The sequence below is a fragment of the Criblamydia sequanensis CRIB-18 genome (genome assembly GCF_000750955.1).
Taxonomy (GTDB): Bacteria; Chlamydiota; Chlamydiia; order Chlamydiales; family Criblamydiaceae; genus Criblamydia; species Criblamydia sequanensis.
In genome coordinates this window covers 173,015-227,935 of record NZ_CCEJ010000009.1, presented here as the reverse complement: position 1 = coordinate 227,935, position 54,921 = coordinate 173,015, and the positions used below count along the sequence as shown (strand labels likewise).

Sequence of the window (54,921 nt, the reverse complement as noted above, 5' to 3'; positions counted from 1 at the left end):
ATATTATGGGGTTTTGAGGTTTTGGATTGTAATCTATAATTTGGATGCTTTCACAGCCTCCGCCGATTATTTTTCCAACGTCTAGTTGTATATTAAGTAAATCCGGTAATCTCTTATCAAACTTTCTAAGTTCTCTCCCAGTCTCAATATCCCAGAGTCGAATGGTTTGGTCTTCCGAGAATCTAGATAGGGGGTCCCTTGACCAACTGATGATGTTTTTGTCTAAAACTTCAATATGTGTAATTAGATCACAATGACCCTCTAAGGTCATAAGTTTCCTTCCGGACTCAAGGTCCCAAATTCGTATAGTTTGATCCTCTGAGCCGCTAAAGATCTTTCCTTGAGCCTCTACCAAGGCCGTAACAGACTTTGTATGGCCTTTCAGTTTTTTAAGCTTATTTGTTCCAATATCCAACATGTGAATAACTCCCCCTTTCAAAGCAATGAGGAGCTTTCCTTTTGATGAAATAAATCTTTCTATAGGCTCGTGGTACTCGATGACTCTAATTTCATCTCCTGTTTTAGCGTCCCAAATATATAATTTATGGTCTTTGGTAAAACTAAAAATTTTTCCTTCAGAAAGACAAAAGTTAGGAGAATAGTTTGGAGGTGCTAAAACTTTAAGTTCATTTCCTGTCTCAATGTCCCAAAGCCTTAGGGTCTCGTCATAAGAGGTGCTAATGAGAATTCCATTGAAGATACCCAATTTTGTGACACTGTCAGCATGACCTCTTAATACTTTAATGGTTTCTTCCTTCTCAAAGTCCCAAATGAGAATGGTGCTATCTGCTGAGGAACTAAAAAGTTTTTTTTGACAGATGATTATATCTGTTACATTGGAATCATGTGCGTCAAGTCTTTTAAATTCCTTTCCGGACTGATCAAACATGGAGATAATGCCGGTAAATGTGCCTGCAAAAATGTTACCGTCTATTAGCTTAAGGCATGTTAAAATAGCTGCCGGCTTTATTTTTATAAAGCTCGGTTCGATCTTTCCTGATTGCGATCTCATACGGGCATCAGCAAGTAATCGTTGCCATAAGAAATTATCATCAAGATTGCTTCGGGAAAGGGTTTTAGAGGATTCAGGAAATGATTTAAAAAATACAGTTCTTAATAAGGCGCTATCCTTGCTTAGGGCATTCCAGTGTTTGCAAGCGAGAGCTGCCATGTTAAGAGATTTGAAGTCTAGGTTTGAAAAAATTTCTATCATTAATTCAGCGGGTAAGGAATGAATGCCTGGATCTGTTGTTTCTTCACTTTCATTAAGACTCACAATAATTGAGCGCTTTAAGTCAACTCTATGATCCATAACGGTTGTTCCTAGGTTTCAAGTGGATTATATTATGGGGTTTTGAGGTTTTTGACTAAAATCGAAAATCAAAATAGTTTTGCTAGACCAAGCGATGATTTTACCAACAGACAGCTGGAGACTGCATAAAGACAGCACAGGATTAAAGTCATTCGATGTATCAAATTTTCTAAGTTCCCTTCCTGTGTCAATGTCCCAAAGCCGAATGGTTTGATCATCAAAGCGTCGAGGGATTAGAGGCAGAGAGTAGCTGATTAGGTTTTTGTCTAAAACCTTAATATGCGTGATTTGATCGCTATGCCCTCTCAGAGTCCAAAGTTCTCTTCCTGAATCGACGTCCCATATTCGTATTGTGCGATCCTCTGAACCGCTAAAGAGTTTTCCGTTAGATTCAACCATAGTGGTTACGAATTTTGTATGACCTTCAAGCTTTTTAAGCTCATTTGTTTCAATATCCAACACATGAATAACTCCTTTTTTTGAAGCGATGAAAAGTTTTCGGTTTGCCGCTATAAAATTTTTTACGGGATGAGGGTATTCTATAACTTTAATCTCATTTCCGTTAGCTGCATCCCAAATATAAAAGTAATCTCCTGCGACACTAAAGATTTTTCCGTCAGAAAGACAAAAGCCATGAAGATAGTTTGGGGGTGCTAAGACTTTCAGCTCTTTCCCTGAGTTAATATCCCAAAGCCTTAGGGTCTTGTCATAAGAGGTGCTAATAAGTGTTCCCTTATAGACCTCAAGTTTTATGACAGAACCTGCATGACCCCCTAATACCCTAACTGTCTCTCCTTTTTCTAAGTCCCATATGCGAATGGTGTTGTCCGAAGAGGCGCTAATGAGTTTTCCATCAAACATTTTAAAATCTCTTGGCTCGAGGGTATGTCCTTCGAGTCTTTTAATCTCTTTTCCTGTCGTACCATCAAAAACTTCAATGGCTCCGGTTATTGCCGCGGCAAAGATTTTTCCGTTTATTAATTTAAGACATCTCGTACTGGTAGGTTTAATTTTTGTAAGAGTAGGTTCAATTTTCCCGGAAGTTGATCTCATATGGGCATCGGCCATCAAGCTTTGCCATAAGAAAGTATCGTCAATAGTGGTTCTGTAAAGAGTTTTAGCTGTTTCAGGAAGCGATTTAAAAAATAGATTTTTTATTAGGGCACTATCTTTGCATAGGTCTTTTAAAAGTTTACAAGTGAGAGCTGCCATGTTAAGGGATTTGAAGTCTAGGTTTGAAAAAATCTCTATTATCAATTCAGCAGGCAAAGAATGAATGCCGGGACCTGTTGTTTCTTCACTTTCATTAAGACCCTCAATAATTGAGGGCTTTGAGCCAACTCTATTCATAACTATTCCTTAAAAAAAACAAGGGGATAATATATCTTAGAATTAACTAATTTTATATCGTTTTGTTAATTAAAGGAGGCAATAGCCGATCAAAAATGGAGTCTTCCTTCGAGAGGTCCACTCCCTCCAAACTAAAGACCCTGCAAGAGAGATTTAAACAGGAAAGAATTAGAGCTATTTAATTGGATTTTTTGCGTTTTGGTTAAAATTCCAAATTTGAATGGTTTTATTATGAGCCGCTGCAAAAATTTTTCCGCCTTCTATTTGGACAGAAGAGATTCCTAAGGGTTTTTTATCTTCAGATAAGTTCGATGTGTCGAGTTTTCTAAGCAGGGTCCCTGTCTCGATATCCCAAATACAAATCTTGCAGTCGTATGCGTAGCTTATTAGTTTATTGTCTACGATCTCAAGATTGATAATCCGATCAGTATGCTCTTTAAAAGTTCTTAGTTGTTTTCCGGATTCAGCATCCCAGATACAAATCGACATGTCTTCTAAAGCGCTAAAGAGTTTTCCGTTAGCTGCCGTCAAAAAGGTTAAATCCCTATGACCCTCGAAGCTTTTAAGCTCACCTGTTTCAATATTCCATAGATGAATGATCCCCTCATCTGAAGCGTAGTATAGGGCAAAGATTTTTCCGTCATCACTCCAAAAATCTGAAATTTTAGAATCAATGACTCTAATCAGATCACCCGTTAACGCATCCCAAATTCTAAGGTTCTCGCAAAGACCCTTACTGATGATTTTTCCGTTAGAAACATAAATTTTGGTGATCAAATTGGTATGACCTGCTAGTACCTTTAGGGTTTCCCCGCTCTCAATATCTTTTATATGAATGGTTTTATCTGAAAAGGGGCTAAAGAGTTTTCCATCCGCTACCTCTATAGCCGATATCATAGAAAAATCTCCTTTAAAGCTTTTAACTTTATGCTCTGTCTTAGTATCCCAAATATCAATTGAGGAAGTTGTTCCGACAAAGAGTTTTCCATTTATAAGCTTAAGGCAAGATATAAAGCCATCTGTCTTGATTTCCGTGAGAATTGGTTTGATTTCAAAGGATTTTGATCTTATACGTGCGTCACCAATTAAGTGTTGGAGGAAGAAATTTTCATCAAGATTAGTTTTAGGAGAAGCCTTAGCCGTGTCGGGCAAATATTTATGAAATAAATGTCTTAATAATGAAATGTCTTTACTTAGGGTTGTCCATAGTTTGCAAGTAGGGGCGGCTCTAAAAATGGATTTAAGATCAAGTTTTTCAAAAATTTGCAGCATTACTTCATAAGGAATAGCATGAATATCTGTCTCCTTTCTTTCTAAAAACCGAGGGTGAAAGGAAGGGGTATTAGGGAATGCCGTAAGGTTTCCATCAGTATTCATAAATTATTCCTTTTATAAAAATTAAACATGAATATATTACGAAATTGTTAATTTTATATTAATTCGTTTATTAAAAGTAAATTTTAATTAAATAATTATGGTCTTTTAAGATAATTTTTATAAATTATAGACTTGTTAAATGGATTTTTTACTAATTCCTTTAAGCGTATTTCAAAAATTAAACTTTGTCTCCGCTAAAATCTTAAAAAGGAAAGTTGTCTAGAGGTTTCTAATTTCTATTCTCCAATTCGAGAGCTAATTTTCTCTATGTCTTTGCAAATTTAGAAGGATACAAAATGGGTGGCAATGCTAGGATTTTGTTAAAAAATTGCCTGTTAGATCATCATGTGGGATTTTCAAACTTTAAGCCGAATGGATTTTCGAGTAATTGCCATAGCTCTCGCGCTTATGGTAATAAGCTTGCTTGTCATTTCTTCAAATACGGCTACGCACTTGCCTGATGGGTCTATAGAAGGCACATTCTTTACCCCGACTGTCCTGACGCAAATTAAGTGGTTTACGATCGGCTCCTTTATCTTTATGGGGGCGGCAAGTTTTGACTACAATAAGCTTAGGGAATGGACTTGGATACTATATCTTTTAATGATCCTTTCCCTTCTTGGTCTTTTTTTTACAAGCACGATTCAAAGCGTACATAGATGGTATCGCATTCCCTATTTAGGATTTAGTTTGCAGCCCTCAGAGCTTGCAAAGTTAATTGTGGTTATTTCCTTGAGCTGGCTTTTGGAAAGGCGCCGTCAAAAAGCAAAGCTTGTGTCAACGGCTTTAATTGCCGGCATTACGGTGGCTATACCTTTTATTCTTATTTTAAAGCAGCCGGATCTTGGTACGGCGCTTGTTTTATTTCCCATCACGCTAGTGATGTTTTATATTGGGGATGTTCATCCGCTTTTTACGCGCTCTCTCTTATTTATAGCTGCTTTTGCAATCATGGTTGTAGCTCTAGTTTTTCTAGAAATTGTTCCTCATGAAACTTTACGTCCCTATGCCACTAAATTTTTAAAAGAATACCAGTTCGATCGGTTAGATCCTCATACGCACCATCAGAAAGCGGCTTCAACCGCTATTGCTCTTGGTGGGCTCACAGGGTCTGGCTTTCGTAAAAGCTTTTTTACCGGCGGCGGATGGCTTCCCGAGGCCTATACGGACTCTGTTTTCCCGGCTTTTGGCGAAGAGTTCGGCTTTTTGGGTTTGGTCTTTCTTCTAATTCTTTACTATGGTTTAATCTACACCGGATTTCAAGTTGCAGCGCTTGCTAAAGACCATTTTGGAAGGCTTCTTGCTTGCGGCATCACTATTTATCTAGCGATGCATATTTTAGTCAATATCGGCATGATGAGCGGACTTTTGCCAATCACAGGGGTTCCCTTGGTGCTTGTCACCTACGGCGGCTCCTCTACTCTTTCAACCATGGCAGCGCTTGGAATTTTGCAAAGCATCTATAGCAGAAGGTTTATGTTCTAATGTCAGAGTCTCTAAAGCACCCTAATTTTATTTTTCAACCTTCTACGTGGCTCGGAGAAGGGAAAATTTCCTTTAGCACTTCACCTGAAGAAATCCGCTATTATTCAAAATGGATGATTGATCCGATGGTTGAAGGACGCATTACAATTCGCCAGATAGTTGAGATGGATGGCGTCGAGGATCATGTTGAAAATGAATTTGTAGTCTCAAACATTAAAGAAGGCCGTTTCAATATAGAAATTTCGAACGAATCGATAGGCATTGTTCCGGGGAAGGGGGTCTATGAAACCGATAAAATTGCATGGGAGTTCCAAGGGGAGCTTTTTCATGGCTTTGAGGTTTATCATGCTAAATCAAAAGATGAGTATGCGCTTCATGCGGAATACAGTTCTGAAGACTTTTTTAGGACAATTATCAAAGGGCGCATCTGGCTTAAGAGTTGAGAATTATCTGAAAGGCTTCCTTTATCTTTTTCTTGCTTTTGCTTCTACTCTTTTCCCTTTAGAAAATCCTGACCCTTCATTTTTTAAAACGCTTCCTAAAGCAGAACTGCATTTGCATTTAGGAGGCTCTTTTCCTTTAGACTATTTGATTAAAGTAGCCTCAGATGAAGAAAGGAGAATCCTCAATGAGAACTTAAAAAAAGCCTCGGAAACAGTTTCCTATAAGGAAGCTTTTCAAATGTTTAAGATCGTCTCTCAAATCGTTTGCACAGAAGATAGGGTGAGGGAAGGGACTTATTGGCTATGCGAAGCTTTAAAAGAAGATGGGGTCTCCTATGTTGAAATAAGAACCGGATTAAAAGATTTAGGCTTAGGTTTTGAAAATTACCTTAAGGCTGTTTTAGAAGGTATCGAGAATGCTAAATCCCCGGGCTTTAAAGCCTATGTGGCTTTAAGTTTGCAAAGAAATTCTAGTTTAGAAATAGCTAAAAGAACAGTTTCTCTAGCTTTAAAATATAAGGAAAGGGGTGTTATCGGGATTGATGTCTCGGGTTATTCAGAAGAGGGGGACATAAGAGAGATCTTACCCGTATTATCTTTTGCCAAAGCAAAAGGTTTAGGTCTTCTTGTCCACATGGGCGAGTCGCCGCTTGAGACCGATCAAATGGTTATTTTGCAGGCTTTAAACCCGGATAGAATTGGCCATGGGGTTCATTTAAGTGAAGATGCCAAGCAAGTGATCCTAGAGAAGAAGATTCCTGTTGAAATTTGTTTAAGCAGCAGCTTATGCGTTCAGATGATTGAAAAGCTTGAAGAGCATCCTTGGCTTTTTTGGGGCCTGCAAGGGCACCCAATTGTCATTGCAACAGATGACCCCTTAATTTTTAGATCACCTTTATCAAGGGAATATTCGCTTCTTTATGAGAAATTAAATTGGCCGATAGAAAGAATTATTGAGCTTGCACAAGACAGCTTTAAATATACGTTGAAGGCGGAATAAAAAAAGTCCTGAATGGAAGCCATCCAGGACTTGAAAGCTTATCTTAATGTTCTTTTAGAATTAAGCTTTAATTTTGATATCGACACCTGCCGGCAAAGTCAATGTTTTTAACGCATCGATTGTTTTTCCGGTTGGGTTTAAAATATCAATTAAACGCTTATGAGTACGGATTTCATACTGGTCACGTGATTTTTTATCAACGTGAGGGGATCTAAGAACAGTAAAAATCTCTTTACGTGTTGGCAAAGGAATTGGGCCGGCAACTGCAGCTCCGGTACGCTTTGCCGTTTCCACGATGTCTTCTGTAGAACGGTCAAGAAGGCGTTGATCATATCCTTTGAGGCGGATACGGATCTTTTGCCTAGCTTGTTGTTTTGTTGTACTTTTATCTTGTTTTGCCATGAGGGATTAACCTTTCTTAATGATTTCTTCTTGTAATTTATTCGGGAGCGGCGAGAAGTGGCTAGGCTCCATTACATAAGACGCTCTTCCTGATGATAAAGAACGAAGTTGTGTAGAGTACCCGAACATTTCGCTTAAAGGAACTTCTGCGTGCACAATAACTGCGCCCTTCACATTTTCCTGACCGATAATTTGGCCGCGCCTGCGGTTTAAGTCTCCGATAACATCACCCATTGCCGATTCAGGTGTTGTTACATCCACTTTCATGATTGGTTCAAGGATTATAGGGCCGCATTTCTTAGCCGCATCCTTAAGAGCCATCGATCCGCAGATCTTAAAGGCCATTTCGTTAGAGTCTACTTCGTGGTAGGATCCATAAACGATATTTACAACGACATCGACAAGGCCGTAACCTGCAAGAACGCCTGTTGATAGACCTTCCTCAATACCTTTAATGACAGCCGGGATGTATTCCCGAGGAATCGCTCCGCCCACAACTTTATTGCGGACTTCGTTTCCTTTGCCTTTTTCATTCGGTTCGATCTCAAGTTCGACGTGGGCGTATTGACCGCGTCCCCCTGTTTGCTTGACGTATTTCGTCTGAATCGCACCCGGTTTTGTGATGGTTTCTTTATAGGCTACTTGTGGTTTTCCAACGTTTGCTTCTACGCTAAATTCCCTTTTCATACGGTCATGGATAATCTCAAGGTGAAGCTCGCCCATACCGGAGATGATGGTCTGTCCTGTTTCTTCGTTTGAAGAAACGCGGAAGGTGGGGTCTTCTTCAGCTAGGGCTGAAAGAGCCTTTGAGAGTTTTTCACGATCGGCTTTAGATTTAGGTTCGATAGCCATGGAAATAACAGGCTCAGGGAACTCCATTTTTTCAAGAAGAACAGGGTAATCCGGATCGCAAAGAGTGTCTCCGGTTGTTGTGGCTTTTAAGCCGATACAAGCTGCAATATCGCCTGTAAAGAACTCATCCCGCTCTTTTCTTTGGTTGGCGTGCATCTCGATCAAACGTGAAATACGCTCTTTAGAATCTTTTGTAGAATTCAAAAGCGTCATTCCTTTTAGAAGCGTACCTGAGTAGATTCTAATAAAAGTCAATCTTCCGACATAAGGGTCTGTCATGACTTTAAAAGCAAGAGCTGAGAAAGGCTGATCGTCGGCAGGCTTGATGACAATCGGCTGATCTGTTTTTAGATCGATTCCATTAACCGCTCTTCTGTCGAGAGGGGAAGGCATCCAGTGAATAACAGCATCCAATATTTGCTGAACGCCCTTGTTTTTAAAGGCTGAACCGCAAAGAACAGGATTCATTTTTCCGGAGCAAACGCCTTTTCTAATGACGGCATGAATTTCATCTTGTGTGAGAGAGTCTTGATCATCAAGAACTTTCATCATGAATTCTTCATTGTCTTCATCAATTGTGGCAAGCTCGTCTAAAAGCTCTTGTCTTTTGATTTTTGAGATTTCTAAAAGATCTTCCGGAATCTCATCTTCAACGTATTTAGCACCCTTTGTTTCGTCATCAAAAAGAATCGCTTTCATTTTGATAAGGTCGACCATTCCTCTAAAGCCGCCTTCGGCGCCGATTGGAATGTGGACAGGGATGGCGTTGGCATGAAGTTTGTCTTTCATGGATTGGACGGCTGCAAAGAAGTCTGAGCCTGTTCTATCCATTTTATTAACAAATGCAATGCGCGGCACGCCGTATTTGTCAGCTTGTCTCCATACGGTTTCAGACTGAGGCTCAACACCGGATACGGCGTCAAACACAGCGACAGCACCATCAAGGACTCTTAAGGATCTTTCAACTTCGATTGTGAAGTCAACGTGGCCCGGAGTATCGATAATGTTAATTTTACAGTCATGCCAGAATACAGTTGTAGCAGCTGAGGTGATAGTAATACCGCGCTCTTGCTCTTGAACCATCCAGTCCATTGTGGCAGCGCCTTCATGGACTTCACCGATTTTATGTGATCGGCCGCTATAGAATAAGATACGCTCTGTAGTTGTTGTCTTTCCGGCATCAATGTGAGCCATGATACCGATATTACGCACTTTTTCTAAATGCTCATTAGGGGGTCTTGACATGGTTTTTGCTCCTTACCTTCTATTACCACTTGTAGTGGGCGAAGGCTCTGTTAGCCTCTGCCATGCGGTGGGTGTCATCTTTCTTTTTAATTGTCGTTCCTTGATTGTTGAAGCAGTCTGCAAGTTCCATTGCGAGGCCTTCTTCCATAGAACGTCCCACTTTGCTGCGAGAATGGTTGATAATCCAGCGCATTGCCATCGAAATACGGCGGTTGCTTGGAATCTCAATAGGTACTTGGTAAGTGGCTCCACCGATACGGCGGGATTTTACTTCAAGAGCCGGCTTAGCATTTTCAAGCGCTTGCTCAAAAGCTGCCAATGGATCTTCCATTTTTACACGCTTAGCTAATTTGTCTAAGGCATTATAAATAATGCGGCGTGCGGTACTCTTTTTTCCACTTTGCATCACTTTGTTGATAAATTTAGCGAGCAGCGTGCTGTTATAAAGCGGATCGGGAGCTGTTTCCCTTTTCTCTGCGCGTCTTCTTCTTGACATAGTTTCCTCAATTTACTGAAATTAATTATTTTATTAGGTTTGGCCGAAATTTAAGCCGGCTAACCTTTACTCGAGAGGAAGAACCTAACATTCACCTAACTTAAATCTTTCGATTTAGTCTTGCGCGCGAGCAGATGCTTTTCTTTAAAAACATATGGTCGCGAGCCAAGATCTGTATCTCACAAGATCTTAGCGTTACTTAGGTCTTTTGGCCCCGTATTTGGATCTTCCTTGCTTACGGTCTTTTACAGCCGCACAGTCTAATGTACCTCTAACGATGTGATAACGCACACCAGGTAAGTCTTTTACTCTTCCGCCTCTTACAAGCACAATGCTGTGTTCTTGCAAGTTATGGCCTTCACCGCCGATATAGGCAATGACTTCTTGTCCTGTTGAAAGACGGACCCATGCTACTTTTCTAAGAGCTGAGTTTGGCTTTTTAGGCGTCTTTGTTTTTACTTGGAGGCAAACCCCTCGGCGCTGAGGACACTTCTTCAGAGCAGGAGATTTACTGCGTCGTTTTTTAGCGGTTCTCGGTTCACGAACCAATTGATTGATTGTCGGCATTGATGCCAGTCTCCTATTTGTTTTGTATGAAAGAGATAAAATCTCTTTTCCATTTGCAGATTGATTTACAATTAAATCTGTCAAAAAATGCAAATCCTAGAACGGATCAGTGGAATTATAGGTAAAAGTTTGTTTTTTGCAAAGGAAATAAAGGCTAAAAGCAGCTTCGTAAAAGTAAAATAAATCTTACATTAAATTAAATATATAATTTACCTTGTTCGGCTTAGGAAAGGGTGGAAGGGTTTCAATAGGAAAAAAACTTGAAGTCAAAGACGAAAGCCTTTTAAGTTACGAAACTGATAGTCAAATCCTTTTGAGTGAAAATCGCTCTTTTTTGGCACAAAAAGGACAAAAGCGTGGATCTTGTAAATCTTGAAATTGTCATCATACTTACAGTCGGTTTCGCCCTTGCCAGCATTCTTGGGTTTTTATCTTACAAAGCAGGTCTTTCCTCCCTCCTTGGCTATCTGATTGCCGGCTATCTTATAGGACCTTATTCTCCCGGAATTGTAATCGATAGCCACACCGCTGAACAATTAGCTGAAATTGGCGTTATTTTAATGATGTTCGGGGTTGGAATGCACTTTAAATGGGAAGACCTTGCTAGTGTCAAATCGGTCGCAATCCCGGGAGCGTTTGGTCAAACTTTTGTGACGGCCCTTTTTTCGACCCTTTTTATTTATTCTCTTGGCTGGACTTTGGAATCAGGTTTAATTATAGGTCTTTCGATTGGGGTAGCAAGTACAGTTGTGCTTGTCCGGGTGTTAAGTGATAATGAGATCCTTTCTACACCGCAAGGACACATTGCGGTCGGTTGGCTGATTGTAGAAGATATTTTTACTGTGGCGGTTTTGATTCTTTTGCCTTCAATTGCGGCAAATCAAGGCCTAACAGGTTTTGATATAAAAATTTTCAGCTTTTCAATCCTCATCCTCACTATAAAATTTATAAGCTTGGCTTTTGTCGTATTTTATATAGGCACGAGGGTTGTGACCTACCTTCTTTTTAGAATCGCGAGGACAAGGTCGCATGAACTCTTTACTCTTGCGGTTCTTGCCATTACCTTTGCTATTGCTCTCGGTTCAGCTCTTATTTTTGGAACATCGATTGCCCTTGGAGCTTTTTTAGCGGGTATGGTAATAGGAAGAACCGAAGTTCGCCATCAAGCTTCCGCCCACGTTCTTCCGTTAAAGGACGCCTTCGTTGTGATCTTTTTTCTCTCGGTTGGAATGCTCTTTGATCCAAGAGCGATGGTTGAAAATTTTAGCCTATTTACCGGGGTTTTAGCCATTATTCTTATTGTAAAACCCTTGACTGCTTTTCTCATCGTTTATTTTCTTGGGTACTCGGTAGAAGTGGGGTTGGTAGTAGCCTTATCTTTAGCTCAGATCGGGGAGTTTTCCTTTATTTTAGCCGAAGAAGCCATGAAGTATAAGCTTTTGCCTGACGCCGGCTACGATATTCTTGTGGCTTCAGCCTTAATCTCTATTGCCATCAACCCTCTTCTTTTTAAGTCGATTAAAAATTTCAAGTATTATCTTGAAAAACTGCTCCACCAACAATCAAATGATGAAGGAAGGGGGTTGATTTCAAAAGAAGCTGTAAATAAAGCGATCGTTGTAGGTTATGGTCCAATTGGAAGAGCGATTTATCAAACTCTTCAGGAAAATGGTTTTTCTCCTATTGTTATTGATAGAAATGTGGACACTATTTCAAAACTTCTAAAAGAAGGAAAAGAGGCCATCTACGGAGATGCTTCCAAATCTAACATTCAAGAAATTGCCGGGATGGAAAAAGCCGTTCTTTTAGCCGTAACTTTGCCGGAAATCAATGAGTCCATTAGTGTGATTGAAACAGCAAGAGACCTTCACCCGCCTATCTATATAGTAGCGAGAACAAGGTATATTAGCGATAAGCCTTTTTTTGAAAATTTAGATATTCCATGCATTTGCTGCGAAGAAGAAGGGCTAAAAGCTTTCAGGGAAGTTTTAGCCGCCACCATGGATGAAATAAAAAAACCTAAGGATTAGGAAAAAGTGATTTAAGTTCCGGCAACTCCTTAATGTCTTTTAATCCAAAGTGGGAAAGGAATTCTTGGGTGATGCTATAAAGGGTAGGCCGGCCGGGAGCTTCTAATTTTCCGGAAGGTTCTATTAAGCCTCTTTCAAGAAGAGATCCCACAACATACGAGGAGTCGACGCCTCTAATTGATTCAATTTCAGCTCTTGTGATCGGTTGTCTATAGGCAATAATGGCAAGCACTTCAGAGGATGCCTGGCTTAATTTTTCACCTCTTTTTTCTCGATATAAAAGTTGAATATAGGGTGTAAATTCTTCGCAAGACCTTAAGAGGTAGCCACCTGCTATTTCTTCTAATCTAAAGCCTCGTCTTAACTCCATATAATCGGATTGAAGCTCATCCATCAACCCTAAGAGAACGCTTGGCTTTAGGGGGTAAAAAGAATCTGTAACTTCTCTTATTTTATTTAGGGTAATAGGTTCGCTTGTGGCAAAAAGCAAAGCTTCGATAAGGCGTTTGACTTCCCTTCGAGCTAGTCTTTCTTGATTTTTTTTGTCCTGTGAACTTTCTTGGGTAGGCTCGCTATCTAGACTTTTTTTTTAGGGGGGGAGGGCAGTTTTTCCTCAGAAATCTCTATTTCATCAGAGAAAAAGTTAATTTCGCGTGACATTCAAGACCTCTTTTACGAATAAAGAAACTCTACCAATAAATGGAATTAGTCAAAAAGTGAAAAAAAAGACGGGTAAAATAGAAAGACTTATTCAGCGTTCGTTTTTACCCGTATGTATTGAAGCGAAAAAACAATTTAAATAATAAATCAAATTTTCTTTAGTTGCTTCAATTGTTACAAACGAACGCTTAAGCGAGTTTTAAATTCACTGCTGAAACTTTACCGTTAGTAGTAGTCAACTCAAAGCTAACGCGTTGACCTTCTTGCAGTGTCTTTAGTCCGGAACGTTCAAGGGCTGTGATGTGAACGAATACATCTTTGTTGCCTTCTTCCGGCTGGATAAATCCATAACCTTTAGTTGGGTTAAACCACTTTACTGTACCGAATTGTTGTTGCATTGCCATAGAAACTCCTTGTTTTTTACATGGCTGGATGACGAATGAGACTATGTAGCCATCGAGAGCTATTAGTATAATCATTAGTCAGAAGTTTATTGATAAACACTTGAAAAACCGTTGAGAAATTTATTTCACGTTATTTGAGAAAGTGCTTTTTGGCACAATTAACGTGGAGGGACTGTTACTCTTATTTAAATTTAATTAATACCAAGGATATCACAATAAAATTTTTAGTCAATAAAAATTGTTTTTTTTTAGCCTCCGCTTACTCAAAAAAAATATAAAATCAGGTTAGGGAAACAAAAATCACCTCATTGTCCGCTTCTTTAAAAACCGACAATTTTCCGATTTTCATCAGTTCTAAAACAGCCAGGAAGGTGACAATCCACTCAAGTTTTGAAGATTCTTTAAAAAAAAGTTCAAAAAGAGGGATCTTTTTATCTGAAAGAAGAAGGTCTTTTATAAACTGGATTTTGTCTGAGACTTTCCATTCCTCTTCGTATAAAATTTGGGTATTTTTTTCCTTGTTATCGAGTAGGGTTTTAAAAAGAGAAGCGAGATCGTTTAATGTCAAGTGATTGAGCCCTAACGGTCTTGGACTTTCACCCGTCGACTTTAGGCCTCTTGAATAAAGTTTTCCTTGCTCTTCCTCAAGAGAAATGAGCTGTTTGCCGGCTTCTTTAAATAAACAATAATCAATCAGTTTGTGGATAATTTCAAACTTTTCATCTAAAGGATCGTTTAAAAGTTCTTCTTCTGATGGCTTTATCTCATCCGGCAAGAGCGTTTTACTCTTAAAGTAGACTAGCTGGGAAAAAGTGCCGATAAACTCAGAACTTACATCAAGGTTAAGGTCCTTAAACTCCTCAATAAAAAGAGAGATGATTTTAGAGAGCCTGACATCAAAGATATCGATTTCTTTTTGTTGGACAAGATGAAGCAAAACCCCAAGGGGGCCATCAAATCCCTCTAAGGTGAGATAAAAATCTGAATTTTTTGATGCAGTCAGGTTACTTGGAGTCATAAATTTCCGCTAAAAAGTCTAAAATACTTAATTTTTATGAATAAGTCTTCAATTTTAAGCTTTTTCGATTACCAAATATAGAGTTTTCTAAACTTATGGGAAGATAAGGCATTGCTCCTTTCCCTTGTAAAGGATATAATTGAATTATCCAGGGTAAATTTATTTATTCATTTTTTTAAATAATTAGTTTTTAGTTATTTAAAGTGATTTTTTTTGAAGCGTTTATCATGAATTTAGAAAAATAAAGGACTTAAAGATGTGTCGGTTTCTTCTTTTTTTCATGGCTCTCACTTTCATTTTCACAACATCTTTACGAAGTCTTGATCATCCCCTTCAAGCTGAAGATGTTAAGAAAGTTATGAACGATATCTTAAGTCAGCATGTCAATACGAAAAAACTATCTGAGGTGGTTGTCAAACACTCCTTTAAGCAATATATAGAGCAAGCAGACCCTCAAAGAATCTACCTTACTCAAGAAGAAGTGAAACCTTTTTTGAATATGAGCGACAGCGAGGTTAAAAAGGTTTTACAAGACTATGAAGCTAATCGATTTGACAGCTATAAAAAGTTAAACAGGGTTATCCAAACCGCTATGAAACGGGCTCAAAAAGAGCGTAGCAACCCTGATTTTAGAGATTATGAAGGGGCTTCATTCCAGGAAGTGCCGGGATTTGCTAATTCTATTTCTGATTTGAAACTTAGACAGCAAGAGCACTATGCTAATTTCGGAAACAGTGAAGAAAAACGATTGGGAGCCTCAAATAAAGCGCTTATTTTAAAGAAATACAATGAAAAAATGTTAAACCATGAAAGCGAGTATGTCGCTAGCAGCGACGTTAAAGGAAGCGAGCTTGATAACCTTTTTTACATGCATCTTCTAAAGGCTCTTACAAAAAGTTTAGATGCCCATACTTCATATTTAAGCGATTCAGAAGCTTATGATATGCGTATTCGTCTTGAAAAATCCTTTGTAGGCATAGGCATCGAGCTAGATAAACAAGACAAGGGTTATGTGGTTTCAAAAATTATCGATCAAAGTCCGGCTTCTAGGAGCGGGCGCGTTGAAGTGAATGACCGGATTTTAAAAATTAATGGGGCTTCTATAGAAAATGAGCCTTTAGAAGAAGTTATGGGACGTTTAAGAGGAACGAAAGGAACAAAAGTCGATCTTTTACTATCAAATAAGCAAGGCTCCATCAAATCGGTAAATTTAACAAGAGAAGATGTGGCTGTTAATGAAGGAAGAGCCGAGCTTAAAGAAATTCCTTTTGAAAATGGAGTCATAGGAATCATTAAACTAACCACTTTTTATCAAAGCGACCTTGGGGTTTCTGCTGAAAGGGATGTTAAGGAAGCCATTCAAAAACTTCAGAAAGGGGGGCGTCCCATAAAAGGCCTTATTCTTGATTTAAGGCAAAATAGCGGGGGATTTTTAAGCCAAGCTGTTAAGGTAGCCGGTCTTTTTATCACAAATGGCGTGGTTGTCATTTCCAAGTATTCCGACGGGGAGGAAAGGTTCTATCGGGACATGGATGGAAAAACAAGCTACGATGGGCCTTTGATTATCCTAACTTCGAAAATGACAGCTTCTGCCGCTGAAATTGTGGCCCAAGCTCTACAAGACTATGGTGTAGGGGTTATTGTTGGGGATAAACAAACTTTTGGCAAGGGAACAATTCAAAGTCAAACTGTGACAGATGGCCAAGGAGAAGGTTCTTACTTTAAAGTAACAGTTGGCAAGTATTACACCGTTTCCGGAAAGACCCCGCAGGAGCTGGGAGTGAAGGCGGATGTTGTTGTTCCAAGCCCTTTAAGTCTTGAAGAATTTGGCGAGGAGTATCTAGAAGATCGACTTTCAAACGATCGGATCAGCGCTTCTTTTAGGGATAGTTTAAGTGATATAGATCCAGGTTTAAAGCCTTGGTATCTCAGGTATTACATGCCAACAATTCAAAAAAAATCCATGTGGTGGCATGAGCATTTAGGAGAGCTTCAAAGAAAAAGCTCAATTCGCCTGGCAAATAATGCCAATTATCAAAACTTTTTAAAGTCTGGCAGCATGACAAGCGAGCTACCCTCTACTGCCCTTTCTCCGGAAAAAAGCGATATGCAGCTTGCAGAGGCTATAAATGTGGCAAAAGATATGTCCATCTTGGAATCGAAATTGCATAATTCTTCCCGTATCGCCCTTGAGTCGCCTAAAAAAAATACTAGTACTTCGGGAAGCGAGGGAGAGTAAGCTTTTAGCTAATAGTTTTGGGATTCTTTTATTTATGCAAAGAAATTGTATTGTAAAAAAATCACCCATCTTCTATGTTTTTAGCTTCATGTGTGGCCAGATAGCTCAGTTGGTAGAGCAGAGGACTGAAAATCCTTGTGTCGCTGGTTCGATTCCAGTTCTGGCCACTTTCTTTTTCTAATCTTTCCTTCTTTTTTCTCTTGCCGGAGAAAACAAAATTCCAACGGTAATTTTTCTTAATCACCCAAAACAAATCTTCATAAATATTTTTGACGATCACTTTGGAGTGTCCGTTCCGTTGAATTTACGGTAATCAGTGTTTGTACTCCTTTTAAGTGACTGTATATCAAGCGTTAAGATCGATTGGTCAGAGGACTATTCGTTTTCTAATCGCTTGCAGGGAGTTAAATGGGTTATATTCGAGAAACAAAACTTAAAAAAGCCAACGTTCGTTATCAAGCAGAAGTTCGATTAAAGGGACATCCCACACTTACAGCGATATTTGATAGAAAAACAGATGCTAAAACTTGGATTTCAAAGGTTGAAGCAGATATTCGCTGTGGTCGGCATCAACTCTATTCGGAGGGTAAGCGTCACACCTTTAAAGAAGCTGTTGAAAGATACTTAAAAAACAAACGGTTTCAGTCGTTAAACGTGGTCATCTATTACGGTGGCAAAAGGAACTTGGGCCTCTTTTTCTTCAAGAATTAATTGGGGAAAGGGATTGCTGTGGCCGACGGGAGTTTTTAATAAGCCAATTCTCAAATGTGACAAGGGTTCTGATAGATCCTGAAGCGACCAATAAACGAGCCATCCACGCGTACCAAAAAGTGGGCTTTAAGATCATTGGAGAGTTTATTGCGAGTTGGCATCCTGTGCTTCATTATCCAATGGAGCTATATATGGATGATTTTTTGAAGGCTAATGTATCTCATAACGCTAATGCATAGGTGAGTGAGTTAAATGAATTATACCATTGAATTTGTAGATAAAATTTCTCATGCTGAAGAAGAGAGGATGACCAAAGACTTGGTTGCTTACGAGAGCGCTCATGAGATTGATGTAAATTATAAAACGTTCTCATTGGTTTTGAAGGATGACAACGGGATTGTTTTTGCAGTATTGAACGCATTTACTGCATTTGCTGAGATATATGTGGATGATATTTGGGTTGATACAGCTCATCGAGGGAAAGGTTTTGGCAAAAAACTATTACAAGAATTAGAAAGACATTTTCAAGGAAAAGGATTCAATAATATTAACTTGGTTACCAGTGTATTTCAAGCCCCAGGGTTTTATGAAAAATGCGGGTTCCAAGCTGAATTTGTTAGGGTAAATAAGAAAAACCCAAAGCTGACCAAGACTTTTTTTGTAAAATTCTTTAACGATGAAGTCCAAACGCAAGGCATATTAAAGAGAGACAAACATACTGATAGAATAAACAGTAAAAAGAGCCATCCTCTTATCATTGGAATTAGTGGAATTTCTGGAGCAGGTAAGTCCACTCTGGTTAAAAAGCTAGCTGAAACTTTGCAATCAACTACAATCTTCTGGGATGACTATGATGAAATTTCAAAAGGTCCTCAAAATTATGTAGAGTGGTTTTACTCGAGCAAAGACTATAATGATTGGATCTATCCAGAGCTTGTTGATACCTTGCACCAACTTAAAAAAGGTGAGACAATAGTCTGTCCAGCTACTAGGCGTAATCTCACCCCGACTAAATACATTTTATTAGATGCTCCTTTAGGCTATTGCCACCAGGCCACAGGAAAGTATATTGATTTTTTGATTTGCTTAGATACACCCCTAGATATTGCTTTAGCACGCCGTTTAATCAGAGACCATCAAGACAATCCTAATCCTCAAAAAATGATTCAAGAGCTTGAAAAATACTTGTCAAAGTCAAGACCTCTTTTCATTTTATCTCCTGAAGAAAAGACCTCTGACCTGCTCGTTGATGGAAGTTTATCATTGCAGGAGCAAGAAAAGCAGGTCTTAAATGCTTTATCTCTGTTTGAGGAGAAGATAAGCGATAAAAATGAATAAATAACAAACTATTTTAAAAGCTCCTTTAAGTCCGGAAATCCAAAGGGAATACGATAAATTGATAAATCTCATAGCCTCAATTCCTGTTTCTTCACGTATTCTAAAACAAATAGAAGGAACTGGAGGACAAGTAAGCATAACCGATCTTATCGCTTATCAAATCGGCTGGGGTAAATGCTTAATTGGATGGTAATGAGTCCGGAATAAAAGGGGATATCCCTATAATGCCAGGAGAGAGGATCTCAACATGGGATTATACTGCTATTGCTCGACATTCTTGAAAAAGAGTATCAAGTAGAAAACCTAGATCGCCTAGGAGTCTAGTCTTGGTGTACCTTGAAATCAGGAAAACAATGGCCTCTTAGCAAATGGATTAAAATCAACACCAGCTCTCCCTTTATAATTTCCCGATTTTCTTTTTAATAGCTTCTAAAAGCTCGGGAAAAGTTTCTTTATAGTAATCTCCTCCAAAGTGGCCTTGATCTTTTGACTCATAATAGTCCGTCTTCAGCTGATCTCTAACAACATGGGCTTCTTCAATAGGAATCCATGGATCATTAACCCCTGCAAATTGAATTATCCATTTTTGATTTTTCTTAATGTTTTCCCATTTCCATGGCAAGTCGAAGTAACCGCTCAATTTTTCAGCTTCTATCCCTAAATCGGTATAATAGGTTCCAATTAGAGCTGAGCCTAAAATTCGATGAGTTTCTGCATAGCGCATAGCAGCAATGGCACCTGAGGAGTGGCCTACGATTATGGTATTTTCATCAGGTTTTAGTTCATTTTCAAGGAAGGGCAGCCAATAAGAACTTCTTGCAAGTTCCGTATCCGGAAATTGCGGGGCGTCTACTTTTATATTTAACTTTTCAAGTTCTTTCTTGAGGTAAGGCAGCCAATTGTCTGTCGGCTTACTATTGCCATTACCATGAATCAGAATGGCTCTTGTCATCTTACGTCCTTTAGGGGATCTAATGTTTTTAAGACAGTTTACGCATTTCTCATTTCTTTGAAAACTTCAGAAATGCAATCAAAATTTTAGCAGGGACAGCAGTTTTTTTTGTTGACTGATTCTTTTTTTGAAGGATGCAAAGGCGTGGACCTCCTATAATCTTTTGTTGGCGAAAAGTCTAAGAAAGTTAGTGAATATTTTAGAGAGGGAATATGTACAAAGTGGTCGTCGATTATGAGCCTAAAGAAGCTGATAACGACGTTTTAAGAGAAGGGATGCTGGCATTCAACGAGAAAATAGTAGGGGAGCGAGATAAACCCTTTTCTATTTTTTTGAAAAATGAGTCAGGAAAAATTTACGGCGGAGTTCAAGCCTTTTTAGGGAGCGAATCAGTCTACATCGATTTGCTTTTTGTTGATGAAGCTCTTCAAAAGCAAGGGTATGGCACTCAATTGCTACTGGCAGTTGAGCAGGAAGCCCTTAAAAAGGGATGTGTCTTTTCATTGGTTGATACGTGGGACTTCCAAGCCGAGGCATTTTATTTGCAACGAGGCTATAAGCGGATAGGAGAACTTAAGGATTATTGGCTTGGCCATTCAAAAATCTTCTTAAGAAAGAATCTTAAGAAGGTTTAAACATATTCAGGAAGCTTTGGACGGTAAATAAGCTCTCTCATGTCGCTAAAATTCCCATGCACGTATTGTCTTAAATTATAATGAAAATTTTGAAATCCTTTATGGGAAAGGGTTTCGGGCAAATACTCTACTTGCGGTGTAATAATGCTTTCCGGAAAGTTAAAAAGAGGGGAATTTTGAGATAGCGGGTGGGAAGGATCCGCATCTATTAAAAGGCCTCTCATAAACCCCTTTTTCATAAAGTTTATAAGCGCTTTTTCATTAACAGACTTAACATTACCACGGCAAACGAAAATAAGGTCATTTTTTAAGAGCTCGAATTCTTTTTCGCCAAAGAAATCATTAAAGGAATTCTCTTTAGGAAGAGAGAGAACTACACAATTTGCAAGGGGAAGTATGCAATGAAGCTCCTTATAGGGAAGTACTTTTTTGCAGTTTGGATGAAAGGTTCTTTTATGATCGATTCCATAAACTTTCATGCCAAAATTTTTAGCAAGCCTTGTCACTTCATCGCCAACAGAATCAAGTCCGATTTGGATGAGTGTCTTATCTTTTAAATCCCAAATCGTATCACTCCATTTATTTTCCCAAATCAAATTAGGGAATTTTGTCAGATCTCTCCAGTGAAATAGATGTTTCGCAAAGCCTAAAAGGGCTGCAAAGATAAATTCGCCGGCTTGTCTTACATTCGGGTTGTCAGTAATGCTTACAAGGATATTTCCTTTCTTTTTAATTTCATCCATCGGCAGCAATGTCACATCGTTTATAGGCGAATGGATCCATCTTAACTGATCAGCGTGAAGAACTTCTTCCCTTTTTAGATTTTCTCCAAAATAGACTTCAATCCTATCCCAGTGCTCTTTATCCAATGCTTTCGTACCTTCCTCACTTAAGTGAAGAAAGAGAAAATGAGGGAATTCTTTTAGAAGGGTGTCTACTTCTTCAATCGTCAAGGGTGTTTCAAGCAGTATTATATTCATTTTGCAAAGTTTAAGAGGTTAAAAGGATATTTTTCTTTACCCAACGGATTTCGTCTTCATTTATCGTGTGAGCCATTCCCTCATAAACGTTTAAGGTAACAGCCGCTCCCATACTTTCTAAAATAATTTTGGATTCTTCGGATCGGTTTAAAGGAATAAAGGGGTCTCTATCGCTATTGCCGATAAAAATCTTTGTTTTTTCAAAGTTGCCTTTATATTTTTCAGAGGAAGGGTTTCCGATTAGCCCTCCTGAAAAAGCGACTACACCGCCATATTTTTTAGCGTGTCTTGCTGCAACTTCTAAAGCTAAACAAGCGCCTTGCGAAAAACCTATAATATAAATTCTTTCATAAGAGACAATTTTAGCTAAATCTTCAATTACTTTTGCCACATATTCAATTGAATTTCTAAGAAAAGGTTGATTTAAGCTTTCCTCAACCATAAAGCTTTGCGGGTACCAGGTGTTATTAGGCGCATTTATAGCCGCAAGATAGCTTTTTTCATTACCAAGCCTTTCTCCAAGACTAAACATGCTTTCGGCTTTAGCTCCTCTTCCATGGAGCAAAATAAGTACTTGAGAATCGGTTTTTAAAGATCCTTGATGGTATAGTGTAAAGCTCAATCTAAAAACCTATCCTTATCAAATGAAAGCTCTGGCAAACCTTTTTCTATTCTTTTACGATGGGCTTCTTCCCAAGGAGGTAATTTTAAAGCACTCCCTAAGTTTTCCAAAGATTCATCTCTTGTGAATCCGGGTGGATAAGTCGCCACTTCAAATAAGACGCCTCCGGGTTCTCTAAAATAAATAGAATGAAAATATTCACGGTCGATGACGGGGGTGACATTAAAACCGGCATTTGATAATTTTGACTGCACTTGTTGCTCGGTTTGATTGCTCTCTGTAGCAAACGCCACATGGTGAACGGTTCCATAACCTGAAAGGCCTCTCAATGAGTCCGGGGATAAAAGAAGATCCACAAATTGCTCGGAGCCGTTTATTTTAGAAGCATAGCGGAAGCGATTTTTTTCTTCCCGAACTAATTGATAATCTAATTGTTCGGTCAGTAGAGCTGCTGTTTTCTTGATGCATTCAAGAGAAAGCGTAATGCCATAAAAACCTTTTAGCGCATGTTCTTTGGGAAGAGGTCCCTTTGTAAAGCCTTCTCGCTTATCCTCTTTACCCGCCACAAGCTCAAGAGAAAGCCCTTCGTTATCTTCAAAAGACAAAACGATTTCCTCGAATCGGGAAACGGGTTTTCTAAAAGAGACATTCCATTTCTCAAAACGATTGATCCAGTAGTCGATCGATTTTTCTGAGATAGAAAAAGAAGTGGTGGTAAGCTGTCCTTTCCCTTGCCGTCCTTTCGGGATGTCAGGGTAGGGAAAAAACGTCATAATTGTTCCCGGGGATCCTTTTTCATCACCATAGTAGAGGTGATAAATTTCGGGAGCGTCAAAATTGACCGTTTTTTTAACTAATCTAAGCCCTAAGATCCCGGCATAAAAATCCAGATTTTTTTGAGGGTCTTTTGCAAGCGCTGTAATGTGATGAAGACCTTGGATGAGAGAGGCCATGTTCTATCCTTAAAACGGGGTTCCCTCTTCTTTTAGGCAGACGCGGTTTATCTTTCAAATGGATTTTCCCAAATGACGTCCCTTTTTAATAAGAGACCTTAGGCTAATTTAAGATGACTTAAATAGATGAGGTATCAAATTTTCTTAAATCTTTATGCCAGAGGCGATACTCTCGTTATCTTCGCAATAATTTTAATTTCTCCATTCAAGGCCTGTGCCGCTCATGTGGTGGTCGGAGGCTTGTTTTAATTCTTCTAATCCAAGGGGGGTCAAAGCCGGCTCTTCCCCTTTTAGGGATTTAAAGAAAAGCCAGTCTATTTTACGGTTTTTTAAAGGTTCTGTCGCACTAAAGCAGTTATCACAAAGGTAACCTGCTTCCATCAAAACCCCGGGCCTATATAATTCTTGTTCCTCTTCATCCTTGGATTCATTAAAATCGCCCGCAATGACAATGCCGTCTAAACCCTGAACTTGAGATTCTATTTGCCTCTTAAAATTTTGCAGTTCATCAAAGCCCCTTTTTTTCGAGGCTTGCTTTTTTATAAGATCCGGCTCTTTCGAATAATAACCTGATAAATGAAGGCTTGCTACTTTAATTAGTTTAGTACCAATTTTGAAAATGCCGACCGCTGCACCGCGAATTGCCGGCGGAGATTCACAAGTTAAAACACTGCCTTCTTCTAAATTCACTTTCTCTTTGTTATAAAGGATAGCGTTGCCAAAGGAGGGAAGCCCGGGGATATGGCTATAGCTTACTGCAGCTAATTGATAGTTGGTGAGTTCTTGAAGGTTAGCAAGGGTTGTTTCTGAAACTTCCTGAAGACAGACGATATCCGCTGACTGAATGTTTTTTGCCACGGTTTCCTGCCTTTGATTCCAATTACTATAAGTTTCCCAATCTTTGTCCATCGTTTGAGCTGAAGCTCGAAGCGTTTCTCTTGAGGCGGCAAGCCCCTCTTCATTAAGCCCTGCAGGTTCTGCCCAATAGACGGCGTAAAAGGGATCTAAAATATTATAGGTAGCGATAGACACAGCGGCGATTATATTATGCATAAAAACCGACCCTAAATAATGATAGTGAATTTACTTTTTTAAGCCCTTAGTAGAAGTTTTACTTAAAAAAAGGAAGGGGATTCACGCAAAATGTCATGCCGGTTAGTGTATTGATAAAATCTAAGCTTTCCGTTGGATTATAGTGTGATCAGAGGCTGAGGTATGAATCCGATATATTCATAACTTTTTATTTAGGCAGACAATGTTTGCTAATTTGATATTAATTCTTAGGTTGGTAATGCTATTTTGAAAAAGATATTATTAAATCTTTTTCATAGAACAAAAATGTTCCCTAATGATCATCTTTATTGATTTTGGTATGAAGAAATCTCCATAATAACAATTATCGATAAGATTTTATCAAAAAGCCGATAGGCTCAAGCTCACCTTCTTGAAAGTTTCTTTGTTTTTGGGTTGATTTTAAACCGCAATTCCTATAAATTAACGGATTCGTTAGATTTTCGAGATTCAGGAGAAGACAGAAATGTACGCTATCATCAAAAGCGGCAGCAAGCAATATAGAGTTGCCGAGGGAGATGTCATTCATGTTGAGCTTTTAAATGCTCAAGAGAAAAACATCGATTTTACAGACATACTTTTTTCATTCGACGGAAAAGAACATAGACTTGGAGCTCCAAGCGGATTTGTCGTTACAGGCGAAATTCTTGGCGAAACAGTCGGCCCAAAAATTCGTAGCGCTAAATACAAAAAACGCAAGCGTCAACGCAAGCTTATTGGCCACCGTCAGCATTATTCCAAAGTTAAGATCATGAAAATTGGAAAAGCGAAGTAAGGCAGGAGGCATCAATGGCACACAAGAAAGGTCAAGGCTCAACAAGAAACGGACGCGATTCAAGAGCTAAACGTTTAGGCGTCAAAGTGGGTTCCGGAGAAGTCGTTAAGGCCGGAAGTATTTTAGTTAGACAAAGAGGAACTAAGTGGCATCCCGGCCGAAATGTCGGTCGCGGAAATGATGATACACTTTTTGCTTTGGTAGACGGCATTGTCACTTTTCAAAAAAGCGACAGGACAGTTGTTTACATCGAAGCTGGCATGTAAAATCTAGCTCTTCTCGAAAGTTTAATTCTCTTAAGCGAAGCCCCAAGCTTCGCTTTTTTTTTATTCAAACTAATTTGTTTATCCGTAATAAAGTAATTAGCTCCTTTTAAAAAATCTTTACGGTATTTATAATAAACCGTTTTCAAAATTAAAAAACTGGCGCCCCATATGTTCATCGATCGAGTCACCTTAGAAATTTCGGCAGGAAATGGAGGGAATGGCCTTGTCTCCTGGAGACGCGAAAAATACATTCCGAAAGGAGGACCTTGGGGAGGCAACGGGGGCCCAGGCGGTTCTGTTTTTATAGAAGCCGATGTTCAAATTCCTTCTCTTGATCCCTACCGCCATAAAAGGATCATTAGAGCTGAATCCGGAGGTTCAGGCGGACCTAACAACCGTCAAGGTAAGAAAGGGAAGGATCTTGTTTTAAAAGTGCCATGTGGAACTTTAATTAAAGACGCGGATACAGGCGATATCATTGCGGACCTAACCCACGATAAAGAACGTTTTGAACTTTGCAGAGGGGGAAAAGGGGGGCTTGGCAACTTCTTTTTTAGAACACCGACAAACCGCGCTCCAAACTACGCGACTCCGGGTAAAAAAGGCAGCATTAGAAAGGTCGAATTCGAGCTTAAATTAATTGCCGATGTCGGCTTAGTCGGTTTTCCAAATGCCGGCAAATCTACTCTTATGTCCTCTCTTGCTCATATTCGTGTTAAAACGGCGCCTTATCCTTTTACCACTTTAAAACCAAATATCGGCTTTATCACACTCGAAGATAATTCACGGATTTATCTTGCGGATATTCCAGGAATTATTGAAGGCGCTCATGAAAACCGGGGTCTTGGCATCGAGTTTTTAAGACACATTGAACGAACAAAACTTCTCATTATCCTGCTAGACGCCTCAGGTATTGATGGACGAACCCCTTTTGCCGACTACCAGGTTTTACAAAACGAACTCTCTTCTTATAATGAAGATCTTTCCAAAAGACCCGCTCTGATTGTTTTAAATAAGTGCGATACTGACGAATCCGTTGAGAATATCAGAGACTTTGTAAAAGAATTCTCCAAGGCCTATCCGGATAGAGAAGAAAAATTTCTTGTCATTTCTGCAGTTACAGGGGAAGGATTAGAGGCTCTTGTTTATGAAATCCGAGAAATTATAAAAAAAGAGATTTAGTATTAGCTAATTTCTCTTTTTTGCCCTTTTATTTTAAAATAATTATTAAATTGATATTAAATCATAAACTATGGTAAAATTTTAATTTAATAAATTATATTTATCATAATAAGAGGTTATCAACTTATGCAAGCTTCAGCTTTTGATTCTCCGCAAGAAGCCTACTTCGCATTAACGGCTCTTCCATTAGATCAACAACTTTCTCGAAATATGGGAAGTCTAAATGCCTTACCGAAAGAAATCATAACAATGATTTTTAATGAGGGCTCTTTTTCGGAATTAAATCAAACAAGATTGGTTTCTAAAACTTCTCGTCAAATAGTCGATCCAGAATTTAAGAAAGTAAGAAGTTTGGCCCTACAAAATTTTGAAATGATGCGTCCTCATATTTTTAAGCTTTTTGGCATGAAAAGTGCTATGGATCCCTACCACAGGACTAATTTCATTTTAGATAAAGAAGGAAACTTGGTGGCTCTGTCCGGCGCGGATGAGATCATGTTTGTTAAAGATGAAGAAGGCAATTTTAAACAATCAAAGGATTTTGTTCCAACAAATGACCATTCTACTTTAACCATCGACTGGTCAAAAGGATTTTATCGTTTTGACCAATCTGTAAAAATAGTTAAGATGCCGGAAAATGGGTTTGCCAAAAAAGTCGCAGAAGCTATGGCTTCACTAGCTTTCCCAATTTATGAAGGCGCTTATGCTTTGGCTCTTGCTAATAAAAGGCCTGATCAAAATTTCGTTGATTTTAGAAATGTTATTGTTGAAGTAGCAACAGAAGAGTTTAAAACAAGTAATGTTCTTAGAGTTGGCACCGAAAGACTTCATTCAATCAATAAATAATTTGATAACTAAAGAATTTCAAAACCTCGGGTATATTATTAACTCGGGGTTTTTTTGTTATTAAAAATTGTAAAGTTTGTTATGGTTTATATCTTAAAATGTTAGATTTGATATTACTAATTTAATAAACTTTTAATTTTTAATAATAGGTACAATAATGCAAGCTTCAGATCTTCCGCGCCAAACGGGTGAAGAGTACTTTGTAAGGACAGCTCAAAGCCAGCCTCTTACTGAGGATTTTGGAACCCTTAACGCACTCCCTAAAGAAATCATTTCCTCAATTTTTGATCGATTGACAGCTTCAGAGCTAAATTCTTTAAAATTGGTCTCCTCTCATTTCAAAAACATGGTGGATTCTGATAGAGAGGCCTTTCAAGTGAGAAGAGTTGCCATTCAAAATTTTAATAGTATTCTTCCCATTTCCGAGAAAATTTTTATTTCTCATCAATGCACCTCGCCTTGGTGGGACTTCTTTGTAACGACGCATTTTATCTTGGACGAAAAAGGAACCATAATAGCGTTTGAGGACAGAGATAAGTCTTTACATACTAAAGACGAGAACGGCTTTTTTAAGAAAGCCCAAGATTTTTCTCGAGATGTGTATGACGTTTTAGAATTGAAATGGGATCCGCACTATCCATCAAAATGCCCAGCTACAGTAATTGAAATGCCTGAAGGCGGGTTTGTCAAAAAAGTTGCTGAAGATATAGTATTTTTATCAAAAATTTTTTACACAGGCATTTTTGTACTGGCGTTTAAGGGTCCAGATCCGTTTAAGAGGTTTGTTCATTGGAGAGATGCTGTTGATCAAACAAAAATTCATAAAATAGACGAAATTTTTGCAGCCGGCATAAAAAAACTTAGAAAGAAGCAAATTTAATTTTTTAGGGTTTTAGGGCTCTTCCAAATCTCGGGTTTATTATTAACTCGGGGTTTTTTTTTAGGTTTGTTCTTAATTCCAAAAAGTATTGGGGAGAGTCTCGCCTGTCACACTATTAAAGTGGTAGAGGACATGGGAGCCGTCTTTTTTTTCGACATCAATTTCAAGGATCGGCATAAATATTTCTTTTATGCTTCGAATTTTTAGATTGGGTCCGAAAGCAGACTCTAAAGCAAAAGCGACTTCGCTTTTAGAGAAAGGGTGGCTGATAATTTGCGAGTGTTCATAAGGAAGCAACACAAAAGAGGGTAGGCCGATAGAGGTTGGGGTCTCGATTTTCGGGCTTTGCAGGTGGAGTTTTACATTCTGGCCCTGTACTAAAATAAGTTGTTTTTTTTGAGCGGTCTGAAGTAAGCTCTCAAAATTTTGATTTAAGCCCAATTGCCTTTTAAGAAGGTCTTTATTAAGAGACCCTTTCCCGGCGAGCGCTTTTATAAGGCGGAACTCATCTAAACTGGCCTGCGAGTTAATAGCATCTCTAAAACCGTGGGTCATCTCCAGGGGATTTAAATTTAAGATAAGCTCCCCTTGAAACGAATTCCAAATCCAATAGCCTTCTTTCGGACGGTCATCTTCCCCTTTATATTTGACTTCAAGCAGAAGCAAAGGAAGCATTTTTGTGACAGGAGCTTTTATTTTGGCGGTATTTTCCTGTATAAGTTCAGGTCTTGCGTTATTTAAAATTTGCTCTGTTGTAAAGCGAGGCTTAAGGGTCGTTAAATTCCCATTTTCGTAATAAAGTTGAAAACGTTCAAAAAAAAGATGGCTTTCTCTTTGGTAAAGAAAAAATCCACCTATTGAGAGCACAATGAGAAGAGCAAAAATTTTAAGAGGGTTCATAGCTAAATAAAGTTATCTTTAAATGAAAAGATCTAAACCCTTGTAACTTGTTTTACAAGTGGTTTAGATCACATATAGAGAAAATTCCTATTCTTTTACAGAAAGAAGAAATTCAATGTTATTATTTGTCTTTCTAAGACGGCTTAAAAGAAGGTTCATCGCATCCGCCGGAGCAAGGTCTGCCAAAACGCCGCGAAGGAGATAAACTTTTTCAAGCTCGCTTGGGTGGTAGAGGAATTCTTCTTTTCTTGTACCGCTCTTAATGACATCAATGGCCGGCCAAATACGTCTTTCGGCAAGTCTTCTTTCAAGCACAAGTTCCATGTTGCCTGTGCCTTTAAACTCTTCAAAGATAACCTCGTCCATTCGAGAGCCCGTTTCAATAAGGGCTGTTGCAATGATAGTAAGAGATCCGCCTTGCTCGATGTTTCTTGCAGCACCGAAGAAGCGTTTGGGTTTATGAAGGGCATTCGCATCAATACCGCCTGTCAGGATTTTACCGGAGTGGGGTTGAACGGTATTGTAAGCTCTTGCAAGTCTTGTGATAGAATCAAGTAAGATAACAACATCATGTCCATGCTCGACAAGCCTTCTTGCTTTTTCGATGGCCATTTCAGCAACCTGTACGTGGCGCTCCGGAGGTTCATCGAAAGTTGAAGAGATGACTTCTCCTCTGACCATTCTTTGCATGTCGGTCACTTCTTCCGGTCTCTCATCAATCAGGAGGACCATCAAAGTGACTTCTGGGTTATTTGTGGCAATGGCATTGGCCACATTTTGCATGATCATGGTTTTTCCGGATCTTGGCGGCGCCACAATCAAGGCTCTTTGGCCTTTACCGATAGGGGCTGCAAGGTCTAGAACACGAGTCGAAAGGTTTTCTTTCGTCGTTTCCATGACAAGACGCTGATTGGGATAAAGAGGCGTTAAGTTTTCAAATAAAATACGCTCTTTAGCTTTATCAGGGAGGGTTCCGTTAATTTTTTCGACTTTAAGAAGCGCAAAGTACTTCTCTTTTTCTTTAGGAGGTCGGATGGTTCCATAAACGGTATCCCCTTTTCTTAAATCGAAACGGCGTATTTGAGCCGGGGAAACATAAATGTCTTCAGCGGACGGCAAATAGTTGTAGTTTGGAGATCTAAGGAAGCCGAATCCATCCGGAAGGACTTCTAAAACTCCTTCTCCATAGAGAACTTCATTGGGGTTTTCTGAAATCGACTTTACAATTTCAAAAACCATTTGTGATTTAGTCATGGAGCCCAAATGCTGCAAGCCCATATTCTTTCCAAACTGGCTAAGCTCATCGATATTCATCCTTTGGATATCGGCGATCTTAGTCGTTTTTAAGGGGACTGGCGGTTCTACAATTGGGGTCTGTTGAGGAGGCGGCGGGATGTTAATTCGCTTCTGAGCCGGAGTACCAGGTCCTTTAGAGCGACCTTTTTCTTTTGATTCAGCTTCCCCCTCAGGGCTTGCGACTTCTTGTGCTATTTCTTCTCGTTCCATGGGGAATTTTAGCTCCTTTTGAAAAATTAAATGTTATGAAAACTACTAAAGATTGAAAGCAACACTTAGGTCCAAAAGTTATATGAATTGTAAGGTGTTGATAGATATCTTTATGTTTTCCCTTAATAGAATGATTGGTTTGTTGTAAATTTTTTGCGGTTTCTCTTCAAATTTCCCGATTTTCTTTGGTTTAAGAGACCAATTGATGGTAATAGAATTCAGCCGCTTTTTTTAACTCTTTTATAGATCCATTATTATAGATAGCAATATTCGCTCTTTTTGCTTTTTCCTGTTGCGGCAATTGATGTTTTGCACGAAGTTCATAGTCTCTTTCGTTGAACCCTTTAGCTAAAAATCGTCTCAAACAGAGGGTCTCATCGGCGATAACTGCAATTGTCGTATCAAAATCGGTTTCTTTTTTTGCTTCAAAAAGAAGCGGGATTTCTGCAACAAAAAGTGAAAAAGCTTGCTGAACGGCTTCCTGATATAACCTTTCCGTCTCCCTAAACACAGCTGGGTGAAGAAGCCCCTCCAATTGATCTAACAGTTTATAATCAGAGAAAACCTTGGAGGCAACTATTGACCTATCAATCCTGTCGTTTTTAACAATGTCAGGCCCTAAAAGATCGATAACCTGAAGTCCGAGGATTGTATTGGGAGATAATAACCGGTGAACAACCGTATCTGCGTTAATCGTTTCGGCGCCCAACTCTTTGAGATATTGACAGAAGGTTGATTTGCCTGAGGATATTCCGCCTGTTACGGCTATTTTCTTTAATTTTAACATTCTTTCCAATTTTTGCCAATTGAGACGTTTGCAACTAGTGGAATATCGAACAAATAAGCCGTTTCCATTTTATGTTTAATGACCTTCTCAAAAATTTCCAACTCTTCTTCCGGGACTTCGAAAATCAATTCATCATGAATTTGAAGGATCATGTAGCCCTTTAACCCAAGTTTTTTTAGTTCTTTTTGAATTTCAAGCATAGCCATTTTGATAAGATCGGCAGCTCCGCCTTGCAGAGGAGTATTAACGGCGAGCCTTTCGCCTAAAGCGCGAATTTGAGGGTTTCGGTTTTGAATTTCAGGAATGGCTCTTTCCCGTCCGGTAAAGGTGACAGCCTTTCCTTTTTTTCTAGCCTCTTCCTTGCAGGCTTCCAAAAATTCCCGGACTTTTGGGAAACGGTCGAAATAAGTCTGGATAAAGGACTTAGCTTGGTACTGGTCAATTTTTAGCACTTGGGATAACCCAAAAGGGCCTTGCCCATAAATAATACCGAAATTGACAGCCTTTGAAAATTCCCTCATTGATGAGGTCACTTCCTGAAGGGGAAGGTTGAAAACAGAGGCGGCTGTGGTTCTATGGATATCCTCACCTTGAATAAAAGCGGCTTTTAGAACGGGATCCTGGCTGAAGTGAGCTAAAAGTCTAAGCTCAATTTGAGAATAATCCAAAGATAGGAAACGCCAATTTTCCTTTTCAGGCTTGAAGGACTCTCTAATAATTAAGCCGGCTTCATTTCTTACGGGTATATTTTGCAAGTTCGGGTCTTGACTAGATAGCCTTCCTGTAGCTGCCACAAACTGATTAAAAGTGGTATGGATACGGTGTGTTTTTGGGTTGACTTCTTCAGGAAGCTTTTCAATATATGTAGACCTTAACTTTTCAAGGGTCCTATATTCAAGTAGCTTCTCTGCTATAGGATGCTCGTTTTTTAAGCTTTCCAATATCTCTGCGCTTGTTGAAAAACCGGTAGCTGTCTTCTTTGGAGGGTGAATTTTTAGTTTTTGAAATAAAACCTCCCCTAACTGTTTTGGTGAATTAAGATTAAATTCGACGCCCGCAATTTCAAAGATGACTTTTTTTAATTCTTCAATTTCACCAAGGACTTTTTCTTTCGCTTTTTCAAGCTTTTCGACATCAAGGTAAATCCCTTTAAACTCCATTTCTGCTAAGACGCCGAGAAGAGGAAGCTCAAGGGTTTCAAATAGGTCCTTAAGCCCTCTTTCTGTCAGTTCTTTTTCGAAAATGGCTTTTAGCTGGACGATATAATCGACAATTTCGCCATAATAATCCTTCACTTTTTCAATAGGCAAAGCCTGGGCGCCAATTTGTTTTTTTCCCTTGCCTGTCAAATCTTCTATAGTAGGTTTAGCTTTGCCGAAATACTTTAAGCAAAGAGCGTCAAGTAAATGCTGTCTTTCGTTAGAATTCAAAATGAAAGAGGCTAAGATGGTGTCAAAACAAATGTTTTTGGGCTCAATGCCATTATTTTTTAATACAAGAAGATCATGTTTTATATTGTGTCCAAATAAAGCGATGCCCGGATCTTCTAAAAGAGGTTTAAGAGGTGTTATTGCTTTTTGAAAGCCTAGGTTTCCGTTGAAGGGAAGGTAAAAAGCCTTATCCGGCTCAAAGCTAAACGCGATTCCAACTAAGGAGCCCATTAATGGGTGGGGATGAGTTGTGAGTGTGGCAATCGCAAAAGTTTTGGCTTCCCTTAATGTAGAAATAAGAGCGTCTAAATCTTCTTCGCTATCCACTAATTTGTAGGTTTTAGCCTCTCCTTTTTGCGAAACGCCTAGTTCTTTAATCAGACTATTAAAGTTCATGGACTTTAAAAACTCTAGAAGATCGCTTGATTGTTTGGACTTTATTTGAAAAAACTCCGGGTTTTTCGGGATATCAATGTCGAGATGAATTGAGACAAGCTGCTTGCTTAATTTAGCCATCTCTTTTTGTTCCTGGATAAGAAGTCCTTTCTTACCGGGTATGGCGCTTGCTTGATCTAAAAGGTTATCCAAAGAGCCGTATTGTTTTAAAAGATCGGCTGCGGTTTTTGGTCCGATTCCTGAAATTCCGGGAACGTTATCGGAAGCATCGCCTGTCATGGCGAGCCAATCTGAAATTAAGGAAGGAGGGACGCCAAAAGTTTCTTCAACCTCTTTTGGACCTAAGATGAAATTATCTTTATAAGTATTCAAGAGATTGATTTTATCGGTGACAAGCTGCGCCATATCCTTATCTGTCGTGCAAAGATAAACGCTTGGGTAATTCTTTTCTGCCCAAAGGGCGATATTTCCGATCGTGTCATCGGCTTCTACCCCTTCGATTGTAAGCAAAGGAATGCCCGATAACTGACAGAATTTTTTTGCCCAATCAATTTGATGCCCCAAATCTTCCGGCATTTTCTTTCGATGGGATTTGTATTCGGAGTAAAGGTTTTTTCTATTCTGCGTATTGTCCGGACCATCAAAGACAGCGACGATGTTTTCAGATTGAAAATCTTTGATCAATTTTAAAAGAGAGCGAATAAATCCAAACAATGCGTTCGTGGATTCGCCTTTTGTATTGGTCATCATGGCAATAGCATGATAAGCGCGATAAATATAGCCTGATGCATCTATAACAAAAAGAGGTTTTGAGTTCATGAATTCCTTAAATTAGCTTGAAAAGAAGCCTTAAGTAAAAGGCTCCTTTTGTAAAATTCGGGTGGTTATTTCGCATGCCAAAGATAGAGAAATTTACCATTTAATTCCTCAGGAAGCGCCTCGGGGATCACTATCTTATGAAGAGTTTCAGGTGTCATTAAAGCGCTTGTGCGGGCTTCAAAAAGTTTGCTAAACCAGTTTTCATCTTTCAATTTGATGACTTGATAATAGTCATCTTCAATAGAGAGTTTTTCAAGAAGGGCGCGTAGCGTTTTTTCACGTGACGAGTCCGCATCGTCAATAAAACCGATTTTTTGTGCGGTTGAAGCCGGGTAGATGTTGGCTCCATATTCTTCGACTAGGGCTTTTTTATTTATTTCCGGCCTTGATTTTACTACAAGATCTACAAATTGTGAATAAAAATAGGTGATGAGGTCTTTATAATTGTCTTCTTCTCCAGGTTTCCAGGGTCTTGTCGGGTTTAAAGCGTCTTTCCCTTTTCCGGAATAAAGAGTCAAGGACTGTACGCCTAATTTGTCAAGAAGCGAGGAAACGTTAAAAATGGAAGGAGATATGACCCCGATGCTGCCAATAATGCTTGCATCCGAAGCAAATATTTTATCTGCCGCGCAAGCAACATACATTCCGCCTGATGCGGACATCCCATCGACATAGGCATAAATCGGAACATTATACTTTGCCTTATATTGCATAAGGGCGCGGTAAATATCGTTCGCATCAGTAACTGTGCCCCCGGGTGTATTTATATAGAGCAAAATAGCTTTTACACGGTCGCCTTCAAGAGTGTCTTCCCGAGACTCTAAAAGTTGTCTTCTGACTGTGCTTCCATTCAATTCCCTTGTCCCAATGATACCGTCAATATCAATCTCTAGAATAACAGGCGCGGACGCTGATTTTGCTTTTCGAACGCCATTGGCATTGGCTACAATTTCCGGCGTAAATTTCTGCTCAATCTCGCTTGAATCGGTTGACTTGGCAAGGCCAAAGAGAAGCCCTAACACTAAAAAAGCAAAAAGAAAGCCTAGAGTTCCAAAAAAAACGTTGAAAAAGTTCTTAAAACTGTTGAAAATTCCCTGTTTCATAAGATTCCTTTGAGGGGTGAGATAGGTAAATAGTGTTGTTCTCGGGTTATTACCCTAACATTAAAAAAACAGTCGTTCTCAAGCCTTGTTGCTAACAAATTTGGTCAACTTGATGTTTACATGAAGATTAATGGATAGTGATGAAGTTGAACCTAAAAGCAAATGGGATGAAAAATAAAAACTATGATTTCCTATGCTAAAAAAGAAACTGATTTTTTGGATAGTCTAAAATCGTTCATCCTTTAATAATGCTTGAGACTCGAACTCTTGGAAAATCATCGAGATGAGATAATTAATAATTTAAAAAGCAATTTATTATTTTATAATGAATTTAAATTATATTTTATAATAAAATAAAAAAGAATTTACTCCGAGTATTATATAATGAACGAATTTCCGGGAAAGTCCCGCTTAAATCCTTTTTATGCTTCCATTAAAGAAAGAAGGGCCTTAACTCAAGAAGGCGCTCAAAAACTGACCCAGCATATTGTTTTAGATATAAGCGGCTCTGAAATCAATTATTCTGTCGGCGACTCAATTGGTGTTTTACCAACCAACCAGGAAGAGGTGGTTGACGCACTTTTAGCCTATGCTAAGCTAGAGGGAAAAGAAGAAGTCATCCACAAAAAAACAAGCGAGTGTCTGACCTTAAGAAAATACTTAACCCACCACGCCAATATAACCGATTTGACGAAGGGTCTTGTTAAAGAAGTTCATGAAAAATTGGAGGAATCCCCAAAAAAAGAGCGATTAGGCCAATTGCTTCATGAAAAAGCTCACGATGAGTTGAAACTTTTTTTGGAAACTTACCAAATCCTCGATTTTTTTGAAGAATTTTTAGAGGGCTCAAAATCTTATCTAACAAGTGACGCTTTGATTTCTTTTTTAAAGCCTCTTTTGCCTAGATTTTATTCTATTGCATCCTCAAGTCTTGTCCACCCTAAAGAAATTCACTTAACGGTGGTTCTTTTGAATTATGAAGTGAGAGGAAAACAAAAAAAGGGGGTCTGCACCTCGTTTCTTTGCGAGTCAACTTTGATTAATACGAAAATGGTGCCTATTTTTATTCAACCTTCCAATGGCTTTACTCTTCCTCAAGATCAAAATGCTCCACTTATTATGATCGGGCCGGGAACCGGAGTTGCCCCTTTCAGGGCCTTTTTAGAAGAGCGAAAAGCCACTGACGCAAGAGGCAAAAACTGGCTCATTTTTGGTGAACGAAATAGAAAGAATTCCTTTTTCTATGAAGATTTTTTTCTTCCTTTGCAAAACGAAGGATTTTTAGAGCTTGACTTAGCTTTTTCAAGGGATCAGCCGGAGAAAATTTATGTGCAGCACCGCATGAAAGAAAAAGGAAAAGAGCTATACAAATGGCTTCAAGACGGGGCTTTTTTTTATGTTTGCGGAGATGCTAAAAGAATGGCAAGGGATGTGGATGAAACCCTTCATGAGATTATTAGAGAAGAGGGTAACTTAACTCCCGAAGAATCAAAAGCCTACGTTAAAGAGCTGAAAAAGCAAAAAAGGTATCTAAGAGACGTTTATTAGCTTTTTTCTTCCGTTGAAACAATGCAAAGACACTGAACCCCTTCACCTTTTCCAAAACCTGTAAGGCCGCTTCCTGTTGTGAAGGCGATACCTATTTGATTAGGATTTATTTCTATGATTCTTGCAAGGTTGTCTCTAATTTCGCGAAGCCTTTCTTTAAAGCTTGGCCTTCTGCCTTCAAGTGAGAGAGAAATGTGGGTAATTTTTTGGTTTCCGAGAGTTCTGAGCACTTCTTTGAGGCTAGTTTCATTTTCATTGAAAGTCTCTTTACCCAATGATTTATCTTTCTCTTCGAAATAGGACATGCCTGTCAAAGTTGAAATGGCATTGCAAAGAGCTTGAAAAACAACATCCCCTTGTGAAGCAGCATCAAAGGCCGGAGTTTCAAGAAACTCAATTCCGCCAATTAAGCATTTTTTTTCGCTTTCTTCATTTTCAAATCGATAGCTTCCTTGACCAATACCTGTTCTATGCTTCACGATAAGACCTCGTTTTTCTTTTGCGCTATTTCATTTTAATTCTTAAACATTGGCTAAATTCGATGGTATAATTTGTTTTGCTTTTTGAATAGAGCAATTTTAAGCGAATCCTTCGTTAAGATTCTTCATATTTTTATTGAAAGAAACCTTTATTTTAGTGTAGTTTCCCTGATGGAAAGGCTTTAAAAGTGTTTCTAACTATTTCTTAAGGTAATATCAGTTAATTGGACATTCATATGGAAGCACTCAAAATCAAGGGCGGCACACCGCTTCAGGGAAAACTTAAAGCTCAAGGCGCTAAAAATGCTACTAACAAATTGCTTGTGGCTTCGCTACTCTCTGATAAACCCTGCCGATTCTACAATGTTCCCAACATTGGCGAAATTGAGATAACAGTCGCTATGTGCCAAGAAATCGGTATGCAAGTTTCTTGGGATAGGGAAGCTAAAGTGATGGAAGTGGTCACAAAAGAATTAACAACCTCCTATATTCCCCAGCGTTTTTCAGGGGCTAATAGAATCCCTATTTTAATGATTGGAGCCCTTCTTGGCAGAACCGATCAAGACATCATAGTTCCTGTGACAGGCGGCGATTGCATCGGAAAGCGTCCCGTCGATTTTCATTTAGATGCCCTTCGTAAATTAGGCGCCAACATTGAATTTCGTGAAATGAAACGCCTTGGCGCTTATTTTGCTCAAGCCCACTCAGGACTTAAAGGAACTGTAATCACTTTGCCATACCCGTCTGTCATGGCTACTGAGAATACTATTTTAGCCTCCGTTACGGCAAGAGGCGTTACTGAAATTAAAAATGCGGCCATGGAGCCTGAAATTGTAGATTTGATTCTTTTTTTACAAAAATTGGGCGCTCACATCACGCTAGATGTGGATCGAACGATCAGAATTCAAGGGACAAGACGCTTTTATGAAGTTGAGCATCATATTATTCCTGATAGAATAGAAGTGGCCTCTTGGGGCATGGCAGCTATTGCTTCAAAGGGGCGGATCTTCATCGAAGATGCCAAGCATAGCGATATGATCACTTTCTTAAATAAAATGAGAGAGGTAGGCGGCGGGTTTTCAGTTCACTCAAATGGCATTGAATTTTTCTACGATGGCCCTTTGCAAGGCGGCCTCCACTTGGAAACGGATGTTCATCCAGGCTTTATGACAGATTGGCAACAGCCTTTTGTCGTTCTTTTAACTCAAGCTATGGGGTCCTCGGTAGTTCATGAGACTGTTTACGAAAACCGTTTCGGCTACACAGAAGTCTTAAAGGAAATGGGCGCTGATATCACGCAGTTTAGACAGTGCCTTGGCGGTAAGCAATGCCGTTTTGCTTCTCAAAGCTTTCCGCATAGCATTATTGTTAAGGGACCTACAGCCCTTAATGCAAAAGAAATAGCTGTGCCTGATTTAAGAGCCGGGTTTGCTTATATCATGGCCGCATTAATCGCAGAGGGAACAAGCACTATTTTAGGCCTTCCTTATCTGGATAGAGGTTATGAAAATCTAGTTGAAAAACTTATTGATTTAGGCGCAGATGCCGAAAGAGTTGAGCTCGATGATAGACCCGAGGAAATTGTCTACCCCCAAGCTTCAAGACCGATTGCGGCTTTAACTGTCTCTGCTTAAAACACTCATAATTGTTTAATCCAAAAGCCCCTTTAAGGGGCTTTTTAAACATCCTAAAAATCTTCTAAAGAAAAAATCTTTTAGTATGATCCGATCAAATTCTTGTCATTTAAAGGATTATTTCCTCCAAAAGACGCCTTTTGAAGAGCTACCTCATAAAATAAAAGAAGCGGAAGAAACTATTTTAGCGACCCCAAGCGAGAATTTTGAAAGCACTAGTATAACCGTTTATAAAGATAAGGAAATCATAAACTCCATCTTTGGCCATTTGGAAGTTCCGGAAGAGTATGTTAATGAATATCTTGAGCTTATAAAAAGCACAAAGGAAGAAGAAATAGGAGAGAGATGGAAAGATTATGTTATTTTCAAAAATCCCGAAGAGGCTGCTTTTCTAGGTTATAGTGCCAATCAAGAGAACTATGGGAAATGGATGCATCAAACAGTAAGGCTCAGCGTAAAGGGACTTAAAAAAAAGGACTGGAATTTTGATAAGCTTTTAAGATTCTTACGCTGTTGTCGGGAATATGAAAGCCTAAGGCATACTTCAGGAGAAGAAAGAACTCAACCGGGCTGTTCTTTTTTAGGAGGTCCCTATAAGGTTATAGCAGATTTTTTTAAGTCTTATCAGCCTGATGGCGTCACCTGTATCGAAACAAAAAGAGGGTTAACTTTTTTCAGTTATTTAAGAGGGGAGAAAATAAAGTTGTCTTCTCTATCGATTTCGGAAAAACCCCTTATTTATCAGGGTAAAGAGACTTTTGGAGGCATAGACCATACCGATCCTGAAGTAGCAGCTAAAATTATGGAGTTTGTCAAGTCCGGACTCTACCCAAAAGCTTTACAGGAAACAGATAGAGAAGAGCTAAAAAGAATACTCGGAAAAATCTTTTGGTGGATCTGCCAGGCAAAGCCTTGGCTCGCGGGCGATCCTAGCATAGCTGAAACCTTGATTAGAACCATTTGGCAATCAAAAGGCTTTGAAAGCCTAAGCTGGAAAGAGGGCATAATTCCATGGGCAGAGGTTGTAAAAGAAGCTGATGTCGAGAAATTTGCTGAGAACTTTCACAAGTTATTTAATTAACCCGCTTATAGTTTTGAAATCCTATAACAATTGGGTTTCTAGCCAGTACTCTGCTAAGAGCAATGTAGAAATTCCAATCAAATTATAAAGTACAAAAAAACCTAAAGAAATGAGAATAAGCTTTAGAGTAGACCCTTTTTTAGCTCCATTCGCCAATAGTTCTTTCAGCTCATTTCCCTGAAATTTTTTCACAAATTCTGACAAAAAGAGGATATAGGAGACGGTAATTCCAAATACAAGGCTTCTATCCCATTTTTCAAAAAAGAGAAAAGCCAAAGTGAGTAATACAAAGTTGCCCAAAAGACCAATAATTAAACTTTTATTAGCCGCTTTTATGTTTTGCAGAGCTTTATAGTTTCTCGCGATGAAGAAGGATGCGCCTAGCGGTCCTGAAATGAAAGCTGCGAAACCTACTTGGTAGGCGCTCCAAACGACGATGGGTTCATCACTAGCGGTTTTTTCCATTTTTCTTTCCAAATTTTAAATTCCGATATCATAAACTTTAGTATATTAAATGACGATCTTAATTTTCTTTTAACAAATATTTTGTAAAATATAATTTTATTTATAAGGATTTGTTGTGAATTCAATAAACAATGAGAGTAGCCTTTCCTCGAAGTTCTTTGATGAAATTAAACCTAATCTGAAGATTTACGATGAAAACTCTCTTAAAAATTATTTAAAATGCAACGGCGTTTCCGAAAAACTAGAAAGGGACCTTCTTGAATTAATAGAAAAAACGCCTCAGGAGGTTATCGGCGAAAAATGGCAAAATTATGTCATTTTTAAAGATTCTAAAGTTGCGGCCGCAATGAGTTATAGTGCCGATCAGGAAAGGTATGGCAACTGGATGCATCATTCTGTGAGAATTGCGGCCTCAGGTTTCATGGAAAAGGAATGGACATTTAAGGAAATTTTAGAATTTTTGTGCTTCGCAAGACATTATATCGGATCTGATTATTCCTATGGCGTTTCAAGAAAAACATCAATGGAAACCTCTTTTTTGGGAAATTCGCCCTATGTGGCAATATATGAGTTTTATAAAAGCTATTTGCCGGATGGTGCAACTTGCAAAGAAAAAAAGTTTTCGATACGATCACAAAATTCATTCATATAGGCTACATAAATCAAGAAAAAATTAAATTATCCAAAATTTTAATTGGGGACCAACCCGTTAAATTTATGTGCCAAACTCTTTATGGGAGTATGAATCATACGAATGTTAAAAAAATTGATAAAATCATGAATTTTGTCGAGACAAAACTCTACCCGGAAGCGAGTGATGAGAATGACAAGCAAGAACTTATCAAAAAGTTAGGAAGAATCTTCTGGTGGATTTGCCAGGCAAAGCCTTGGAGACTTGGCGACCCGAGTATCGCAGAAATGCTGATAAGAACCATTTGGGCCTCAAAGGGCTTTCCACCTCCTGCATGGAAAGAGGGTATCGTTCCTTGGGTTGAGGTTACCAACGAATCGGACGTTGAGAAATTTGCTGAAAATTTCCATACGTTATTTAAGTAACCCAAGTCTTTTGCTGGTTAAATAGCCACTATTGTTATTAGCAGTTCAAGTTTTTTTATTTTTAAAAGAAGAGATCTATTCACTATTTTGTTAAACAAAAGCCTTAATATTCTCTTAATAGAAATGTTTTAAAATATTTTTTATTTATCAGGGAACATTATGAATAGTTTTTCTATACTGGCAACTGAAGATAGTCTTTCATCGATGCTATTTGATGAAATCAAACCTAATCTAAGGATTTACAATAAGCGAGAACATGTGCTCGATTGTTTAAGGGCTAAGGGGGTTTCAGAAAGATTAGAAAAAGAGATTTTGGAAATAATAGAAAAAATCCCCCAGGACATAATTGGCGAGAAATGGCAGGATTATGTCGTCTTCAAAGATTCTAAAGTTGCCAAGTCAATGAATTATAATCCCGACCAGGAAAGATACGGAAACTGGATGCATCATACTATCAAAATTGCTGCAACCGGTCTAAAAGAAAAGGAATGGGAATTTAATGATATATTAAAACTTTTAGGTTTTGCCAGGGACTACATTGCGTCCGATTCTAGATATGGAGACTTAAGAGAAAATGAGATGGAAACTTATTTTTATGAAAATTGTCCTTACATTGCTGTGTATAATTTCTATAAAAACTACTTGCCCGATGGCAAATGTTGCAAAGTAAAGAATACTTCAGAGAATGATAAAAAATTCATTCATGTAAGCAACATAAATCAAGATAAAGTTAAATTATCCAAAATTTACACCTCGAAAAAATCAGTACGCATTGTGGGCAGAAACCTTTTTGGATCTTTGTCTCATACCAAATTTAAAAAAATTTATAAAATTATGAATTTTGTTGAGACAAAGCTCTATCCTGAAGCCATGATTGAAACTGATAAGGCAATACTTATCAAAAAGTTAGGAAGGATCTTCTGGTGGATCTGCCAGGCAAAGCCTTGGAGACTTGGCGACCCGAGTATCGCAGAAATGCTGATCAGAACCATTTGGGCTTCAAAAGGCTTTCCTCCTCCTGCATGGAAAGAGGGGATCGTTCCTTGGGTTGAGGTTTCAAATGAACCCGATGTCGAGAAATTTGCTGAAAACTTTTATAACTTATTTAAGTAAAGTCAAGATGTCTTGGTTATTACTTCAAATTATTTTGCTTTAGAGATATAATCTAAAAATCATTTTTTTACTAGATTACTTATGCACGCCGTTCCCCTATGGAAAAAGTTATTAAAACAGAACTTTTCCTCTATCGAAAAATTAATGGACTTCCTAGAGCTCGATTCTGAAAATCGGGATAAGGTGCTGCTTAAATCTTCTTTTATTTTGAATTTACCTATTCGACTTGCTGAGAAGATAGAGAAAAACTCACTCGATGACCCTATTGGAAGACAGTTTATTCCCTTGAAAGAAGAAAACAAGGTTGGAGAAGATTGCAAAGAAGATCCGGTTAACGATTGCACTTTTCAGTTAAGTCCAAAGCTTCTTCAAAAATATCAAAGCCGCTCTCTTTTAATCACGACAAGCGCTTGCGCGATGCATTGCCGCTACTGCTTTAGAAGAAATTACCCTTACGAGACAAGTAAAAGCGATTTTGATTTTGAGATTGAGTCTATAAAGAAATCTTTTTCTCAAAAAGAAGTAATCTTAAGCGGGGGAGACCCTCTTTCTTTATCAAATGAGAAGTTAAGAGGTCTTTTGAAAGAGCTAGAATCTCTTGAATCTATTCAAATCATTCGGTTTCACACCCGCTTTCCTATTGGAATACCTGAAAGAATTGACGATGAATTGATAGAAATCTTAGGCGGTCTTTCAAAAAAAGTGGTTTTTATCCTCCATACCAATCACCCGAAAGAGCTAGATGATGAGCTGAAATTAAGACTTTCACATCTTCTTGAAAAGAAAATTACACTATTAAATCAAACGGTCTTGTTAAAAGGCGTCAATGATTCCGTTAATATTCTTGAAGAGCTTTCCTGGAAACTGATCTCACTTGGTGTTCTTCCCTACTACCTTCATCAGTTAGACCCGGTTAAAGGGGGGAGCCATTTTAAAGTAACTGAAGAAAAAGGGAAGGAAATAATATCGGAATTAAAAAAAAGAGTTCCGGGTTATCTTGTTCCAAAATTTGTAAGAGAAATCCCTGGAGAACTCTCTAAAACAATTATTTTATAGAATTAATTAATTAATTTTGATAAAATTCAATCCAAATTTACATATTTAATAGAAATTAATTACTTTAATAAGGGTTTTAAATGTCTGCTTCTAATTTTGATACTATAAGAGAAATTAAAGACCCCGCTATTTTGAATACTTTAGAAAGTCTAGACCCGCCTCCTCCTCCAAAAGTAAACTGTTTCCGCATTAAAGAAGCTGCTGAAAAAGCCTTTTTTATTTTGAGTTTATGTTTAACCGCTTCTCTTATTATCTCAGCGAGTTTAACCTTGGTTCATGCAGCAGCTCCCATTGCCCTTGTGGCTTTAACCGTGAGTTCAATTGCTCTTGGCGTCCTTCTCTTTTTAAAAGGCTGGCAGCTTATAACCCCTCATTTGCCAAGACCAATTAGATTAATGGCTAATAATGTCCAATCAGTATTCCTAGGCTTTTTATCCATCCTGGCTCAAATGGTTGTGGCGCCGATTGATTTAACAAAAGCCAATCCTAAGACCAGGAAAGAATGCAATCCTCATCAAACGCCGATTTTGATGATTCATGGATACTTAGGATCTAGTAACAATTGGATTTACCATCGGCACATTCTAAAAAACGCAGGCTTTGATAATTTATTTACCATCAATCTCGGCGGGCCTTTCCAGTCTATCGATGACTATTCCAAAGCGGTTCTTCAAATGGTTATAGAAATTCAAAAATTGACGGATCGAAAGGATCTTAAAATTTTTGTCCATTCCATGGGAGGTCTTGTGGGTGAGAAGTTTATACAGGACTATGCGGAATCTATTGGCTGTGAAGTGACTCACTTTGTTTCTATGGGCACTCCTTTTGACGGGACTTATGCCGCCTATTTGCCTCTTGGTTTATCTGAGAGCGCCAATCAAATGAAACCTTTTTCTGATTTTGTTACGGAGCTAAAAAAGAATGCCTCTGAAAAGGAGGTCGAAACAAGATACCTTCACATGCATAGTGAAGTCGATTTTGTAATTTGGCCAAGAGAGTCTGCAAAACATGGGGGTTCTAAAAATGCCACTAGCCAAGTTTTAAATGCTACAGGGCACGTCCCATTCCTTTTTTCGGATACAGCGGCAAATTCGGCAATAGAATTCTTTTCAACTTAAATCTCGTCCTTACATTCTTTCAACGGTTTCAACACCAAGGATGAATAGCCCTTGCTTCAAGGTTTTGGCAGCCGCTTCCGCAAGCAAAAGCCTTGACTTTTCTTGGCTCGTCCCTTCAACTCTGCAATCTCTAAAAAAAGCGTTAAAGTGATTTGAAAGACCATAAAGGTATTCTGTCAGCCTATTGGGCAAAAGATCAACACTTACTTGTTCTAATACATCGCCAAACTGCGTTAAATGAAGGCTTAAAGCAATTTCGCTTGGGTGGGAGAGTTCAAGGTCTGTTTTTTCCTGAATGAGCTGAGGGTCAATCCCAACTTTCCTCTTAATGCTTTGAATGCGTACATATGAATACATAAGATAGGCTGCCGTATTTCCTTCAAAACGAAGCATCCTGTCATAGCTAAATACATAGTCGCTTGTCCTATGCGAAGATAAATCGGCGTATTTAACAGCGCCAATACCAAGCTTTTTGGCTAACTCTTCTTTTTCAGAAGGAGTCATCTCAAGGTGGCGCTCTTCAATTAAGAGCCTTGCTTTCTCAATAGCTTTATTTAGAAGATCAATTAATTTCTCAGTTTCGCCAGACCTCGTTTTAAACTTCTTGCCATCCGGGCCTAAAACCAATCCAAAAGGGACATGATCTACTTTTGTCTTAGTTCTGTCAAGATAGCCGGCAGCTTCCGCTGCTTTAAAAATCATGTTGAAGTGAAGGCTTTGTCCGGCATCTGTCACATAAATAATGCGGTCTGCTTTTTCATCTTGAATTCGCTGTCTAATGGCCGCAAGGTCGGTTGTGGCATAGAGATAGCCGCCGTCTTGTTTTTGGATAATTAAAGGTTGTGTTGTGCCGTCACGGCTTGCAAACCCTTCAAGAAAAAGACATTTTGCCCCTTCAGAGACAGTCACAAGTCCCTTTTTCTCAAGATCCTCAACGATAGACTTTAAAAGCGGGTTATAAAAAGATTCGCCGCGGTCTTTAATAGAAACATCAAGAAGCTCATAAATTTCTTGATATCCTTTTTTAGAGATGTCGCAGATCATCTTCCAAGCTTCCAAGGATTCTTCATCCCCGTTTTGAAGATGATAGACTTCTTTTTGAGCTCTTTTCTTAAACTCCGGATCGGCATCAAATCTAGCTTTTGATTGCTTGTACCAAGCCATAAGCTCAGCTAAGTCAGCGGTTTTTTGGCCTGTTAATATTTCTTTACACTCTTCTTTAAGATAGGCAATTAGCATCCCGAATTGAGTGCCCCAATCTCCAATATGATTGAGCCTTAAAACATCATGGCCTAAGAATTCAAAAAGTCTCGAAAGGCTATCTCCAATAATTGTCGAACGAAGATGGCCGACATGAAGCTCTTTTGCGATGTTGGGAGATGAGAAGTCGATAATGATTTTTTGCTTCGCCTTTTTATCAAAGGTTTCACCTCTTAAAATTTGTTTGATCGACTTTTCAAGGTAATGCGGAGATAAGGTGATATTGATAAAGCCCGGACCTGCAATTTCAAGAGATTCAATCAGAGAGCCCTTATCGACATTAGACGTTATCACCTCAGCTACTTGACGGGGTGGAATTTTTAAAATTTTTGAGAGTTTCATGGCCGAGTTGAATTGATAGTGGCCAAACTGAGGCTGGGTGCTCTCTTTAATGTCAGGGTCAAGCTTAAACTCGCTTGTTTCTTTTGGAAAAGATTTTTGTATGGCTTTTTCAAAAATTTTTTCCAATTCAGTTCTTGGGCTAAGCATAAATACCTGTCATTTCTTAAATTAAATCTCTTATCAATGGAAAGATTTTACAAGTTCTTTTGCAAGAGATCAAGAAGGAAAAGGGAAGCGCCTACCTTTTAAATGAAATGGGCTCTTTCCTCATTTTATATTTATTTTTTAACTTTTTTGCGGCGAGGTCTTCAGCTACAGATTCTGTCGATTTATTCTCTTTTTTGGACATCGCAAAAACAAGCTGCAAGGAATTAAAAATTTCTGAAACGCGGGCGCAAGAATGTTTCGGGTCATAGCCTTCTTTTTCAAATTCCATAACAGCGTTGATAAGCCCCCCTGAATTAATAAGAAAATCCGGAGCATAGAGTATTTCATGTTGATGAAGCACTTCTGCTGTTTGGCTATCTGCTAATTGATTATTAGCCGAGCCTGCAATCGCCTTGCATTTTAAGGTTTTAGCATTCTCTTGGTTAAAAACCCCTCCAAGAGCGCAAGGAGCGAGAATATCGCATTTTTCATGGATAAATCTATCAGGTGCGATGACCTCAGCCCCGAATTTTCTTTTGATAGTAGCGCATTTTTCAGAATCGATATCAGTGACCACAAGATCCGCCCCTTGCCAAAAAAGATGTTCGGCTAGAAAATGCCCAACGTGGCCAAGGCCTTGAATGGCAATCCTTCGATTTTTAACCTCCGTTGATCCATAAAGTTCTTTTAAAACAGCTTGGATGCCTCTGAAAACTCCCCAGGCAGTGAAGGGGCTTGGATCACCGCTGCTTTTTGAGGTTGGGAGCGCCGAGACGTAAGGGGTTGTTTTCCTGATATGAAGCATGTCTTCAGGAGAGGAGCCGACATCTTCAGCAACAATATAAGAGCCTTTAAAATCGTTAATGACCTCTCCGAATTTTTTTAAAAGGTTTTCCGATTTATCTACCTTGGGATCGGCAATGATAACACTTTTTCCGCCTCCAAGACCAATTTCTGCTAAAGCAGACTTGTTAGTCATGGCTTTAGCAAGAAGAAGCACATCTTTTAGGGCGTCATCAAAAGTTTGATAAGGGTAGATACGCACACCTCCAAGAGCCGGCCCAAGAGATGTATTATGCACGGCTATTATACAGTGCAATTTGGAATCTTCATCCATCGCCTCAATGACTTTTTCATACCCCGGAATATCTAAAATCTTTTTTTTAATCATAGAGTCAAAGCCTTTAAAAAAGGTTATTTTTGAAAGAGCCCGCTTGCAAGGCAAAAAGTTCAAACTTGATCTTAAAACAGTTAAAGGTTATTCTAGGCGATCAATAATCTTAATAATTTTTTTTACAATCAGCCCTAGAGGTAACAATGGCAAAAGATATTTCCATTCCGTCTGAACTTCTGGATAAATTGCTTCATTTTTTGTCAGAAAATCCAGAAGCCGAGCTTGTCAATGCTTACCTATACTTTATTGAAAATAAGTTTAAGCTACAACCCGTCTTATACCCTAAACACAAAATTATTTATCAAAGTATAGAGGAAGCAGTAAGGTCAGCTGAAAAAGAGAACCCGCTTTATCGGGAAGCTGAAATTAAAATCACTTTTAGCAAGGAAAGTGTTAACGACCAGACTAAAAAAATCTATATCTGTCCCTTTTCTGGGAAAGTTTTTGGCGATAACACCCATCCTAACCCGCAAGACGCCATTTATGACTGGGTATCCAAATGCCCGGAAAACAATGAAAGGGTAGGCGGATTAAAGGTAAAACGCTTTTATGTTTCAGAAGACCCGGATGTAATTAAGAGCTACCTTGACAAAGCTCCTTCAAAGGCTCCTATTACAAAAAAGGTGTTTTCTTCAGCTCTAAGCGGAAAAATTTTTAACACACCCGAAGCTGTTATTGAAGACTTTAAGAAAAACTACCTTCGCCCGATGGCGCTTATGGAAGTGCAAACTCAAAACCGCTATCAGATAGAAGAAAGCTTTATCGAATTTATTCAAAAGCAACTCGTTGAAGATAAAGTCGCAAGCTTCGTTGAAGCCTTAGCCGATCGCAAGGAATTTGTTCCTCACGTGGAAAGATGGCTGGCGTAAGTTTAACCAAAGCCAATCTAAAGCGATGAGTTCTTATCCGTTAACTATAACAACCCACTCTTATGAAGAAACTTTTGAATGGGCCAAAGAATTTGGCCAAAAGCTTCTTCCTAATGATGTGGTTTGTTTTTTTGGGGGGTTAGGGGCCGGAAAAACCACTTTTATTAAAGGGTTAGCCAAGGGAGCTTCTAATGTTAACGAGGAAGAAGTACAAAGTCCGACCTTTGCTCTATTAAATATCTACCCTGAAAAACCGCCTATTTACCACTTCGATCTTTATCGGCTAAATAGCGGGGATGAGTTTTTCCAGCTTGGATTTGACGAATATTTTTCAAGTAATGGGATTTGCTGTATTGAGTGGGCGGAGAGAATTAAAGAGCATATTCCGGAAGGTTCCTTCCTAATTTATTTAGAAGCAAATTCTGAAAACGAAAGAAAAATCATTGTTCAAAGGAAGTGAAATGAGTCGTTTATTGTTTAGTGAAATTGAATTTATTTCCTCTGCTGCTAACAAAGAACAATTCCCTTTGATTAAATCGGATTCCGGAAAATTACTTCCGGAAGTTGCGATAGTCGGAAGATCAAATGTTGGAAAATCATCTCTTTTAAACTATATGTTTAAAAGAAAAAATCTCGCTCGTGTATCTGCAACTCCCGGAAAGACCCAGCTTATCAATTTTTTTAAAGTCGATAAAGAGTTGGTTTTCGTCGATCTGCCGGGATATGGGTATGCTAAAGTCCCAAAAGAAATGAGAGCGGATTGGGGTCCTTTAATCCAGTCTTATCTCGATGATAGAAAGCAGCTAGCTCTTATCCTTTATCTTTTTGATATGAGACGGGATCCAACGGATGAAGACAGGGAGCTTGTGGAATGGTTTAATCGTTATCAAAAGCCCTTTATGCTTGTCTTCACAAAGAAAGATAAAATTAATAAATCCTCTCTTGAAAAGCGAAAAAATGAAATTATAAAGGGATTGCCGGAATCGCCTTACGCCCCTCACTTAGTTTCTTCCACCAACGAAGAAGGTAAAGAAAATCTTATTTTTTCGATAAAAAAATATTTTAACGAGCAAAATAATTAATAAAGATGTTCTTATAAAATTATTTTTATTATAAAATTAATGGTAAAATATAAGCATAAGCTAAAATACTAGCTTTAAAAAGCAGGACTCATGGGAAAATTAGAAAACGAAGAGTTTATTTGTATCGATTGTGAAGCCACAGGTCTTGATGCAAAAAAAGAAAGAATTGTTGAAGTGGCGGTTGTTTCTTTTACCTATGACAAACTGTTTGAAACCTATGAAAGCTTGGTAGATCCTGAATGCGGTGTCATGCCGGAAGACGCCTATAATGTTCATCGTATTAGTTATGAAATGGTGAAAGGGCAGCCCAAGATCCGGGATGTGATTCCAAAACTCCTTGAAATAATAGGATCTAAGACGATCATCGGACACCAAGTTCAATTCGATATCGACATCATCTCAAATGAGGCTGAACGATGCGGCATTCCTTGCCGTATTCAAAAAAATAAGTTTATAGATACTTTGCGTCTTGCAAGGCTTTATGGAGACAGCCCCTCAAATGCTCTAGAAAAATTAGGCATTCATTTCAATGTGCCGAATGAAGGCGCTCATAGGGCTATGAATGATGTGATGGTCAATATTGAAGTTTTTAAACATCTTTCGAGACGTTATTTAACTCTTGAAAAGCTCTTCGAAGTCTTATCTCGTCCTATCTTAATGAAAGCTATGCCTCTTGGCAAATATAAGGGGCGCCCCTTTAGGGATATTCCTTTGCAATACCTTCTTTATGCCGCTAAAAAAGATTATGATCAGGATCTTCTCTTTTCTTTAAGGAATGAAATTAAACAAAGGAAAAAAGGCGGCCTTTTCCAACAAGCCTCTAACCCTTTTCAGAAACTTTTTTCATAAGTTTGCTTAGAATTAAGAAAATAGGGTAGTGTCGAAATAAGACTTAAGACCCTAACTTTTCTCTTTAGATTCTATTTCACTTGGTAACTTCAAAAATAATAAAAGACAATAGCTTGTCTTTTAAGCTTCATCATCTTTTATAATTAATATTTAAAAAGGTTTTTGCTTTAAATTTTTTATTCGATTTTTATCCTTTAAAACAGTTAAAAGATGAGTTTGTTTTTTTATTGAGGAACCCTAAGGTAAATCATGCTTACAGGAAAAGAAGGCTCTTTCGATTTGCAAAAAAGCTCATTTGAAGTGAAAGTTGGGCTTGCAGGTATGTTAAAGGGAGGTGTCATAGTAGATGTCACAACAGCTGAAGAGGCTCGTATGGCAGAAGAAGCCGGCGCGATAAGTGTCCTTGCAGTGAGCCCGTCTAAAGACTTTTCTTATCCCGAACGTATGATTAACCCGGAAGCTATTCAGAGAATCCAAGAAGCTGTTTCCATCCCCGTTATGGTGGAATGTTGCATTGGCCATACGGTAGAAGCTCAAATTTTAGAGGCCTTATTTGTTGATTTTATTGGGGAAAGTGAAAAGCTAACCTCTGTAGATGAAACGCATCATATTGATAAGCACGCTTTTCGAATTCCTTTTTTTTCTTCGGCAAGAAATCTAGCCGAGTGTTTAAAAAGAGTGGCTGAAGGAGCATCTTTAATACGTACTTATACTCCTAAAGGGCAATTGAATCTTGCTCAAATAGTAGGTCAGCTAAGGGCTATCCGCCGAGAAATTAAGTGGCTTGCTTCCCTAGATTCCCAAGATCTTTTAGGAGAGGTTGAAAGGATGGGAGTGCCTTATCGGTTAATTAAGCAAGTCTCTCAAACAGGCGAGCTTCCAGTCCCCCTTTTCGCCTCGTATGGGGTTTTGAATGCTGCAGACGCAGCTCTTGTCCTCCGTCTTGGCGCTCAAAGCTTATTTATCGATTCTGAGATTTTTAAAAATAGCAATCCTTTAAAAGCCCTTTGTTCTATCGTGTCAGCTGTGAATCATGCAAACAACCCTGAAATCCTTGCCAAAATAGCTATGGGTAAATTCTGCGACATCGATAAGACATTAAGGTTACTATCAAGAGACCAAAGTATTTGATTAAAAGGGGTAAAAATGGCTTCCGTCCTAAACCTTTTGGGTTCTTTAAGTTCTTTAAATGAACTTCAAAGCGAGGACATGAAATTAAGTCAAAAAATTGAGCTGAAAAAAGAAGCCATTGAAATTATTTTTTCAGCCTTTTTTAGGCTTGCTCCTAAAACTTTCTACGAACAGGGTCAATTTTATGAAAAGATTAAAAATTATGAGACCTTTATTTCTTTAATAGATGATCTTCCTCCTTCTTTTCGAACTTTTTGGAGTAATGCGGAGAATCAGAAAACTTTTAAGGAAATTGCTCTTGTCTTCCATAAGACCTTTAATGAAATAGCTGCTAAAGATGGCCCTGATTACCGGTTTGAGAAGACCTCTGCTGCAAAGCTTGCCATGCAAGTCTATGAGGAAGAAACACGACTTGCTTCTTATTTTGAGGATAAAAGTTCAAAAAGAGCCTCTTACGAATATTTAGTTGATAGATTATCAGGTGCCGTAATTGATAAGCCTTCCGCTAACTGGACTCAAATTGTAAGGCAGGAGAGAGACAAGGTTGGGGCTAAAGCTTTGGAGTTATTCGGCTCTTTTAATCGGGCGATTTTGAATTTTAAATTTAAAATCGGCTCTGAGATTCTTGGAGTGGAAGAGGAAGAGACTAATTTAGGCTCCATAAACTTAGAGATGAAACCCTCTTTTACAAATAAAGGGGCTATTATTTTTAATTTGACCTCAGAAGATGAAGATAAATTTTCTCAATATAAGGGAATTTTTAAAGAAAGGGGTTCTTATTTAGTATTGCAAAGCCTTACAGAATATAACAGTGTGGGAAAAAGGCACAAGATCGATAAACAGTATCTTGACCAGCATCTCATTCAATTCTTTTTAGGTTTTTTTATTTCTTATAAGAGCGACACGAAAACCTTATTAATTCCTTTTGACGCTCTTGAGAAATTTGGGGGATTAAGGGATTTGCTTACGGTATACGGCTTTAAGTTATATAAAAATCAAAAAAAATATCTCTACGGAATAAAAAAAGAAGCTGCTGAAAACCTTTTTACTGAAGAAGCCTGTGTCTTAAAAATCGGACATCAGATTAAAAATTATTCTTTCACTTCTTCTAGGGTTGAAACAGCAGAGGAACATAAAGGGTTAATAGAGGAATCTGAAGATGTATTTATTAAGTTCACTTAGCGCTACGACAGAGCTTTCAAGAAAAGAGCAAGTCCTTATGCTACAATTTGAACAAAAACGAGACTGTGCCCATCACCTTCTGCAACATCTCTCCATCATCCCTGTTTTTACCTATACCCACCAGCTTGCCTTTCAAGAAATTATACGCACTAAAAATTATAGTGACCTTAATTCATTAAGGAAGACTAAGAATTTTGCCTTTCATTTGAGACAGGATAATCTTGAAAAAACCGTGCAAATTGCTAGAAGATGCCAAGAACTTTTTCTAAAGTTAAAGACAGAGCCGCTTACTTCCGAAGAATTCATAGGAGAGTTATTTAAAGAGGAGTTTGAAGAAGCCGATAGGCTTAATAAAGCTAAAAATAATCGCTATCAAGCGGCTTTATTCATTGATTATCTTACGAGCAATCAAGATCTTGTTCCTTCAGAAGATGCTAAAAGCAGGATGAAAGCTTTAATAGCAAGCTTAGGTAAAGACTTAGGGACGATTTTTGCTAAGCTATTAAGCCCTGCCTATATGTTTAAACAACTAGAGCCCATCAGCAAGAAAGAATTTTTATTTGGCGCAAGGCCTGATTTTACTATTAAAAATAAACTCCTTTTCACGCTCAGTGTTAAAGAAGAGCTGCTTGAGGGGGAAGCGGTTTACGAAGGAGAGCTTCTATTTGATGAGTTAGGTTGTGTGCAGTTAACAGAACTTGCCATGAAAACTTCACCCTTTTTATCAACAAAAGATTTACAAAAAAAACTGATTGAAGTCCTTGCTGCCATTTTTGCTTCAAAAATTCCGGAATGTTCTTTTCTTGTCTTTCCAAAATCTATTTTAGGCGAAGAGCTTCTTTCCCTATGCTATGAATCTGGATTTCCGGAAGCTAGCCCCTACGAAAAGACAATCTCCATCCCTCTTTCAAGGGCTAAAGAATTTTTTGAAACGTCATCACTTGGCCAAAAAATTTATAATAATTTATTTACTGTGCCGAACTCCCTAAAAATTTAAAAAGACAAAATAAGGAATTTAGGCTAAACTATTCCTTTAAAATTTTAGATTTAATAGTTATGGATATCAATCATCTTTTTGAAAGTTTCGCTCACGCGATCACCTTTTGGGTGGTTTTCCCGGTCCTCATAAGCCTCGGAATTTTCTTGAGTATTAAACTAAAATTTCCGCAACTGACTAAAATTTCCTACGGCTTCCGCTCGATTCTTAAAGATGACGGAAAGGGTCAAGGAAATATCACTCATTTTGAGGCCATCGCTACAGTACTTGCTGGAAACCTTGGAACCGGTAACATCTCAGGGATGGCCGTGGCTCTTGGAACAGGCGGGCCTGGCGCTCTTATTTGGATGTGGGTCATGGCTTTTTTTGGCGCTATTTTGCAGTATTCCGGCTGTCTTTTAGGCGGTTTTTATAGAAAGCAAAATGATCAAGGCGAGTTTCTTGGCGGCCCCATGTACTACATTGAAAAGGGGATGAAGAAAAAGAGTTTAGCCATTTTATTTTCCGTATTTAGCTTATTAACCGCTTTTAGCTGCGGTAATTTCGTTCAGGTAAATTCTCTCTCTCTTCCTTTGCAGGAAATTGGCTGGAACCCTTTTCTTATTAGCCTAATTGTAGCAGCAGCGGTAGGTTATGTGATTATAGGAGGAGGCCATAGGGTTGCTCTTATCGCATCAAAAGTAGTTCCCTTTATGGCAACGCTTTATCTTTTGGTAGCTTTTTTAATCTTGGGCTACAACTTGGATAAAGTTCTGCCTGCTTTTTCTCTTCTTTTCAGAAGCGCCTTTGATTTTTCTTCCATTTTTGGCGGTGCTATGGGCTTTGGTATGGCAAGAGCGCTCTCTACAGGTTTTGAAAGAGGCATTTTTGCAACGGATGCCGGAACCGGCATTGCCCCGATACTCCAAGCCAACGCAAAAGCAAAAAGCCCTGTTATGGAAGGGATTATTGCTATGGTAGCCCCTTTTATTGTGCTTATCATCTGCACACTTACAGGACTTGTTCTTATTGTCACAGGGGCTTTTGAAGTTCCCGGATTGAAGAGCACCCTTATGTGCACTTATGCCTTTGAAAAAGGGGTCGGGCATGAGATGGGCGCTTATGTAGTTGTGATATCTCTTATTTTGTTTGCATATACAACCATTCTCGCTTGGGCATTTTGCGGAGAAAAGGCCGTAGAGTATTTATTTGACCGAAAAAAAATTTCATTCTTTCGCTGGCTTTATGTAGGTTTGATCCCGATTGGCGTTTTTGCCAAAGTTGATCTTGTGTGGCATTTAGCCGATATCACTATGGCCGGGATGCT

Annotated in this window: 54 protein-coding genes, 1 tRNA gene and 1 pseudogene (1 of these 56 running past the window's edge); 32 read left to right on the top strand and 24 right to left on the bottom strand. The window is 38.7% G+C overall.

The window, feature by feature from the left end; all coding sequences use genetic code 11:
• From CSEC_RS10190 to CSEC_RS10180, 3 genes are all read right to left on the bottom strand, one after another.
• Positions 1-1,312 (bottom strand): F-box/WD repeat-containing protein (locus CSEC_RS10190; protein ID WP_041018342.1); only part of this gene is annotated, 1,312 nt, incomplete at its 3' end.
• A gap of 27 nt (positions 1,313-1,339) precedes the next feature.
• Complete coding sequence (locus CSEC_RS10185; RefSeq protein ID WP_041018341.1) at positions 1,340-2,662, bottom strand: F-box/WD repeat-containing protein; 1,323 nt, start codon at positions 2,660-2,662, stop codon at positions 1,340-1,342.
• Between the two features lie 174 nt (positions 2,663-2,836).
• Positions 2,837-4,039, bottom strand: a complete 1,203-nt coding sequence (locus CSEC_RS10180) for an F-box/WD repeat-containing protein (RefSeq protein WP_041018340.1) — start codon at positions 4,037-4,039, stop codon at positions 2,837-2,839.
• A 345-nt stretch (positions 4,040-4,384) separates the two neighbouring features.
• On the opposite strand from CSEC_RS10180, the gene CSEC_RS10175 reads away from it, so the two are divergent.
• The 3 genes from CSEC_RS10175 to CSEC_RS10165 are packed head-to-tail and all read left to right on the top strand — an operon-like array spanning position 4,385 to position 6,967.
• A complete protein-coding gene (locus CSEC_RS10175) occupies positions 4,385-5,524 on the top strand; it encodes an FtsW/RodA/SpoVE family cell cycle protein (RefSeq protein WP_041018339.1) in 1,140 nt (379 codons plus the stop codon).
• Positions 5,524-5,967, top strand: a complete 444-nt coding sequence (locus CSEC_RS13245; RefSeq protein ID WP_041018338.1) for a hypothetical protein — start codon at positions 5,524-5,526, stop codon at positions 5,965-5,967. The genes CSEC_RS10175 and CSEC_RS13245 overlap by 1 nt, the downstream gene beginning before the upstream one ends.
• Positions 5,900-6,967, top strand: coding sequence for an adenosine deaminase family protein (locus tag CSEC_RS10165; protein ID WP_041018337.1), 1,068 nt, complete (start codon positions 5,900-5,902; stop codon positions 6,965-6,967). The genes CSEC_RS13245 and CSEC_RS10165 overlap by 68 nt, the downstream gene beginning before the upstream one ends.
• A gap of 60 nt (positions 6,968-7,027) precedes the next feature.
• Here the strand turns inward: CSEC_RS10165 and rpsJ are convergent, their stop codons facing one another.
• The 4 genes from rpsJ to rpsL form a co-directional block, all read right to left on the bottom strand.
• The gene (gene rpsJ, locus CSEC_RS10160) at positions 7,028-7,369 is read right to left on the bottom strand and encodes a 30S ribosomal protein S10 (protein ID WP_041018336.1); all 342 of its coding nucleotides are present in this window, start codon (positions 7,367-7,369) and stop codon (positions 7,028-7,030) included.
• Positions 7,370-7,375: 6 nt separating this feature from the next.
• Positions 7,376-9,466 (bottom strand): elongation factor G, encoded by a 2,091-nt coding sequence (fusA, locus tag CSEC_RS10155; RefSeq protein ID WP_041018335.1) that lies wholly within the window; start codon positions 9,464-9,466, stop codon positions 7,376-7,378.
• Between the two features lie 22 nt (positions 9,467-9,488).
• On the bottom strand, positions 9,489-9,962 hold the full coding sequence (gene rpsG / locus CSEC_RS10150; RefSeq protein ID WP_041018334.1) for a 30S ribosomal protein S7: 474 nt from the start codon (positions 9,960-9,962) through the stop codon (positions 9,489-9,491).
• Between the two features lie 195 nt (positions 9,963-10,157).
• Positions 10,158-10,529, bottom strand: a complete 372-nt coding sequence (gene rpsL, locus CSEC_RS10145; protein WP_041018333.1) for a 30S ribosomal protein S12 — start codon at positions 10,527-10,529, stop codon at positions 10,158-10,160.
• Positions 10,530-10,885: 356 nt separating this feature from the next.
• On the opposite strand from rpsL, the gene CSEC_RS10140 reads away from it, so the two are divergent.
• The gene (locus CSEC_RS10140; RefSeq protein WP_041018332.1) at positions 10,886-12,559 is read left to right on the top strand and encodes a cation:proton antiporter; all 1,674 of its coding nucleotides are present in this window, start codon (positions 10,886-10,888) and stop codon (positions 12,557-12,559) included.
• Here the strand turns inward: CSEC_RS10140 and scpB are convergent.
• The 3 genes from scpB to CSEC_RS10125 form a co-directional block, all read right to left on the bottom strand.
• Positions 12,549-13,049, bottom strand: a complete 501-nt coding sequence (gene scpB / locus CSEC_RS10135) for an SMC-Scp complex subunit ScpB (RefSeq protein ID WP_053331996.1) — start codon at positions 13,047-13,049, stop codon at positions 12,549-12,551. The two genes, CSEC_RS10140 and scpB, sit on opposite strands and share 11 nt — an antisense overlap.
• Positions 13,050-13,407: 358 nt before the next feature.
• Positions 13,408-13,623 carry a cold-shock protein gene (locus CSEC_RS10130; RefSeq protein WP_419761214.1) on the bottom strand — a complete coding sequence of 72 codons (216 nt, stop codon included), beginning with the start codon at positions 13,621-13,623 and terminating at the stop codon, positions 13,408-13,410.
• A gap of 280 nt (positions 13,624-13,903) precedes the next feature.
• A complete protein-coding gene (locus CSEC_RS10125; protein ID WP_053331995.1) occupies positions 13,904-14,641 on the bottom strand; it encodes a segregation and condensation protein A in 738 nt (245 codons plus the stop codon).
• A 256-nt stretch (positions 14,642-14,897) separates the two neighbouring features.
• Here CSEC_RS10125 and tsp point away from each other — a divergent pair, with 256 nt between their 5' ends.
• The 6 genes and pseudogenes from tsp to CSEC_RS13045 all read left to right on the top strand — a co-directional run bounded on the left by tsp (position 14,898) and on the right by CSEC_RS13045 (position 19,122).
• A complete protein-coding gene (gene tsp, locus CSEC_RS10120; protein ID WP_053331994.1) occupies positions 14,898-16,880 on the top strand; it encodes a tail-specific protease Tsp in 1,983 nt (660 codons plus the stop codon).
• Between the two features lie 94 nt (positions 16,881-16,974).
• Positions 16,975-17,047 (top strand) — tRNA-Phe (locus CSEC_RS10115).
• 241 nt (positions 17,048-17,288) lie between these two features.
• On the top strand, positions 17,289-17,591 hold the full coding sequence (locus tag CSEC_RS12815; RefSeq protein WP_053331993.1) for a hypothetical protein: 303 nt from the start codon (positions 17,289-17,291) through the stop codon (positions 17,589-17,591).
• 261 nt (positions 17,592-17,852) lie between these two features.
• Positions 17,853-18,290: pseudogene (locus CSEC_RS13560) on the top strand (GNAT family N-acetyltransferase); the annotation flags it as partial.
• Positions 18,288-18,929, top strand: coding sequence for a nucleoside/nucleotide kinase family protein (locus CSEC_RS13555; protein WP_419761215.1), 642 nt, complete (start codon positions 18,288-18,290; stop codon positions 18,927-18,929). The pseudogene CSEC_RS13560 and the gene CSEC_RS13555, both read left to right, overlap by 3 nt.
• Positions 18,930-18,939: 10 nt before the next feature.
• Positions 18,940-19,122: a ClbS/DfsB family four-helix bundle protein gene (locus CSEC_RS13045; protein ID WP_079978038.1), complete on the top strand. Its 183-nt coding sequence runs from the start codon at positions 18,940-18,942 to the stop codon at positions 19,120-19,122.
• A gap of 204 nt (positions 19,123-19,326) precedes the next feature.
• On the opposite strand, the gene CSEC_RS10095 is transcribed toward CSEC_RS13045, so the two are convergent.
• A complete protein-coding gene (locus CSEC_RS10095; protein ID WP_041018330.1) occupies positions 19,327-19,881 on the bottom strand; it encodes an RBBP9/YdeN family alpha/beta hydrolase in 555 nt (184 codons plus the stop codon).
• Between the two features lie 212 nt (positions 19,882-20,093).
• Between CSEC_RS10095 and CSEC_RS10090 the strand changes: the two genes are divergently transcribed.
• Positions 20,094-20,516 carry a GNAT family N-acetyltransferase gene (locus CSEC_RS10090; RefSeq protein WP_041018329.1) on the top strand — a complete coding sequence of 141 codons (423 nt, stop codon included), beginning with the start codon at positions 20,094-20,096 and terminating at the stop codon, positions 20,514-20,516.
• On the opposite strand, the gene CSEC_RS10085 is transcribed toward CSEC_RS10090, so the two are convergent.
• The 4 genes from CSEC_RS10085 to CSEC_RS10070 form a co-directional block, all read right to left on the bottom strand.
• Positions 20,513-21,496 carry an NAD(P)-dependent oxidoreductase gene (locus CSEC_RS10085; RefSeq protein ID WP_053331991.1) on the bottom strand — a complete coding sequence of 328 codons (984 nt, stop codon included), beginning with the start codon at positions 21,494-21,496 and terminating at the stop codon, positions 20,513-20,515. The genes CSEC_RS10090 and CSEC_RS10085 overlap by 4 nt on opposite strands.
• 10 nt (positions 21,497-21,506) lie before the next feature.
• On the bottom strand, positions 21,507-22,118 hold the full coding sequence (locus CSEC_RS10080) for an alpha/beta hydrolase (protein WP_041018328.1): 612 nt from the start codon (positions 22,116-22,118) through the stop codon (positions 21,507-21,509).
• Positions 22,115-23,071, bottom strand: a complete 957-nt coding sequence (locus CSEC_RS10075; protein ID WP_041018327.1) for a ring-cleaving dioxygenase — start codon at positions 23,069-23,071, stop codon at positions 22,115-22,117. Before CSEC_RS10075 ends, CSEC_RS10080 begins: the two co-directional genes overlap by 4 nt.
• A gap of 192 nt (positions 23,072-23,263) precedes the next feature.
• A complete protein-coding gene (locus tag CSEC_RS10070; protein WP_041018326.1) occupies positions 23,264-24,124 on the bottom strand; it encodes an endonuclease/exonuclease/phosphatase family protein in 861 nt (286 codons plus the stop codon).
• Between the two features lie 484 nt (positions 24,125-24,608).
• Between CSEC_RS10070 and rplU the strand changes: the two genes are divergently transcribed.
• The 5 genes from rplU to CSEC_RS10040 all read left to right on the top strand — a co-directional run bounded on the left by rplU (position 24,609) and on the right by CSEC_RS10040 (position 28,091).
• The gene (rplU, locus tag CSEC_RS10065) at positions 24,609-24,917 is read left to right on the top strand and encodes a 50S ribosomal protein L21 (protein WP_041018325.1); all 309 of its coding nucleotides are present in this window, start codon (positions 24,609-24,611) and stop codon (positions 24,915-24,917) included.
• A gap of 14 nt (positions 24,918-24,931) precedes the next feature.
• On the top strand, positions 24,932-25,183 hold the full coding sequence (gene rpmA, locus CSEC_RS10060) for a 50S ribosomal protein L27 (protein WP_041018324.1): 252 nt from the start codon (positions 24,932-24,934) through the stop codon (positions 25,181-25,183).
• A 168-nt stretch (positions 25,184-25,351) separates the two neighbouring features.
• Complete coding sequence (obgE, locus tag CSEC_RS10050; RefSeq protein ID WP_041018322.1) at positions 25,352-26,365, top strand: GTPase ObgE; 1,014 nt, start codon at positions 25,352-25,354, stop codon at positions 26,363-26,365.
• Positions 26,366-26,491: 126 nt separating this feature from the next.
• Positions 26,492-27,211 carry an F-box protein gene (locus CSEC_RS10045; protein ID WP_041018321.1) on the top strand — a complete coding sequence of 240 codons (720 nt, stop codon included), beginning with the start codon at positions 26,492-26,494 and terminating at the stop codon, positions 27,209-27,211.
• Positions 27,212-27,368: 157 nt separating this feature from the next.
• Complete coding sequence (locus tag CSEC_RS10040; protein ID WP_041018320.1) at positions 27,369-28,091, top strand: F-box protein; 723 nt, start codon at positions 27,369-27,371, stop codon at positions 28,089-28,091.
• A gap of 72 nt (positions 28,092-28,163) precedes the next feature.
• Here the strand turns inward: CSEC_RS10040 and CSEC_RS10035 are convergent, their stop codons facing one another.
• The 5 genes from CSEC_RS10035 to CSEC_RS10015 all read right to left on the bottom strand — a co-directional run bounded on the left by CSEC_RS10035 (position 28,164) and on the right by CSEC_RS10015 (position 35,032).
• Positions 28,164-28,991, bottom strand: coding sequence for a hypothetical protein (locus tag CSEC_RS10035; protein WP_041018319.1), 828 nt, complete (start codon positions 28,989-28,991; stop codon positions 28,164-28,166).
• Positions 28,992-29,078: 87 nt separating this feature from the next.
• Entirely contained in the window at positions 29,079-30,497 is a 1,419-nt protein-coding gene (gene rho, locus CSEC_RS10030; RefSeq protein WP_053331990.1) for a transcription termination factor Rho, read from the bottom strand.
• 190 nt (positions 30,498-30,687) lie between these two features.
• The gene (coaE, locus tag CSEC_RS10025; protein ID WP_041018318.1) at positions 30,688-31,284 is read right to left on the bottom strand and encodes a dephospho-CoA kinase; all 597 of its coding nucleotides are present in this window, start codon (positions 31,282-31,284) and stop codon (positions 30,688-30,690) included.
• Complete coding sequence (gene polA / locus CSEC_RS10020; RefSeq protein WP_041018317.1) at positions 31,278-33,929, bottom strand: DNA polymerase I; 2,652 nt, start codon at positions 33,927-33,929, stop codon at positions 31,278-31,280. The genes coaE and polA overlap by 7 nt, the downstream gene beginning before the upstream one ends.
• Before the next feature lie 65 nt (positions 33,930-33,994).
• Complete coding sequence (locus CSEC_RS10015) at positions 33,995-35,032, bottom strand: S49 family peptidase (protein WP_041018316.1); 1,038 nt, start codon at positions 35,030-35,032, stop codon at positions 33,995-33,997.
• Between the two features lie 384 nt (positions 35,033-35,416).
• Here CSEC_RS10015 and CSEC_RS10010 point away from each other — a divergent pair, with 384 nt between their 5' ends.
• Complete coding sequence (locus CSEC_RS10010) at positions 35,417-36,580, top strand: diflavin oxidoreductase (RefSeq protein ID WP_041018315.1); 1,164 nt, start codon at positions 35,417-35,419, stop codon at positions 36,578-36,580.
• On the opposite strand, the gene CSEC_RS10005 is transcribed toward CSEC_RS10010, so the two are convergent.
• Complete coding sequence (locus tag CSEC_RS10005) at positions 36,577-37,059, bottom strand: 2-C-methyl-D-erythritol 2,4-cyclodiphosphate synthase (protein WP_053331989.1); 483 nt, start codon at positions 37,057-37,059, stop codon at positions 36,577-36,579. The genes CSEC_RS10010 and CSEC_RS10005 overlap by 4 nt on opposite strands.
• Before the next feature lie 236 nt (positions 37,060-37,295).
• Between CSEC_RS10005 and murA the strand changes: the two genes are divergently transcribed.
• Positions 37,296-38,693, top strand: coding sequence for a UDP-N-acetylglucosamine 1-carboxyvinyltransferase (gene murA / locus CSEC_RS10000; RefSeq protein WP_041018313.1), 1,398 nt, complete (start codon positions 37,296-37,298; stop codon positions 38,691-38,693).
• Positions 38,694-38,778: 85 nt separating this feature from the next.
• A complete protein-coding gene (locus CSEC_RS09995; RefSeq protein ID WP_041018312.1) occupies positions 38,779-39,774 on the top strand; it encodes a hypothetical protein in 996 nt (331 codons plus the stop codon).
• A 21-nt stretch (positions 39,775-39,795) separates the two neighbouring features.
• Here CSEC_RS09995 and CSEC_RS09990 read toward each other — a convergent pair whose 3' ends face one another.
• Positions 39,796-40,239: a hypothetical protein gene (locus CSEC_RS09990; protein WP_041018311.1), complete on the bottom strand. Its 444-nt coding sequence runs from the start codon at positions 40,237-40,239 to the stop codon at positions 39,796-39,798.
• A 115-nt stretch (positions 40,240-40,354) separates the two neighbouring features.
• On the opposite strand from CSEC_RS09990, the gene CSEC_RS09985 reads away from it, so the two are divergent.
• The 5 genes from CSEC_RS09985 to CSEC_RS09965 all read left to right on the top strand — a co-directional run bounded on the left by CSEC_RS09985 (position 40,355) and on the right by CSEC_RS09965 (position 44,582).
• Complete coding sequence (locus tag CSEC_RS09985; RefSeq protein WP_041018310.1) at positions 40,355-40,891, top strand: hypothetical protein; 537 nt, start codon at positions 40,355-40,357, stop codon at positions 40,889-40,891.
• An 89-nt stretch (positions 40,892-40,980) separates the two neighbouring features.
• Positions 40,981-41,295: a hypothetical protein gene (locus CSEC_RS09980; protein ID WP_161780986.1), complete on the top strand. Its 315-nt coding sequence runs from the start codon at positions 40,981-40,983 to the stop codon at positions 41,293-41,295.
• Between the two features lie 159 nt (positions 41,296-41,454).
• Positions 41,455-42,408 (top strand): hypothetical protein, encoded by a 954-nt coding sequence (locus CSEC_RS09975; RefSeq protein ID WP_041018308.1) that lies wholly within the window; start codon positions 41,455-41,457, stop codon positions 42,406-42,408.
• 81 nt (positions 42,409-42,489) lie between these two features.
• Positions 42,490-43,464, top strand: a complete 975-nt coding sequence (locus CSEC_RS09970) for a KamA family radical SAM protein (protein ID WP_041018307.1) — start codon at positions 42,490-42,492, stop codon at positions 43,462-43,464.
• Positions 43,465-43,544: 80 nt separating this feature from the next.
• Entirely contained in the window at positions 43,545-44,582 is a 1,038-nt protein-coding gene (locus tag CSEC_RS09965; protein ID WP_041018306.1) for an esterase/lipase family protein, read from the top strand.
• Between the two features lie 9 nt (positions 44,583-44,591).
• Here the strand turns inward: CSEC_RS09965 and argS are convergent, their stop codons facing one another.
• Together argS and CSEC_RS09955 are read right to left on the bottom strand one after the other, a co-directional pair.
• Positions 44,592-46,331 (bottom strand): arginine--tRNA ligase, encoded by a 1,740-nt coding sequence (gene argS / locus CSEC_RS09960; RefSeq protein WP_041018305.1) that lies wholly within the window; start codon positions 46,329-46,331, stop codon positions 44,592-44,594.
• 91 nt (positions 46,332-46,422) lie between these two features.
• Positions 46,423-47,502, bottom strand: a complete 1,080-nt coding sequence (locus tag CSEC_RS09955) for a Glu/Leu/Phe/Val family dehydrogenase (RefSeq protein WP_041018371.1) — start codon at positions 47,500-47,502, stop codon at positions 46,423-46,425.
• Positions 47,503-47,648: 146 nt separating this feature from the next.
• Between CSEC_RS09955 and CSEC_RS09950 the strand changes: the two genes are divergently transcribed.
• The 8 genes from CSEC_RS09950 to CSEC_RS09915 all read left to right on the top strand — a co-directional run.
• The gene (locus tag CSEC_RS09950) at positions 47,649-48,374 is read left to right on the top strand and encodes a DUF2709 domain-containing protein (RefSeq protein WP_041018304.1); all 726 of its coding nucleotides are present in this window, start codon (positions 47,649-47,651) and stop codon (positions 48,372-48,374) included.
• Between the two features lie 25 nt (positions 48,375-48,399).
• Positions 48,400-48,834: a tRNA (adenosine(37)-N6)-threonylcarbamoyltransferase complex ATPase subunit type 1 TsaE gene (gene tsaE / locus CSEC_RS09945; protein ID WP_041018303.1), complete on the top strand. Its 435-nt coding sequence runs from the start codon at positions 48,400-48,402 to the stop codon at positions 48,832-48,834.
• Between the two features lies 1 nt (position 48,835).
• Positions 48,836-49,456, top strand: coding sequence for a ribosome biogenesis GTP-binding protein YihA/YsxC (gene yihA, locus CSEC_RS09940; protein WP_041018302.1), 621 nt, complete (start codon positions 48,836-48,838; stop codon positions 49,454-49,456).
• Positions 49,457-49,546: 90 nt separating this feature from the next.
• Entirely contained in the window at positions 49,547-50,305 is a 759-nt protein-coding gene (locus CSEC_RS09935) for a putative quorum-sensing-regulated virulence factor (protein WP_041018301.1), read from the top strand.
• Positions 50,306-50,554: 249 nt separating this feature from the next.
• Entirely contained in the window at positions 50,555-51,436 is an 882-nt protein-coding gene (locus CSEC_RS09930; protein WP_041018300.1) for a beta/alpha barrel domain-containing protein, read from the top strand.
• 15 nt (positions 51,437-51,451) lie between these two features.
• Positions 51,452-52,618 carry a hypothetical protein gene (locus CSEC_RS09925; RefSeq protein WP_041018299.1) on the top strand — a complete coding sequence of 389 codons (1,167 nt, stop codon included), beginning with the start codon at positions 51,452-51,454 and terminating at the stop codon, positions 52,616-52,618.
• On the top strand, positions 52,596-53,615 hold the full coding sequence (locus CSEC_RS09920) for a peptidase M16 family protein (RefSeq protein ID WP_041018298.1): 1,020 nt from the start codon (positions 52,596-52,598) through the stop codon (positions 53,613-53,615). Before CSEC_RS09925 ends, CSEC_RS09920 begins: the two co-directional genes overlap by 23 nt.
• Positions 53,616-53,674: 59 nt before the next feature.
• Positions 53,675-54,921 carry the 5' portion of an alanine/glycine:cation symporter family protein gene (locus tag CSEC_RS09915; protein WP_053331988.1) on the top strand. 127 nt of this gene lie beyond the right edge of the window, so only the first 1,247 of its 1,374 coding nucleotides appear in the window; the start codon lies at positions 53,675-53,677; its stop codon lies beyond the right edge, outside the window.

Bases quoted from the DNA above. Each gene is read 5' to 3' on its own strand.
- CSEC_RS12815 (WP_053331993.1), top strand. From the start codon at position 17,289: ATGGGTTATATTCGAGAAACAAAACTTAAAAAAGCCAACGTTCGTTAT.
- CSEC_RS13245 (WP_041018338.1), top strand. From the start codon at position 5,524: ATGTCAGAGTCTCTAAAGCACCCTAATTTTATTTTTCAACCTTCTACG.
- CSEC_RS10175 (WP_041018339.1), top strand. From the start codon at position 4,385: ATGTGGGATTTTCAAACTTTAAGCCGAATGGATTTTCGAGTAATTGCC.
- CSEC_RS09955 (WP_041018371.1), bottom strand. From the start codon at position 47,502: ATGATTAAAAAAAAGATTTTAGATATTCCGGGGTATGAAAAAGTCATT.
- CSEC_RS10075 (WP_041018327.1), bottom strand. From the start codon at position 23,071: ATGGCCTCTCTCATCCAAGGTCTTCATCACATTACAGCGCTTGCAAAA.
- CSEC_RS10090 (WP_041018329.1), top strand. From the start codon at position 20,094: ATGTACAAAGTGGTCGTCGATTATGAGCCTAAAGAAGCTGATAACGAC.
- argS (WP_041018305.1), bottom strand. From the start codon at position 46,331: ATGCTTAGCCCAAGAACTGAATTGGAAAAAATTTTTGAAAAAGCCATA.
- CSEC_RS10010 (WP_041018315.1), top strand. From the start codon at position 35,417: ATGAACGAATTTCCGGGAAAGTCCCGCTTAAATCCTTTTTATGCTTCC.
- CSEC_RS10165 (WP_041018337.1), top strand. From the start codon at position 5,900: ATGCGGAATACAGTTCTGAAGACTTTTTTAGGACAATTATCAAAGGGC.
- CSEC_RS09980 (WP_161780986.1), top strand. From the start codon at position 40,981: ATGAATCATACGAATGTTAAAAAAATTGATAAAATCATGAATTTTGTC.
- rpsJ (WP_041018336.1), bottom strand. From the start codon at position 7,369: ATGGCAAAACAAGATAAAAGTACAACAAAACAACAAGCTAGGCAAAAG.
- CSEC_RS09920 (WP_041018298.1), top strand. From the start codon at position 52,596: ATGTATTTATTAAGTTCACTTAGCGCTACGACAGAGCTTTCAAGAAAA.
- rpsL (WP_041018333.1), bottom strand. From the start codon at position 10,529: ATGCCGACAATCAATCAATTGGTTCGTGAACCGAGAACCGCTAAAAAA.
- polA (WP_041018317.1), bottom strand. From the start codon at position 33,929: ATGAACTCAAAACCTCTTTTTGTTATAGATGCATCAGGCTATATTTAT.
- CSEC_RS09930 (WP_041018300.1), top strand. From the start codon at position 50,555: ATGCTTACAGGAAAAGAAGGCTCTTTCGATTTGCAAAAAAGCTCATTT.
- CSEC_RS09965 (WP_041018306.1), top strand. From the start codon at position 43,545: ATGTCTGCTTCTAATTTTGATACTATAAGAGAAATTAAAGACCCCGCT.
- CSEC_RS09990 (WP_041018311.1), bottom strand. From the start codon at position 40,239: ATGGAAAAAACCGCTAGTGATGAACCCATCGTCGTTTGGAGCGCCTAC.
- CSEC_RS09970 (WP_041018307.1), top strand. From the start codon at position 42,490: ATGCACGCCGTTCCCCTATGGAAAAAGTTATTAAAACAGAACTTTTCC.
- rplU (WP_041018325.1), top strand. From the start codon at position 24,609: ATGTACGCTATCATCAAAAGCGGCAGCAAGCAATATAGAGTTGCCGAG.
- rho (WP_053331990.1), bottom strand. From the start codon at position 30,497: ATGGAACGAGAAGAAATAGCACAAGAAGTCGCAAGCCCTGAGGGGGAA.
- fusA (WP_041018335.1), bottom strand. From the start codon at position 9,466: ATGTCAAGACCCCCTAATGAGCATTTAGAAAAAGTGCGTAATATCGGT.
- CSEC_RS10185 (WP_041018341.1), bottom strand. From the start codon at position 2,662: ATGAATAGAGTTGGCTCAAAGCCCTCAATTATTGAGGGTCTTAATGAA.
- CSEC_RS10085 (WP_053331991.1), bottom strand. From the start codon at position 21,496: ATGAATATAATACTGCTTGAAACACCCTTGACGATTGAAGAAGTAGAC.
- CSEC_RS09935 (WP_041018301.1), top strand. From the start codon at position 49,547: ATGGGAAAATTAGAAAACGAAGAGTTTATTTGTATCGATTGTGAAGCC.
- CSEC_RS09925 (WP_041018299.1), top strand. From the start codon at position 51,452: ATGGCTTCCGTCCTAAACCTTTTGGGTTCTTTAAGTTCTTTAAATGAA.
- CSEC_RS09995 (WP_041018312.1), top strand. From the start codon at position 38,779: ATGATCCGATCAAATTCTTGTCATTTAAAGGATTATTTCCTCCAAAAG.
- murA (WP_041018313.1), top strand. From the start codon at position 37,296: ATGGAAGCACTCAAAATCAAGGGCGGCACACCGCTTCAGGGAAAACTT.
- CSEC_RS10125 (WP_053331995.1), bottom strand. From the start codon at position 14,641: ATGACTCCAAGTAACCTGACTGCATCAAAAAATTCAGATTTTTATCTC.
- CSEC_RS10015 (WP_041018316.1), bottom strand. From the start codon at position 35,032: ATGAAACAGGGAATTTTCAACAGTTTTAAGAACTTTTTCAACGTTTTT.
- obgE (WP_041018322.1), top strand. From the start codon at position 25,352: ATGTTCATCGATCGAGTCACCTTAGAAATTTCGGCAGGAAATGGAGGG.
- CSEC_RS10045 (WP_041018321.1), top strand. From the start codon at position 26,492: ATGCAAGCTTCAGCTTTTGATTCTCCGCAAGAAGCCTACTTCGCATTA.
- CSEC_RS10180 (WP_041018340.1), bottom strand. From the start codon at position 4,039: ATGAATACTGATGGAAACCTTACGGCATTCCCTAATACCCCTTCCTTT.
- CSEC_RS10070 (WP_041018326.1), bottom strand. From the start codon at position 24,124: ATGCATAATATAATCGCCGCTGTGTCTATCGCTACCTATAATATTTTA.
- coaE (WP_041018318.1), bottom strand. From the start codon at position 31,284: ATGTTAAAATTAAAGAAAATAGCCGTAACAGGCGGAATATCCTCAGGC.
- rpmA (WP_041018324.1), top strand. From the start codon at position 24,932: ATGGCACACAAGAAAGGTCAAGGCTCAACAAGAAACGGACGCGATTCA.
- yihA (WP_041018302.1), top strand. From the start codon at position 48,836: ATGAGTCGTTTATTGTTTAGTGAAATTGAATTTATTTCCTCTGCTGCT.
- tsp (WP_053331994.1), top strand. From the start codon at position 14,898: ATGTGTCGGTTTCTTCTTTTTTTCATGGCTCTCACTTTCATTTTCACA.
- rpsG (WP_041018334.1), bottom strand. From the start codon at position 9,962: ATGTCAAGAAGAAGACGCGCAGAGAAAAGGGAAACAGCTCCCGATCCG.
- CSEC_RS10095 (WP_041018330.1), bottom strand. From the start codon at position 19,881: ATGACAAGAGCCATTCTGATTCATGGTAATGGCAATAGTAAGCCGACA.
- CSEC_RS10035 (WP_041018319.1), bottom strand. From the start codon at position 28,991: ATGAACCCTCTTAAAATTTTTGCTCTTCTCATTGTGCTCTCAATAGGT.
- tsaE (WP_041018303.1), top strand. From the start codon at position 48,400: ATGAGTTCTTATCCGTTAACTATAACAACCCACTCTTATGAAGAAACT.
- CSEC_RS10130 (WP_419761214.1), bottom strand. From the start codon at position 13,623: ATGGCAATGCAACAACAATTCGGTACAGTAAAGTGGTTTAACCCAACT.
- CSEC_RS09975 (WP_041018308.1), top strand. From the start codon at position 41,455: ATGAATAGTTTTTCTATACTGGCAACTGAAGATAGTCTTTCATCGATG.
- CSEC_RS09950 (WP_041018304.1), top strand. From the start codon at position 47,649: ATGGCAAAAGATATTTCCATTCCGTCTGAACTTCTGGATAAATTGCTT.
- CSEC_RS10040 (WP_041018320.1), top strand. From the start codon at position 27,369: ATGCAAGCTTCAGATCTTCCGCGCCAAACGGGTGAAGAGTACTTTGTA.